The sequence below is a fragment of the Vibrio ezurae NBRC 102218 genome, from assembly GCF_000467185.1.
Classification (GTDB): domain Bacteria; phylum Pseudomonadota; class Gammaproteobacteria; order Enterobacterales; family Vibrionaceae; genus Vibrio; species Vibrio ezurae.
This window is the reverse complement of the sequence record NZ_BATM01000052.1, coordinates 1-57671: the sequence shown is the minus strand read 5'-3', so window position 1 is coordinate 57671 and position 57671 is coordinate 1. Positions and strand designations below refer to the sequence as shown.

54 protein-coding genes and 3 tRNA genes (1 of these 57 running past the window's edge) are annotated in these 57671 nt (G+C 43.2%); 16 read left to right on the top strand and 41 right to left on the bottom strand.

What is annotated here, in order from left to right; all coding sequences use genetic code 11:
* From hcp to ubiT, 6 genes are all read right to left on the bottom strand, one after another.
* Positions 1-543, bottom strand: the start of a protein-coding gene (gene hcp / locus VEZ01S_RS14945; RefSeq protein WP_021714893.1) for a hydroxylamine reductase. The gene continues 1119 nt to the left of window position 1, outside the view; the window shows 543 of its 1662 coding nt (coding positions 1-543); its start codon is at positions 541-543; the stop codon falls past the left edge of the window.
* 512 nt (positions 544-1055) lie between these two features.
* Positions 1056-2540, bottom strand: coding sequence for an SNIPE associated domain-containing protein (locus tag VEZ01S_RS14940; RefSeq protein WP_021714892.1), 1485 nt, complete (start codon positions 2538-2540; stop codon positions 1056-1058).
* A gap of 362 nt (positions 2541-2902) precedes the next feature.
* Complete coding sequence (gene rimI / locus VEZ01S_RS14935; RefSeq protein ID WP_021714891.1) at positions 2903-3346, bottom strand: ribosomal protein S18-alanine N-acetyltransferase; 444 nt, start codon at positions 3344-3346, stop codon at positions 2903-2905.
* On the bottom strand, positions 3339-3743 hold the full coding sequence (locus tag VEZ01S_RS14930; RefSeq protein WP_021714890.1) for a DNA polymerase III subunit psi: 405 nt from the start codon (positions 3741-3743) through the stop codon (positions 3339-3341). Before VEZ01S_RS14930 ends, rimI begins: the two co-directional genes overlap by 8 nt.
* Positions 3744-3746: 3 nt before the next feature.
* On the bottom strand, positions 3747-4250 hold the full coding sequence (locus VEZ01S_RS14925) for a GNAT family N-acetyltransferase (protein WP_021714889.1): 504 nt from the start codon (positions 4248-4250) through the stop codon (positions 3747-3749).
* Positions 4240-4773, bottom strand: coding sequence for a ubiquinone anaerobic biosynthesis accessory factor UbiT (ubiT, locus tag VEZ01S_RS14920; protein ID WP_021714888.1), 534 nt, complete (start codon positions 4771-4773; stop codon positions 4240-4242). Before ubiT ends, VEZ01S_RS14925 begins: the two co-directional genes overlap by 11 nt.
* A 194-nt stretch (positions 4774-4967) precedes the next feature.
* Between ubiT and ubiU the strand changes: the two genes are divergently transcribed.
* Together ubiU and VEZ01S_RS14910 are read left to right on the top strand one after the other, a co-directional pair.
* Positions 4968-5981: a ubiquinone anaerobic biosynthesis protein UbiU gene (gene ubiU, locus VEZ01S_RS14915; RefSeq protein ID WP_021714887.1), complete on the top strand. Its 1014-nt coding sequence runs from the start codon at positions 4968-4970 to the stop codon at positions 5979-5981.
* A 13-nt stretch (positions 5982-5994) separates the two neighbouring features.
* On the top strand, positions 5995-6867 hold the full coding sequence (locus VEZ01S_RS14910; RefSeq protein WP_021714886.1) for a U32 family peptidase: 873 nt from the start codon (positions 5995-5997) through the stop codon (positions 6865-6867).
* Between the two features lie 72 nt (positions 6868-6939).
* On the opposite strand, the gene nlpI is transcribed toward VEZ01S_RS14910, so the two are convergent.
* From nlpI to murJ, 15 genes are all read right to left on the bottom strand, one after another.
* Positions 6940-7851: a lipoprotein NlpI gene (nlpI, locus tag VEZ01S_RS14905; protein WP_021714885.1), complete on the bottom strand. Its 912-nt coding sequence runs from the start codon at positions 7849-7851 to the stop codon at positions 6940-6942.
* Positions 7852-7970: 119 nt separating this feature from the next.
* Entirely contained in the window at positions 7971-10094 is a 2124-nt protein-coding gene (pnp, locus tag VEZ01S_RS14900; protein ID WP_021714884.1) for a polyribonucleotide nucleotidyltransferase, read from the bottom strand.
* Positions 10095-10448: 354 nt separating this feature from the next.
* The gene (gene rpsO, locus VEZ01S_RS14895; RefSeq protein WP_021714883.1) at positions 10449-10718 is read right to left on the bottom strand and encodes a 30S ribosomal protein S15; all 270 of its coding nucleotides are present in this window, start codon (positions 10716-10718) and stop codon (positions 10449-10451) included.
* A gap of 146 nt (positions 10719-10864) precedes the next feature.
* Positions 10865-11815, bottom strand: a complete 951-nt coding sequence (gene truB / locus VEZ01S_RS14890; RefSeq protein ID WP_021714882.1) for a tRNA pseudouridine(55) synthase TruB — start codon at positions 11813-11815, stop codon at positions 10865-10867.
* Positions 11815-12210: a 30S ribosome-binding factor RbfA gene (gene rbfA / locus VEZ01S_RS14885; protein WP_039970871.1), complete on the bottom strand. Its 396-nt coding sequence runs from the start codon at positions 12208-12210 to the stop codon at positions 11815-11817. Before rbfA ends, truB begins: the two co-directional genes overlap by 1 nt.
* 110 nt (positions 12211-12320) lie before the next feature.
* Positions 12321-15011, bottom strand: coding sequence for a translation initiation factor IF-2 (gene infB / locus VEZ01S_RS14880; RefSeq protein WP_021714880.1), 2691 nt, complete (start codon positions 15009-15011; stop codon positions 12321-12323).
* A 20-nt stretch (positions 15012-15031) separates the two neighbouring features.
* Positions 15032-16519, bottom strand: coding sequence for a transcription termination factor NusA (gene nusA, locus VEZ01S_RS14875; protein ID WP_021714879.1), 1488 nt, complete (start codon positions 16517-16519; stop codon positions 15032-15034).
* Positions 16520-16542: 23 nt separating this feature from the next.
* Complete coding sequence (gene rimP, locus VEZ01S_RS14870; protein ID WP_021714878.1) at positions 16543-16998, bottom strand: ribosome maturation factor RimP; 456 nt, start codon at positions 16996-16998, stop codon at positions 16543-16545.
* A 253-nt stretch (positions 16999-17251) separates the two neighbouring features.
* Positions 17252-17328 (bottom strand) — tRNA-Met (locus tag VEZ01S_RS14865).
* A 50-nt stretch (positions 17329-17378) separates the two neighbouring features.
* Positions 17379-17462 (bottom strand) — tRNA-Leu (locus VEZ01S_RS14860).
* Positions 17463-17477: 15 nt separating this feature from the next.
* Positions 17478-17819 carry a preprotein translocase subunit SecG gene (gene secG / locus VEZ01S_RS14855; protein ID WP_021714877.1) on the bottom strand — a complete coding sequence of 114 codons (342 nt, stop codon included), beginning with the start codon at positions 17817-17819 and terminating at the stop codon, positions 17478-17480.
* A 185-nt stretch (positions 17820-18004) separates the two neighbouring features.
* Positions 18005-18517 (bottom strand): signal peptidase II, encoded by a 513-nt coding sequence (gene lspA, locus VEZ01S_RS14850; protein ID WP_040891116.1) that lies wholly within the window; start codon positions 18515-18517, stop codon positions 18005-18007.
* Between the two features lies 1 nt (position 18518).
* Positions 18519-21350, bottom strand: a complete 2832-nt coding sequence (gene ileS, locus VEZ01S_RS14845) for an isoleucine--tRNA ligase (protein WP_021714875.1) — start codon at positions 21348-21350, stop codon at positions 18519-18521.
* A gap of 124 nt (positions 21351-21474) precedes the next feature.
* Positions 21475-22404 (bottom strand): bifunctional riboflavin kinase/FAD synthetase, encoded by a 930-nt coding sequence (gene ribF, locus VEZ01S_RS14840; protein WP_040891114.1) that lies wholly within the window; start codon positions 22402-22404, stop codon positions 21475-21477.
* Between the two features lie 120 nt (positions 22405-22524).
* Positions 22525-24084, bottom strand: a complete 1560-nt coding sequence (murJ, locus tag VEZ01S_RS14835; RefSeq protein ID WP_021714873.1) for a murein biosynthesis integral membrane protein MurJ — start codon at positions 24082-24084, stop codon at positions 22525-22527.
* Positions 24085-24382: 298 nt separating this feature from the next.
* On the opposite strand from murJ, the gene rpsT reads away from it, so the two are divergent.
* On the top strand, positions 24383-24643 hold the full coding sequence (gene rpsT, locus VEZ01S_RS14830; RefSeq protein ID WP_021714872.1) for a 30S ribosomal protein S20: 261 nt from the start codon (positions 24383-24385) through the stop codon (positions 24641-24643).
* Positions 24644-24748: 105 nt separating this feature from the next.
* On the opposite strand, the gene VEZ01S_RS14825 is transcribed toward rpsT, so the two are convergent.
* Complete coding sequence (locus VEZ01S_RS14825; protein WP_021714871.1) at positions 24749-25045, bottom strand: ArsR/SmtB family transcription factor; 297 nt, start codon at positions 25043-25045, stop codon at positions 24749-24751.
* An 81-nt stretch (positions 25046-25126) separates the two neighbouring features.
* The gene (nhaR, locus tag VEZ01S_RS14820; RefSeq protein WP_021714870.1) at positions 25127-26023 is read right to left on the bottom strand and encodes a transcriptional activator NhaR; all 897 of its coding nucleotides are present in this window, start codon (positions 26021-26023) and stop codon (positions 25127-25129) included.
* A 343-nt stretch (positions 26024-26366) separates the two neighbouring features.
* On the opposite strand from nhaR, the gene VEZ01S_RS14815 reads away from it, so the two are divergent.
* Positions 26367-27515 (top strand): Na/Pi symporter, encoded by a 1149-nt coding sequence (locus VEZ01S_RS14815; RefSeq protein WP_021714869.1) that lies wholly within the window; start codon positions 26367-26369, stop codon positions 27513-27515.
* Between the two features lie 88 nt (positions 27516-27603).
* Here VEZ01S_RS14815 and VEZ01S_RS14810 read toward each other — a convergent pair whose 3' ends face one another.
* From VEZ01S_RS14810 to rppH, 6 genes are all read right to left on the bottom strand, one after another.
* Complete coding sequence (locus VEZ01S_RS14810; protein WP_021714868.1) at positions 27604-28593, bottom strand: Solitary outer membrane autotransporter beta-barrel domain; 990 nt, start codon at positions 28591-28593, stop codon at positions 27604-27606.
* 117 nt (positions 28594-28710) lie between these two features.
* A complete protein-coding gene (locus tag VEZ01S_RS14805; RefSeq protein ID WP_021714867.1) occupies positions 28711-29562 on the bottom strand; it encodes a thymidylate synthase in 852 nt (283 codons plus the stop codon).
* Positions 29562-30398, bottom strand: a complete 837-nt coding sequence (gene lgt / locus VEZ01S_RS14800; RefSeq protein WP_021714866.1) for a prolipoprotein diacylglyceryl transferase — start codon at positions 30396-30398, stop codon at positions 29562-29564. The genes VEZ01S_RS14805 and lgt overlap by 1 nt, the downstream gene beginning before the upstream one ends.
* A gap of 22 nt (positions 30399-30420) precedes the next feature.
* Entirely contained in the window at positions 30421-31215 is a 795-nt protein-coding gene (locus VEZ01S_RS14795) for a sulfite exporter TauE/SafE family protein (RefSeq protein WP_040891121.1), read from the bottom strand.
* A gap of 2 nt (positions 31216-31217) precedes the next feature.
* Positions 31218-33473, bottom strand: coding sequence for a phosphoenolpyruvate--protein phosphotransferase (gene ptsP / locus VEZ01S_RS14790; protein ID WP_021714864.1), 2256 nt, complete (start codon positions 33471-33473; stop codon positions 31218-31220).
* A gap of 12 nt (positions 33474-33485) precedes the next feature.
* A complete protein-coding gene (gene rppH / locus VEZ01S_RS14785; protein WP_021714863.1) occupies positions 33486-34004 on the bottom strand; it encodes an RNA pyrophosphohydrolase in 519 nt (172 codons plus the stop codon).
* 614 nt (positions 34005-34618) lie between these two features.
* On the opposite strand from rppH, the gene mutH reads away from it, so the two are divergent.
* The gene (gene mutH, locus VEZ01S_RS14780) at positions 34619-35293 is read left to right on the top strand and encodes a DNA mismatch repair endonuclease MutH (protein ID WP_021714862.1); all 675 of its coding nucleotides are present in this window, start codon (positions 34619-34621) and stop codon (positions 35291-35293) included.
* On the opposite strand, the gene VEZ01S_RS14775 is transcribed toward mutH, so the two are convergent.
* Positions 35290-35601 (bottom strand): DUF6482 family protein, encoded by a 312-nt coding sequence (locus tag VEZ01S_RS14775; protein WP_021714861.1) that lies wholly within the window; start codon positions 35599-35601, stop codon positions 35290-35292. The genes mutH and VEZ01S_RS14775 overlap by 4 nt on opposite strands.
* A gap of 216 nt (positions 35602-35817) precedes the next feature.
* Complete coding sequence (locus VEZ01S_RS14770) at positions 35818-36729, bottom strand: hydrogen peroxide-inducible genes activator (protein WP_021714860.1); 912 nt, start codon at positions 36727-36729, stop codon at positions 35818-35820.
* Between the two features lie 190 nt (positions 36730-36919).
* On the opposite strand from VEZ01S_RS14770, the gene VEZ01S_RS14765 reads away from it, so the two are divergent.
* The 4 genes from VEZ01S_RS14765 to VEZ01S_RS14750 all read left to right on the top strand — a co-directional run bounded on the left by VEZ01S_RS14765 (position 36920) and on the right by VEZ01S_RS14750 (position 42182).
* Positions 36920-37528, top strand: a complete 609-nt coding sequence (locus VEZ01S_RS14765) for a peroxiredoxin C (RefSeq protein WP_021714859.1) — start codon at positions 36920-36922, stop codon at positions 37526-37528.
* 223 nt (positions 37529-37751) lie between these two features.
* Positions 37752-39845 (top strand): polyphosphate kinase 1, encoded by a 2094-nt coding sequence (gene ppk1 / locus VEZ01S_RS14760; RefSeq protein ID WP_021714858.1) that lies wholly within the window; start codon positions 37752-37754, stop codon positions 39843-39845.
* Positions 39820-41370: an exopolyphosphatase gene (ppx, locus tag VEZ01S_RS14755; RefSeq protein WP_052032234.1), complete on the top strand. Its 1551-nt coding sequence runs from the start codon at positions 39820-39822 to the stop codon at positions 41368-41370. Before ppk1 ends, ppx begins: the two co-directional genes overlap by 26 nt.
* A 65-nt stretch (positions 41371-41435) precedes the next feature.
* Positions 41436-42182: a copper homeostasis protein CutC gene (locus VEZ01S_RS14750; protein WP_021714856.1), complete on the top strand. Its 747-nt coding sequence runs from the start codon at positions 41436-41438 to the stop codon at positions 42180-42182.
* A gap of 18 nt (positions 42183-42200) precedes the next feature.
* Here VEZ01S_RS14750 and phoU read toward each other — a convergent pair whose 3' ends face one another.
* From phoU to phoB, 7 genes are all read right to left on the bottom strand, one after another.
* Positions 42201-42908, bottom strand: a complete 708-nt coding sequence (gene phoU, locus VEZ01S_RS14745; protein WP_021714855.1) for a phosphate signaling complex protein PhoU — start codon at positions 42906-42908, stop codon at positions 42201-42203.
* A gap of 15 nt (positions 42909-42923) precedes the next feature.
* Positions 42924-43742 carry a phosphate ABC transporter ATP-binding protein PstB gene (gene pstB / locus VEZ01S_RS14740; RefSeq protein WP_021714854.1) on the bottom strand — a complete coding sequence of 273 codons (819 nt, stop codon included), beginning with the start codon at positions 43740-43742 and terminating at the stop codon, positions 42924-42926.
* Positions 43732-45411 (bottom strand): phosphate ABC transporter permease PstA, encoded by a 1680-nt coding sequence (pstA, locus tag VEZ01S_RS14735; RefSeq protein WP_021714853.1) that lies wholly within the window; start codon positions 45409-45411, stop codon positions 43732-43734. Before pstA ends, pstB begins: the two co-directional genes overlap by 11 nt.
* 14 nt (positions 45412-45425) lie before the next feature.
* Complete coding sequence (locus tag VEZ01S_RS14730) at positions 45426-47615, bottom strand: ABC transporter permease subunit (RefSeq protein WP_040891112.1); 2190 nt, start codon at positions 47613-47615, stop codon at positions 45426-45428.
* 204 nt (positions 47616-47819) lie between these two features.
* Entirely contained in the window at positions 47820-48743 is a 924-nt protein-coding gene (locus tag VEZ01S_RS14725) for a PstS family phosphate ABC transporter substrate-binding protein (RefSeq protein ID WP_439654015.1), read from the bottom strand.
* Positions 48744-48769: 26 nt separating this feature from the next.
* Positions 48770-50083 (bottom strand): phosphate regulon sensor histidine kinase PhoR, encoded by a 1314-nt coding sequence (gene phoR / locus VEZ01S_RS14720; RefSeq protein ID WP_021714850.1) that lies wholly within the window; start codon positions 50081-50083, stop codon positions 48770-48772.
* A gap of 36 nt (positions 50084-50119) precedes the next feature.
* Positions 50120-50809 carry a phosphate regulon transcriptional regulator PhoB gene (gene phoB / locus VEZ01S_RS14715; RefSeq protein WP_021714849.1) on the bottom strand — a complete coding sequence of 230 codons (690 nt, stop codon included), beginning with the start codon at positions 50807-50809 and terminating at the stop codon, positions 50120-50122.
* Positions 50810-50993: 184 nt separating this feature from the next.
* Here phoB and rdgC point away from each other — a divergent pair, with 184 nt between their 5' ends.
* The 5 genes from rdgC (at position 50994) to VEZ01S_RS14690 (ending at position 55143) form a co-directional block, all read left to right on the top strand.
* Positions 50994-51902 (top strand): recombination-associated protein RdgC, encoded by a 909-nt coding sequence (gene rdgC, locus VEZ01S_RS14710; RefSeq protein ID WP_021714848.1) that lies wholly within the window; start codon positions 50994-50996, stop codon positions 51900-51902.
* 139 nt (positions 51903-52041) lie between these two features.
* Positions 52042-53415: a prephenate-dependent tRNA uridine(34) hydroxylase TrhP gene (gene trhP / locus VEZ01S_RS14705; protein ID WP_021714847.1), complete on the top strand. Its 1374-nt coding sequence runs from the start codon at positions 52042-52044 to the stop codon at positions 53413-53415.
* Between the two features lie 3 nt (positions 53416-53418).
* Positions 53419-53673 carry a YfhL family 4Fe-4S dicluster ferredoxin gene (locus tag VEZ01S_RS14700; protein ID WP_021714846.1) on the top strand — a complete coding sequence of 85 codons (255 nt, stop codon included), beginning with the start codon at positions 53419-53421 and terminating at the stop codon, positions 53671-53673.
* A gap of 160 nt (positions 53674-53833) precedes the next feature.
* Positions 53834-54289 carry a DUF6314 family protein gene (locus VEZ01S_RS14695; protein ID WP_021714845.1) on the top strand — a complete coding sequence of 152 codons (456 nt, stop codon included), beginning with the start codon at positions 53834-53836 and terminating at the stop codon, positions 54287-54289.
* A gap of 2 nt (positions 54290-54291) precedes the next feature.
* The gene (locus VEZ01S_RS14690; RefSeq protein ID WP_021714844.1) at positions 54292-55143 is read left to right on the top strand and encodes a DMT family transporter; all 852 of its coding nucleotides are present in this window, start codon (positions 54292-54294) and stop codon (positions 55141-55143) included.
* 76 nt (positions 55144-55219) lie between these two features.
* On the opposite strand, the gene VEZ01S_RS14685 is transcribed toward VEZ01S_RS14690, so the two are convergent.
* Both VEZ01S_RS14685 and VEZ01S_RS14680 read right to left on the bottom strand, forming a co-directional pair.
* Positions 55220-55624, bottom strand: a complete 405-nt coding sequence (locus VEZ01S_RS14685; RefSeq protein WP_021714843.1) for an ArsR/SmtB family transcription factor — start codon at positions 55622-55624, stop codon at positions 55220-55222.
* A 3-nt stretch (positions 55625-55627) separates the two neighbouring features.
* Positions 55628-55900, bottom strand: coding sequence for a hypothetical protein (locus VEZ01S_RS14680; RefSeq protein WP_021714842.1), 273 nt, complete (start codon positions 55898-55900; stop codon positions 55628-55630).
* A gap of 359 nt (positions 55901-56259) precedes the next feature.
* On the opposite strand from VEZ01S_RS14680, the gene VEZ01S_RS14675 reads away from it, so the two are divergent.
* Positions 56260-56766 carry a hypothetical protein gene (locus tag VEZ01S_RS14675; RefSeq protein WP_040891106.1) on the top strand — a complete coding sequence of 169 codons (507 nt, stop codon included), beginning with the start codon at positions 56260-56262 and terminating at the stop codon, positions 56764-56766.
* A 13-nt stretch (positions 56767-56779) separates the two neighbouring features.
* Positions 56780-57349, top strand: coding sequence for an anti-phage protein GapS2 (gene gapS2 / locus VEZ01S_RS14670; RefSeq protein WP_021714840.1), 570 nt, complete (start codon positions 56780-56782; stop codon positions 57347-57349).
* A 162-nt stretch (positions 57350-57511) separates the two neighbouring features.
* Here the strand turns inward: gapS2 and VEZ01S_RS14665 are convergent.
* Positions 57512-57588, bottom strand: a tRNA-Asp gene (locus tag VEZ01S_RS14665).
* Between the last annotated feature and the right edge of the window lie 83 nt (positions 57589-57671).

Here is a 57671-nt window from a genome sequence, read left to right as displayed (position 1 = left end):
GTCTTCTTTTTGTTGACCAAGAATACGTGCGTGTTCCATGTACGCCGCTACACCTTTAAGACCGTATAGTGCAAGTAGACGTAGACCAAGAATGTCTTCACCCACTTCGGTTACGTCGTGGTTTAGCGCGGCGTCAGCGGCTTTGTTTAGTAGGGTTACTTTTTCTGCTTCAATGGTAAATTGAGCCGCACCTTCAAGAACTTTAGGTTCTACGTTTTGCGTTAGACATGCTGCTTCATAAGCCGCTTTTAGGCGTGCTTTGTAAGAAAGCGCTTGCTCTGTATATTCGATTAAACGTGCATCATCAAAGTTCACGTTGGTGAGTGTTGCAAAGAATGCTTGAGGTACGTAAGCATCGGCTTCTACATCAATCACACCTAAGCTACGAGCTGCATTTGCGTATGCACTGACACCTTGAAGAATGTAAATCAACACGTCTTGCAAGTCAGAAATCTCTGACGTTTTACCACACATGCCCATCGCATACTGACAACCATTCGCAACAGGTGTTTGCATTGTTTGCTCGCACTGAATACAGAACATCGAACCTTCCTTTAAGTAATATTTAAAATATATGTTTATCGGCGAAAAATGTTAGTCGCTACCGAACACTAAAAGAAGTATTTTATTTGCAACTTAATATTCAATTGATCTAGATCAGACAAAATACAGAGGAAATGATACTCAGTTCTATTTAGAGATTAGAGACCACACTATAAAAAAGGACATTAATGCCTTACTTGCAGCCAAAAGAGCATAATGAAAGGACATAGAAAACTGAAAGGCTATAGAGTGATGCATATGAACTGAAGGCAAAAAAGAGACCGCTCAGCCAAGCCATTGCGCTTTCCTGTTGCTTTAGCCTAGCAAACGCACTCAAACGCCTTAATGTATAGTCACTCCAGACACATTGAGGCGTTTTTTCTGAGACAGGCGTTTTTTCTGAGACAGCAATTTGTTCTGTGACGTACTCTTCGGTACTAAGATCCAACACGTTGTTGGAGAAAAATGAGTCAGTTAAATTGCTAATTTAGAGAGTTATGGATTAGTAAACTTTAAATGCTTTCAGCAAATTCAGGTTGCTTCGTCTTAGTTAAGATAGCACCAAGCTCGATTGCTTCTTTCAACTCTGCTTGCTTACGCATTGCTCTAGTTTCATTGAAGTCCTGCGCTACAGCAGTTTCGATGAACTCAGCATCATCAATATCGAAGTTTTTAACAGCTTTCTTGATGTCAGATAGATCCACTTGGAAAAACTCTTTACGCCTATTCACCATGTTCAGACGGTTATTATCGAATACGCGATGCAACTCTTTCTCAAGAGAAGGTGCGTCAGTGGTGTGAATCATGGCGTGAACATCAAAACTGAATGGTACTGAAGCGTCACCTAACTCTTTGACCCGATCCATTGGTTCGAGTCGACGGGTCATACCAATCTTATAAACGTTTTCTCCAAACGAGCCAATATTACTAATAACATAAACGTGACCTTGCTTGGTTTGCTCTGCCATACTTTGTGCACGTTGATGCTTTTGCTCTGCGGCTTCAAGATCAGATTGTAGCTGTGCGATCTGCTCTTCCAGTTTACTACGGGCTTCGTCATTCGCTGACTCAAGCTGTTTTCTAGCGGTCACAAGGGCTTTAGAAAAACGTGCTTCTTCTCTAATGGCTTCTTGTTCTGCTTTCTTGATCTCTGCTTCAATCTTCGCTTCTCCACGCATTTGAGCCTTAATTTCAGCCTGTTCTTCTTTCTCAGCTTGTTTCTTTTCTCTGTGTTCGTGAGTCAGGCGAAGTTCCTCAACTTTTAGTTGCAAATATTTATTTGAAATGACAATCATGTTGGACTCATTCAACTTATTAATTGCTTCAAAGGCTTTATTAATTCGCGCTTCCATCTTGACGACATTTTTCCATGTACAGTTAGCGATGGCAGCTTCACATTCATTGTTGAATGCGCGAGCTGTGAGTCTAATACCTCGGTCAGTCATCTTCTTACCTTCGACTTTTGAGTTACCTACCGTCCACTCAGTGGTGCAGTAAATCGCTCCAGAGGTATCCTTCATACGAAGAAGATCTTTTTGGAAATCTTTGCACTCGCGGATTTTCTCTTTAAATTGCTCTGCAGTATCAAAGTCAAAGTGTGGTTCGTAGAAGCCTAACTCTAGCAACTCCACGTCATCGTCATAAATGCCTATTTTATGGATGAGCGAGTCGTATATACCTTTCTTTTCTTTATAGCTCGACTTGAGTTGCTCAATATCATTTGTGACCTCAAGAAAAACTGCATTGGCTTCGTCTTGGCGCACTTTGGATGCGTGTTCCCGAACCTCAATCTCTTTATCCACGTTGATAATGCCAGAATATTGCATCTCATAGTCAGCAAGTGTTTGAGAAGCCTTTTCGGTTTCCTGTTTAGAATTTTCCAGCTCTCGTTTTGTGGATTTAAGTCGAGCCATAAAGATAAAAAGCACCACAGCTAGTAGTGCAGAAATAACTAGAAATGGTAGCGGGGGTAAATTTGCGAATGCTGAATGAGGCATTGTCACTCCTGATTAAAAATTCAGATGTAGTGTAACAGTATAATTCAGAGGTATTTTGCCACTTTACGCCATTGTATTTTTAACGTTTTAAAATAAAGGAAGGCAATAGGGTCACATCTTGCGTTTTTCCACGCATTACTTTTAGTATGCAAAAATTAGCTACCGAGCTTGAACGTATTGAGAAGCGAAACAAACTTTAAACCTAAGCCCCATGAAAAAGGAGCTCATAAGAGCTCCTTCAGTAATAGCACCACCAAGGCGCAATGCTTTGCCACTTAGCCTCTTTTTCATTCTATAGATAAGTCATTGGTGGGTAATATGTGCTGTTAATACAAGTTCATGCAATCCATCGGTGCAGACACTTAAAGACAAAGATAACTCATGATAATGGCATCTTCACGACCAGTAGCTGTCGGGTAGTAATTACGGCGTCTATCCACCTCATTAAAGCCCGCATTTAAATACAGCGCTTGCGCTTTTTTGTTGGAATCTCGCACTTCCAGCCAGATGCTTTCTACGTTTTGGCTTTCGCATAATTCAATGAAAGACTCTATCAACTGCGTACCAATCCCCTGCCCTTGTTTTTCTGGGGCTACCGCTACATTAAGTAGTGTCACTTCACCAACAATATTTTGTGCATAGAAGTATCCGACCAACTGCTCATCGTCTTCGAAAGCAAAATGCATTGCACCACGACTGGCAAGATCATCGATCATTGAGCGCTTCCACGGATGAGTGTGCGCTGTTGATTCTATCTGCCACACACTGTCTAAGTGCGTTGAAGCTAACGGGATAAGATTAGGCATTATTTTGTATTTGATTCCATAGTTGGCGACGGTTTTGGTTGTGACCATCAATATCAGACAAGGCAGGAGAGTTAATCTCCTTTACGCCTTCAACAGTCGTTGGGGCACAAGCACTAAACCACACCCACTGTAATTGATGCTGGCTAAGTTGAGACAGTTGGTTGGGATAAAGGTGGCGACAATCGCTCAACTGCAACTGCATTGCCTTCAATACTTTTTGTAAGAATTCAGCGTCTTGACCTGCTGGAACAAGTGGTGAGACAAACAGCAGTTTGACCGAATCAGGTAAAGAAATATCAGGCTGCTGATAGCCTTCAAGACGCTCAGCATGCAGCAACTGCCACTGCTCAATATCCATTTCGGCCAATAGTTTTGCTCTTGCGTTCAAATTAGGCATAGTCTAGAACTGATCAAATTCTTTGCAGTATTCGATAAGGCCGGATAAACCGTCAAAGCTTTCTCCTGTGAGATCGAGTACTTGGAACACCCCTTCCGGTAAATCCCACTGGCAACGGAAATTACTTCCCTCTGACTGAGCAAAACCAAAACGAGAATAGTAAGCGGGATCGCCCAGTACCACACAGGCGCTGTAACCAAATTCCAGTAGAGAATCTAAACCTTCTTTAATCATGCGCTCAGCAACGCCCTGATTACGAAAATCTTCATGAACGGCTACCGGAGCAAGGCCTTGCCAACCGTAATCATTCCCAGACAGTGTCACTGGAGAAAACTGTGCACAGCCAATCACACGACCTTCGTCATCGCTAGCAACAATACTCAAAGTGATATTGCCATTCTCGCGTAGTGTATTGACTAAATTCGCTTCAGCGTCAGTAGGAAACGCATGCTTTAAAAGCGTCAGTATCCCTTGATTGTCCGCTGGTGCCTCAGTTCTAATAAGCATTCTCTGTCTCTCTTACTGAAGTGGTGACGCTCGCAGAAGACTGAACCCCTTTTGATACAAAAGTTGCCAGTTGCTCCAAGGCTGTTTTCACCGCTTTTGGTAGTGCATCAAGATCCACACTGTCCATTAAGTTCTTAACTTCTAACCCTAGTTCAGTATCACCTTCAATGCTTAAGCGACGTTGGAAAAATAGCGTATCAGGATCTTCTTTTCTGCCCGCAATGAGAACAAGATCATTTAATGAACCACTAAAGCTGACCTGATGATCCTTTTCCTCTGTGCTCACTAATAACTGGCCGTCTTCACAGCTGATAAACCAGCTAAGATCCATATCCATAACTGAGACTTTAAGCCACTTACCTTCTAGAAACTCAAAGTCGCCATCTTCTAACGCTTCTTTGAAGACCAGTTTTAACCCCTCTAACAAGGTAAAACTTTGTAGTTTGGCTGGCATTAATTTGGCAGGAACACGAAAAATATTCGCGGCATTCACGACTAATTGTTGTCTTACTTTCTCAAGCACTGTGTATTTCTCTCATCCGTATAATGTCGCTCATGATACTGAATAAATGACAGAAATGAACTGAGTTTAGTCAAACTCCAAGATATGACGTTCAAAAAACAACCAACTCATCATGAAAACTGCCCCATATCAATTCTCATTTCGCAATCCACCGCTAAACTGCTTTCCTATTTGCTCAGTGAATGATCAGAATTATGGAACTACTCTGTCCTGCAGGTAACTTACCTGCACTGAAAACGGCTATTGATTGCGGCGCTGATGCGGTTTATGTTGGCTTCAAAGACGATACCAATGCTCGCCACTTTGCCGGACTCAACTTTAATGGTAAAAAGTTTGAGAAAGCGGTTCAATACGTACACAACGCCAACAAAAAAATTCATGTTGCTTTAAATACCTTCGCTCAACCTTCTGGCTTTGAGCGATGGACTAACGCGGTCGATATGGCCGCGCAAAATGGCATCGACGCATTAATTGTGGCTGATATCGCCGTATTGGAATATGCCGCAACCCATTATCCAGAATTAGAGCTACACCTCTCTGTACAAGCTTCAGCGACCAATGTGGCTGCCGTTGATTATTACCACAGTAACTTCAACGTAAAACGAGTGGTATTGCCACGAGTATTATCCATTCATCAAGTTAAACAACTCTCTAGAAACCTAATGTCTGATGTCGAGCTAGAGGTATTTGCCTTTGGTAGCCTTTGTATCATGTCGGAAGGTCGCTGTTACCTCTCTTCTTATTTAACCGGTGAATCTCCAAATACTGTGGGCGCTTGCTCTCCTGCCAAATATGTTCGTTGGCAAGAAACAGACTCAGGTCTTGAGTCTCGCCTCAACGAGATCTTAATTGACCGTTATGCGGCCGGAGAAAACGCAGGGTATCCAACCTTGTGTAAAGGCCGCTTTAATACTGAAGTTGACGGTGAAAATAAGCTGTATCACGCTTTAGAAGAGCCAACCAGCCTCAATACTTTATCGTTATTACCAGAGTTATTTGCTGCCAAAGTGGCATCGGTAAAAATTGAAGGTCGTCAACGTAGCCCTGCTTACGTAGAACAAGTGACTCGTACTTGGCGCGCGGCGATTGATGCCTACCAAAGGAACCCAGACAACTACCAAGTTCAACCAGAATGGGACAACGCGTTAGCTAACGTATCTGAGGGGACACAAACGACCCTTGGTGCCTACCATCGAAAATGGCAGTAGTCGGAGAATTAATATGAAGTATTCATTAGGACCACTGCTTTATTTTTGGTCAAAACAAGACGTTGAAAGCTTTTACGAGCAAGCAAAGCAATCTAACTCCGATATTATTTATTTGGGTGAATCGGTGTGCTCTAAACGCCGAGAGCTCAAACCGCAACATTGGTTTGATATCGCCAAAGATCTGTCCAGTTCAGGCAAGCAAGTGGTGCTTTCTACTATGGCGCTGCTAGAAGCGCCAAGTGAAGTCAATATCATGAAAAAGTATATCGACAATGGTGATTTTGCCATTGAAGCAAACGATGTATCTGGCATTCAACTGGCGCACGAAAAAGGCGTCCCCTTTGTCGTTGGCCCCGCGGTTAATACTTACAACGCCCGAACTCTTAATCTATTCCTAAAACAAGGAATGATTCGCTGGTGTATGCCTGTGGAGTTGTCTCGTGACTGGCTAAATAACACCTTAATACAGTGTGATGAGCTGGGCATTCGCAATCAGTTTGAGGTCGAAGTCTTCAGTCATGGTTATTTGCCTTTAGCCTACTCTGCGCGCTGCTTTACCGCTCGTGCTGAAAACAAAGCGAAAGATGACTGCCAAACATGCTGTATTAAATACCCAACGGGTCTGAAGGTCGATAGCCAAGAAGGTCAAACCGTATTTAATTTAAACGGTATTCAGACTCAATCAGGCTATTGCTATAACTTAGGCAATGACATTCCATCTATGCAAGGCTTGGTCGATGTTGTGCGTTTGAGCCCACTCGGTATGGAGACCTTAACTCAGGTTGACGCTTTTAAAGCCAATGAGCAAGGCGCAAAGCCTGTGCCTATTCAAGATCATCAATGTAATGGCTACTGGCATCAAATTGCCGGGCTTGAAGTGCGTTAAACATCATTCAGATAATCAATAATTAAAAAATACCGCCTGTTAAATGGCGGTATTTTCAGATCAAATTCAGGATTATTCCTTCCCTTGCTCACTCTCTTTTAACTGCTCTTGCCTCTCAGCACGCAGATCTGAGAAAATACGTCCTAATTCTAGGAATGCGTATCTATGTTCAACATATTCGTACACATTGAAGCTCAAGGAAAGCTTATACAGGCTCACAGCCTCGTTGTATTGACCCGCCAGTTGGTATCGTTTCGCCATATAGAAATAAGTTTCAGTAAGACGCTCAGCCAACATTAGATTGTCTTTTGCACCCGAGGCAACCTCCAAAATAGCTTCATCATTGGAGATTTTATTGAGCATCATCGCCACCAGTGCCCAACCCCATTGATCGTCTTTCTTAGCATAACGTTGCTCTAATTTAGCCAGAGCATCCGTCTGATTAGATTTCATTTCAATGATGTATAACCATAAGGCGCTAAAAGGATCATTAGGATTGTCGTTATAGTGCTGAGTCATTTCATGCAAAGACAAATCGATTCTATCGCCATAATAAAGCGCTATCGCTCTGTTACGTTCAGCATAATGATTGCTAGGATCAAGTTCTAATGTAGAGTCAAATGCCTCATAGGCTGCGTCATATTGCCCTATTTGGGTAAAATAGACACCCAGTAGGTTGAATATCTCAGCTTGGGCAGGGTTAATAGATAAGCTCTGATTAAAGTCATATCGAGCCAATTCGCGTAGACCTAGGCTATCGTAATACACACCTCGTTGAAAGTGCAGCTCTGCTCTTTGCTCATCGGTAATGTCATTGCGCAGCAATAACTGAGAAGTACGGGCAATTTGTACTTCTTGCTGAATTGTAGGCTGCAGAGGAACGGCCATTGGTGGCGGTGCCCATTCTTTATCTTTACCGCCCATGCTTGAACAGCCAGACATAATCAGCACTAGCCCTGCTATTAGCACACTAAACCATTTCACTAAATACTCCCTCCCTGTGAGCCATCGAATTCGATGGGGATTCCTTTAGCATAGAAAAAGAGGAGCTAAAAAGCTCCTCTTTATTTATGCATTTATCGATTTTTTCTTAAAAATCAATATTATTCAGCTGCTGGTGCTGCGTCATCTGCTGCAGGAGCTTCAACCGCTTCCTTCATGCTTAGACGTACACGACCTTGACGGTCGATTTCTAGAACCTTAACTTTAACTTCTTGGCCTTCAGTTAGGTAGTCAGATACTTTCTCAACACGCTTGTCAGCGATTTGAGAGATGTGTACTAGACCATCTTTACCAGGAAGGATAGTTACGAATGCGCCGAAGTCAGCTAGACGAGCCACTTTACCCATGTAGATAGTACCTACTTCAACTTCAGCAGTCAGTGCTTTGATGCGGTCGATTGCATCTTGCGCTTGCTCACCAGAAGTTGCAGCAATTTTCACTGTACCGTCGTCTTCGATTTCGATAGTTGTGCCAGTTTCTTCACAAAGTGAACGAATTACTGCGCCGCCTTTACCGATAACGTCACGGATCTTCTCAGGGTTGATCTTCATTTGGTGGATACGTGGAGCGAATTGAGAAATCTCTTCACGAGCACCAGAGATAGCGTTATCCATTACAGATAGGATGTGCTTACGTGCACCTTGCGCTTGGTTAAGAGCAATTTGCATGATCTCTTTAGTGATACCTTCGATTTTGATATCCATCTGCAGTGCAGTGATACCGTCGTTAGTACCGGCTACTTTAAAGTCCATGTCGCCAAGGTGATCTTCGTCGCCTAGGATGTCAGAAAGAACAACGAAGTCGTCGCCTTCTTTAACTAGACCCATTGCGATACCCGCAACAGAAGCTTTGATTGGCACACCTGCATCCATAAGAGCAAGAGAAGTACCACATACAGAAGCCATAGAAGAAGAACCGTTAGATTCTGTGATTTCTGATACTACGCGAACTGTGTATGGGAATTCTTCAACAGAAGGCATTACCGCTGCAATACCACGCTTAGCCAGTTTACCGTGGCCGATTTCACGACGCTTAGGAGAACCAACAAAACCAGTTTCACCTACACAGTATGGAGGGAAGTTGTAGTGCAGTAGGAAGTTGTCTTTACGCTCGCCTGTTAGCTCATCGATGATTTGTGCATCACGTTGAGTACCAAGAGTTGCAGTAACGATCGCCTGAGTTTCACCACGAGTGAACAGTGCAGAACCGTGTGTACGTGGAAGAACGCCAGTGCGTACGTCTAGCGCACGAACCATGTCTTTTTCACGGCCATCGATACGTGGGTTGCCAGCAATGATGCGGCCACGTACCACTGTTTTTTCTAGGTCGTGGAAAATAGTGTGAATCTCTTTTGGATTCAGTTCAGCGTCTTCAGCAAGTAGCGCAGCGTTTACTTCATCAGCGATAACATGGATACGGTCATAACGCGCCATTTTCTCAGTGATTTGGTAAGCTTCAGTCAATTTAGCTTCCGCTAGCTCAGCAATTTTTGCTTTAAGCTCAGTGTTTTCAGCAGGTGCTTCCCAGTCCCAAGACGGAGTAGCCACTTCAGCTGCAAATTCGTTGATTGCTTGAATAGCAACTTGTTGTTGGTCGTGACCGTAAACAACAGCGGCTAGCATTTCTTCTTCTGTTAGGTTGTCTGCTTGAGACTCAACCATAAGAACAGCGCCTTCAGTACCAGATACAACAAGATCTAGCTTAGAAGATTCAAGTTCAGTCATTGAAGGGTTAAGCACTAGCTCACCATCAATATGACCAACACGTGCCGCACCGATAGGACCGTTAAAAGGAACACCAGAGATAGACAGTGCCGCAGAAGTTGCAAGCATAGTCACCATGTCTGGTTGAACGTCAGGGTTTACAGACATTACTGTCGCGATAACCTGAACTTCGTTTTTAAACGCGTCTGGGAATAGAGGACGGATTGGACGGTCGATTAGACGAGCCGTTAGTGTTTCGCCTTCTGAAGGACGACCTTCACGCTTGAAGAAACCACCAGGGATTTTACCTGCAGCGTATGTACGCTCTTGGTAGTTTACTGTTAGAGGGAAGAAATCTTGGCCTTCTACGGCTTCTTTCTTAGCCACAACTGATACGAATACAGAAGTATCGTTCATTGTTGCCATTACTGCTGCAGTAGCTTGACGTGCGATTACGCCTGTTTCTAAAGTAACGGTGTGGTTACCGTACTGGAAAGTCTTAACAACTGGTTTTTCGAACATTCTTGTTTCCTTGTTCCATGACATTACGCCATAGAATTATCTAGTGAAAATCCAAAACATTACCAATCGCGACTAGTAAAAATAGACTGAGGTTTCACCTTAATCTACTTGTAATAGTCGCGACCTAGTGGCCGACATCTGTGACTGTAATGATTTGGATCGATAGTTATTTGTGAAAAAACAAATAACGAGGCGTAGTATAAACTACTTGGATTAGATTTTGTAATCTAGAGAGGAAAAAGCTATACAATCCCATAGATTGGGATAGGTTTTTGGCTTTTTTCAGCCATTTTAAATACAAAAAAAGGAGCCATAGGCTCCTTTTCATTCAAACTGCTTAGCGCAGTCGCTTAATTAGCGACGTAGGCCTAGACGTTTGATTAGGTCTTGGTAGCGAGCTAGGTTTTTACCTTTAAGGTAATCTAGAAGCTTACGACGACGAGAAACCATACGTAGAAGACCACGACGGCTGTGGTGATCGTGTTTGTGGTTAGCAAAGTGACCTTGAAGGTGGTTGATAGAAGCTGTAAGTAGAGCTACTTGAACTTCTGGTGAACCTGTATCGCCTTCAGCTTGTGCGTATTCTGCAACGATTGCTGCTTTAGTTTCTGCATTCAGAGACATAATTCTCTCCTGATAAGAGTAAGTTTAAAAGTTGTAGCGCCAATCTCTGATTCAGCCGCTACGCGAAGCGCGAATTATACGGATAAGATTTGAGTAAAGCAAGGGCCAAGTTAATGAAAGCTCAACGCTTACTTTATCATCCGCTATTAGCTCTGCTCTTCGTCTCTAAAAACCACTAAACGCTTAGGTGCAATACGCCCATCATCATCGATGTCAGCAATACCGATAAAGGTTCTTTCTTCACCAGAAGTCATGCGCACAATACCTTCAGTTGGCGCGCCAAACACTTGTACTGGCTGACCATGCTGAACCATATCGGTCAACTCAGGAAGCAAGTTTACCTCCGGTAAGTCTTCTACCGCGGTATCCATAGGGAGTAGCAACTCGTCGAGTAATTCTTTAGGTGCGATCTCTTCGGCATTGGCTTTATCGAGCAACTCTTGCAGCTGTTCTAATGTCACCATTTTTTCGTACGGGTATTTTGCGACGCCAGTACGACGAAGATAGCTCACATGCGCTCCACAACCGAGCATTTCGCCAAGATCATCTACGATAGTACGAATATAAGTACCTTTAGAGCAGTGTACTTCTAATTCAACTTCGTCACCTTCAAAACGGATAAGCTCAATCTCAAACACAGTAATGCTACGAGATTCACGCGGCACTTCCACACCTGCGCGAGCGTATTCGTACAAAGGTTTGCCTTGGTATTTTAAGGCAGAGAACATGGATGGCACTTGATCAGTGGTGCCACGGAAAGAGGCGATAGCATCAAGGATTTGCTCTTTGGTCACCGCAACAGGGCGAGTCTCAACCACTTCACCGTCTGAATCTGAGGTGTTGGTGCGTTGACCTAGCTTAGCAATGGTGCGATAGCGTTTATCAGAATCTAATAAAAACTGCGAAAACTTGGTCGCTTCACCTAAACAAATAGGCAGCATACCGGTTGCTAGGGGATCAAGCGCGCCAGTATGACCTGCTTTTTCAGCAAAGAAGATACGCTTTACTCGTTGCAACGCGCTATTAGAAGAGATGCCCGTAGGCTTATCCAGCAGAACGACGCCGTTGACTGGACGACCTTTACGACGTCTTGCCATTACTCTTCGTCCTCGCGACCTGACTGTGCTTTTTTCTGCTCATCTTTAGACACAACTTCACTGACAAGGTTAGACATGCGCATACCTTCAACAAGTGTGTTGTCATATACAAAGCGAACTTCTGGAGTTAGGCGAAGACGAATGCGCTTACCTAGCATCATGCGGATCTCAACTTCGTGCTCTTTAAGCGCTTCTAGGCTAGATTCGGGGGTTTGATCGCCCACACAGAAGAAGGTTACAAATACTTTTGCAACGGCTAAATCACGCGACACTTCCACATCAGAAATGGTCACCATTCCGATACGAGAATCACGAACTTCACGCTGTAGTAGAACAGCCAGTTCTTTTTGTAGTTGTTGCGACACACGTTGTGTGCGGCTAAATTCTTTTGACATTTCTTTTCTCACTTTAGAAAAAATAATGAGGGGCATAAGCCCCTCATGGTGTATTCAACAACCATCACCTTCAAAGCTAGATTCGAAGGTGATTTTAGTCAACATGTTGATTAGTCTAGCGTACGCTGGATTTCAACAATTTCGAATACTTCGATTTGGTCACCAACGCGAACATCATTGTAGTTCTTAACGCCGATACCACACTCGTAGCCATTCTTAACTTCTTGTACGTCATCTTTGAAGCGGCGTAGAGATTCTAGCTCACCTTCGTAGATTACAACGTTTTCACGAAGTACGCGGATTGGGTTGCTACGCTTAATTACGCCTTCAGTAACCATACAACCAGCGATAGCGCCAAGTTTAGGAGACTTAAATACGTCACGAACTTCAGCAAGACCAATGATCTCTTGCTTGAATTCAGGAGCAAGCATACCGCCCATCGCTTGTTTCACTTCGTCAATCAATTGGTAAATGATTGAGTAGTAACGAAGGTCTAGGTTTTCATTCTCGATAGCGCGACGTGCAGAGGCATCAGCACGAACGTTAAAGCCAAGAATGATAGCGTTAGATGCTGCTGCAAGTACTGCGTCAGTTTCAGTGATACCACCTACGCCTGAACCTACGATGTTAACTTTAACTTCGTCAGTAGACAGTTTACGTAGTGAATCAGCGATAGCTTCAACAGAACCCTGTACGTCAGCTTTAAGCACAACGTTAAGCTCAGCAACTTCACCAGCAGTCATGTTAGAGAACATGTTCTCTAGTTTAGATTTCTGCTGACGAGCCAGTTTAACTTCACGGAACTTACCTTGACGGTAGTTCGCAACTTCACGCGCTTTACGCTCATCACGTACTACTGTTGCCTCATCACCTGACGCAGGAACACCAGATAGACCGATGATTTCTACAGGGATAGAAGGACCCGCTTCTGTGATTTCTTTACCGTTTTCATCGCGCATTGCACGAACACGGCCGTATTCTTGACCACAAAGAAGGATATCACCTTTGTGAAGAGTACCAGAACGAACCAGAACAGTTGCAACAGGACCACGACCTTTATCTAGGCGAGATTCTACAACTACACCAGATGCCATGCCTTCTGCTACTGCTGTAAGTTCAAGAACTTCAGATTGTAGAAGGATAGTTTCTAGTAGAGCGTCAATGTTAGTACCTTGTTTCGCAGAGATGTGAACAAACATGTTCTCACCGCCCCACTCTTCAGGGATAACATCGTATTGAGCTAGCTCATTCTTAACGTTGTCTGGGTTTGCACCCTCTTTATCGATCTTGTTCACAGCAACAATCAATGGTACTTCAGCTGCTTTCGCGTGCTGGATAGCTTCGATTGTTTGTGGCATTACGCCATCGTCTGCCGCTACGACTAGTACTACGATATCTGTCGCTTGAGCACCACGAGCACGCATTGCGGTAAACGCGGCGTGTCCAGGAGTATCAAGGAAAGTGATCATACCGTTGTCAGTTTCAACGTGGTAAGCACCGATATGCTGAGTAATACCACCCGCTTCAGCGTCCGCTACGTGCGCTTTACGAATGTAATCCAGTGTTGATGTTTTACCGTGGTCAACGTGACCCATGATAGTCACAACAGGAGCACGAGGCACAGCTTCAAGTGAGCTATCACGATCAGACAGTACTGCTTCTTCAAGTTCGTTCTCTTTACGAAGAACGACTTTGTGACCCATTTCTTCTGCAACTAGAGCGGCAGTTTCTTGGTCGATAACTTGGTTGATAGTCGCCATAGCGCCCATCTTCATCATTACTTTGATAACTTCAGTTGCTTTCACTGACATTTTGCTAGCCAGTTCAGAAACAACAACTGTTTCGCCGATAACAACGTCTGCTTTAGCAACAGTAGCTGTTTTATCAAAGCCTTGCTGCATAGAAGTTGGTTTAGCTAGCTTGCCTTTACGACCACGACCACGTTGGTTACGACCACCGCGAGCGTTTGCATTAGCGTTAGCATCAGCTGGCTTTTTCTTTTTCTTCTTACGAGCACCGCCACCATCTGCACGACGGTCAGCAGCATCTTCAGCTTCACGAGCGTAAGTTGAAGTTGTTACGTGATAATCTGTGGTTTCAGTTTTCTTGCTTTGTTCTTCTTTTGCCCAACGTTCTGCATTTTCTTCTGCAAGCTTACGAGCATCTTCAAGAAGTTTTTCCGCTTCTTGTTCTGCTTTACGTTTGGCTTCTTCTTCTTGGCGACGTTTTAAGTCAGCCGCATCTTTCGCTGCTTGATCTTTCACTTTACGCTCTTCAGAGTCTGGTTGTGGAGCTTCTTTTGATTCAGCTTTTGCTTTAGCAGCAGCTTCGCGCTTGGCAGCTTCTTCAGCTTCGCGTTTTGCTTTTGCTTCCGCTTCACGTTGTGCTTTTTCTTCAGCTTCACGTTTTGCTTTTTCTTCCGCTTCCTGTTTCGCTGCAGCTTCTGCTTCTAGGCGTGCTTTTTCCTCAGCTTCAAGGCGAGCTTGCTCTTCAACAGAGCTACGTTTCACGTAGGTACGCTTTTTACGTACTTCTACGGTTACATCTTTGCTCTTGCCGCCGCCTGCTGCAACACTTAGTGTGCTACGTTTCTTACGTTGTAAAGTTAGGCGGGTTGGTTCAGACTCGCCAGACGTATCACCATGTTCTTTTTTCAGGTGTGACAACAATGTTTGCTTCTCTTCATCAGAAACATTGTCGTTAGGGTTCTTTTTAAAACCCGCATCTGTTAATTGTTCAATTAAGCGCTCAACCGGCGTACCAATTTCTTCACTCAGGGCTTTAACTGTAAGTTTTGTCATGCCGCTACCTCCGTGCCGGATTATTCTTCGTCACCGAACCAACAAATGTTACGTGCAGCCATGATAAGTTCACCAGCACGTTCTTCTGTTAAATCGTCGATTCCTTCAATATCATCTGTGCCTTGGTCAGCAAGATCTTCTAGCGTCACAACACCTTTAGCCGCTAGTTTGAACGCCATTTCGCGCTCTAAGCCTTCTAATGCTAATAAATCATCAGCTGGCTGTAAGCCTTCAAATGTCTCTTCTTGCGCTAGAGCAAGAGTAGTAAGTGCATTTTTAGCTCGACTACGTAATTCTTCAACTAGGTCTTCATCAAGGCCATCAATTTCTAACAACTCGTTCATTGGCACGTATGCCACTTCTTCAAGAGTAGAGAAGCCTTCTTCTACTAGCATTTCTGCAAAATCTTGCTCTAGATCTAGATGCTTCATGAAGCCTTCGATAGCTTCAGTAGATTCTGCTTCGTGCTTTTTCTGTAGATCTTCTACAGTCATTACGTTCAGTTCCCAACCAGTCAGTTGTGATGCTAAACGTACGTTTTGACCACTACGGCCAATAGCTTGCGCTAGGTTATCAGCTTCAACGGCGATATCCATTGAGTGCGTATCTTCATCAACGATGATAGAAGCTACGTCAGCAGGAGCCATTGCGTTGATAACAAATTGTGCAGGGTTATCATCGTAAAGGATGATATCGATGCGCTCGTTACCTAGCTCACCAGAGACAGCTTGTACACGTGCGCCACGCATACCTACACATGCACCTACTGGGTCGATACGACGATCGTTTGTTTTCACTGCAATTTTTGCACGAGAGCCAGGATCGCGAGCGGCTGCTTTAAGCTCAATGATATCTTCAGCGATTTCTGGCACTTCGATGCGGAACAGTTCAGTTAGCATTTCAGGCTTAGAGCGAGTAATGAATAGCTGGAAACCACGCGCTTCAGGGCGAACAGAATAAAGAAGACCACGTACACGGTCACCCGGACGGAAGTTTTCACGAGGAAGCTGATCATCACGAAGAATAACACCTTCAGCGTTGTTGCCGAGATCTAAAACCACTGTTTCACGATTTACTTTCTTAACAACACCAGTGATTAGCTCACCTTCGTTATCAATAAACTGTTCAACGATTTGCTCACGCTCAGCTTCACGAACTTTCTGAACGATAACTTGTTTGGCTGTTTGCACAGTAATACGGTCAAATTTAACCGAATCAATTTCGTCTTCAACGAAGTCACCTAAACCCAGTGTCTCGTCGTCGAACTGTGCCGCTTCAATTGACATTTCCAATGTTGGATTTTCAACTTCAGCAACTACTTCCCAGCGACGGAAAGTTTCGAAGTCACCGCTCTTGCGATCGATCTCAACACGTACTTCGATTTCCATCTCGTACTTTTTCTTTGTCGCAGTTGAAAGGGCAATTTCTAGCGCTTCAAAAATACGCTCACGAGGAACTGCTTTCTCGTTTGAAACCGCTTCAACTACAGCTAAAATTTCTTTATTCATTCTTATAGCCTCTTTAAATAGACTTAAAACTTAGGGATCAGATTGGCTTTTGAGATGTTGCTAATAGCAAACTCGTTGTCTTGGTTGTCAGTTTCAACAGTGACTAACTCACCATCGACACCTTTGATAACGCCTTTCCATTTGCGGCGATTCTCAATACCCATCTTCAATACAATACTGACCTCTTGGCCCACAAACTGCTCATAGTGTGCGGCTTTGAAAAGCGGTCGCTCAAGTCCTGGTGAAGACACTTCAAGGTTATAAGCAACAGAAATTGGATCTTCTACATCCATTACCGCACTTACTTGGTGGCTTACTTCAGCACAATCGTCAACATTAATACCGTTCTCACTGTCGATAAAAATGCGTAATGTCGAATATTCGCCTGCGCGAATAAACTCAAGTCCAACTAACTCATAACCTAAAGCCTCTACCGGCGCTTCAAGCATCTCAGTTAGTTGTCTTTCTAAACCAGTCATTATTCAACCACTCCAGAAACAAAAAAAGGGCATAAAGCCCATTTCATTTACCAAGCACACATCCGCAGTGATAAACCGCAGATAACAAAAAACCCCGATAGTGTCGGGGTTTTATGCTGCTGGACCCTGATATCACTAAGCTAAGGAAAGCTTAGCTCATAACCGAAAAAAATCAGTTATGATGTTTGAAATTCAGACTCACAAACTGGTGTTTAATGTCGAATAAAATCGACCAATACTCCCAGTTGCAAATTGGTTGCGGGGGCTGGATTTGAACCAACGACCTTCGGGTTATGAGCCCGACGAGCTACCAAGCTGCTCCACCCCGCGTCCGACTATCGAACATTATACGTTCAATAGATTGATTTTCAAACAATATATGGTGCCGAGAGAGGGACTCGAACCCTCACACCAAAGGCACCAGCACCTCATGCTGGCGTGTCTACCAATTTCACCATCTCGGCAATAAGCATTACAACTTATTCAGGAATTTCTTCACCCTTTTGGGCTGGAACTTCCTTCACTACGTCGTCTGTTTTCTGAATGGTTTGTTGCCCAGCTGTTGGGTCAACCCATTGAGAATCGGCTTTATGTGTAGACATACGGCCAAGAATCAGACAAACGACGATAAAAATCAGTGCAAAAACTGCAGTCATTCGGGTTAAAAAGTTACCAGAGCCGCCAGCACCAAATACTGTATTTGATGCACCTGCACCGAATGAGGCTCCCATATCTGCGCCTTTACCTTGTTGAATCAGAACTAGGCCAATCACACCAAGCGCAGCCAACAGGTAAATCACAAGTAGAGTTGTTTCAAACATCTTTCCACCTATGTTCCAAATTGTTGAGCCAGCGCGTCATAATCGTGATGTTTATTAGATTACAACAAAGCTAGCGCGCCCTTTATAGGGCGGACGCAATAGTAGCGAAACCTTGTGGCGGTGACAAGCAAAAATTACACCCATCACCGCTAAGTGCTCACTAATCGAACACTGGTTTTTTATCGCTACTTTTGCGCAGAATCAACAGAGTCGGATTTATTGTTAATAAAACTATCTAAGATAACCATTGCTGCCCCAATACAAATAGCACTGTCTGCTAAGTTAAAGGCAGGCCAATGGTAGTTACCCACAAAGAAATCAAGATAGTCGACGACAAAGCCATGAATAACCCGGTCAAAAACATTACCCAGTGCGCCACCAATAATGAGCGCATAAGCAATGTTGTTCCACTTTTCAGCTTTAGGCAGTTTACGCATCCATAGCATCAACATACCGCATACTGCAATTGCAATACCGGTAAAGAGCCATCGTTGCCAACCGCTTTGATCGCCAAGGAAGCTGAACGCCGCACCGTAGTTATGTACATAGAGCAAGTTAAAGAAAGGCAAAACCTCAATGCGATTTGCCCAGCCATACCCCATGCTGTTCATGACCACTAATTTTATTGCTATATCAACAATAAAAATAAGGGCCGCTAGCCATAGCCAGCGTAACCCAGTCTGTTTAAACAGATTCATATTAGGCAAACTTACGAACCTCGCCTTCGCCTTCTACGTTTGATACACAACGACCACAGATAGTTTCATGGCCTTCAATAGTGCCTACATCTGCAGTGTGGTGCCAACAACGGTCACATTTTTCTAGCTCAGTGGCATTAACTTGAACAAACAAACCGTCGATTTCTGTCTCGTGTGCTGTGGCAGGTTTCTCTGATAGAGCAACCACGTCCGCACGTGATGTCAGCATAATGAAACGCAGTTCATCGCCCAGTTTGTTCAACTTAGCCGCTAGCGCATCATCAGCATATAGTGTCACTTCAGCTTGTAGTGCGCCACCGATTAACTTCTCTTTACGAGCTTCTTCAAGCAGTTTGTTCACAGATGCGCGAACTTGCTGAATTTCACTCCAGAATTCGTTATTCAGTTCTTCGCCTTCAGCTAGACCAAACAAACCATCGAACCATTCACCAGTAAAGACGAACGTATCGCGTTTACCCGGCATTTGGTTCCAGATTTCATCGGCAGTGAAAGACATAATAGGCGCCATCCAACGAACCAGACCTTCTACAATGTAGTAAAGCGCAGTTTGACAGCTACGTTGAGCATGGCTGCCCTGCTTCGCTGTGTACTGACGATCTTTAATCACGTCTAGGTAGAAAGAACCCATTTCGATTGAACAGAATTGCATTAGTCGTTGAGTAACCGCATGCGTGTTGTACTCTTCGTATGCTTTAACAATTTCTTGTTGCGCTTCTTGTGCACGACCTACAGCCCAGCGATCCAATGCCACCATTTCGTCAGCAGGTACTAAATCAGTTTCTGGATTGAAGCCGTTTAGGTTAGCAAGGAAGAAACGAGCGGTGTTACGAATACGACGGTATGCGTCAGCACTGCGTTTTAGGATTTCATCCGATACAGCCACTTCACCAGTGTAATCGGTAGAAGATACCCATAGACGTAAAATGTCGGCACCCAGCTTGTTAGTCACGTCTTTAGGCGCCACTACGTTACCGATAGACTTAGACATTTTACGGCCTTGTCCATCGACTACGAAGCCGTGTGTTAACACTTGCTTGTACGGAGCTTCATCTTTCATCGCAATGGATGAGATAAGCGATGATTGGAACCAGCCACGGTGTTGATCAGAACCTTCTAGGTAAAGATCGGCACTTGCGCCATTGAACTCTTCACGAGAATCAACCACTGAGTAGTGCGTGACACCTGAGTCAAACCATACATCAAGTGTATCGAGTGTTTTCTCGTAGTTGGCAGCGTCTTCTTCGCCTAGTAGCTCTGCTGCATCCACATCCCACCATGCTTGAATGCCTTTTTCTTCAACCAGCTTAGCGACTTTTTCAATAATCTCTTGAGTATTAGGGTGCAGCTCAGCTGTCTCTTTGTGTACAAACAAAGTAATTGGCACGCCCCAAGTACGTTGACGAGAGATACACCACTCAGGGCGACCTTCAACCATACCTTCGATGCGGCTTTGACCCCACTCAGGCATCCACTCAACACCTTTAATTGCTTGTAATGCATTGGCACGCAGACCCGCTTGATCCATAGAGATAAACCATTGTGGAGTCGCGCGGAAAATAATCGGTGTTTTGTGGCGCCAGCAATGTGGGTAGCTGTGCTCGTAAGCGTGATGATGTAATAGCGCGCCTTTTTCTTTTAGCGTTTCAACTACTGCATCATTAGCTTTAAATACGTGTTGACCTGCAAACAGTTCAGTATCAGGTAGATACACACCGTTAGAACCTACTGGGTTCGCAATTTCTAGGTCGTATTTTTGGCCTACCACGAAATCTTCTTGACCGTGACCCGGTGCGGTGTGAACGATACCAGTACCAGACTCAGTGGTTACGTGGTCGCCTAATACAGCCGGTACAGTAAAGTCGTAGAACGGATGTTGGAAGTTAAGCAGTTCTAAATCAGCACCTGTCGCGAAGCCAAGGTTACGATAGTTTTCAACGCCAACACGATCCATCACTTCTTTTGCAAGATCAGAGGCAAGGATCAAACGTTGTGGTTGCTCACCTTCGATTTGAACAAGAACATACTCAAGGTCATCACGCAAACAAACCGCGCGGTTTGCAGGCAGTGTCCAAGGGGTTGTTGTCCAGATAACGACTGAGATATCACCTTCACCAGCGTTGTCGCCAGTCAGTGAGAATTTGCTTAATACCGCCGCTTCATCAGCCGCTTTAAATTTCACATCAATTGATGGTGAAACTTTGTTTTTGTATTCAACTTCCGCTTCCGCCAATGCACTTCCACAGTCAGTACACCAGTGAACAGGTTTAAAGCCTTTTAGTAGGTGGCCTTTGTCAGCAATTTTGCCTAGTGCACGAATGATGTTGGCTTCTGTGCCAAAATCCATTGTGCGATAAGGTTTGTCCCACTCGCCCATAATACCAAGACGTTTGAAGCTCTCTTTCTGACCTTCAACTTGACCGGCAGCGTACTTACGACACTCTTCACGAAATTCAGCCGCAGAGATCTTATGACCCGGCTTGCCTTTTTTCTTCTCAACCATCAATTCAATTGGAAGACCGTGACAATCCCAACCAGGGATATACGGTGCGTCATAGCCAGAAAGGGTCTTAGATTTAATAATAATGTCTTTAAGAATCTTATTTAGCGCGTGACCAATATGGATGTCACCATTTGCGTATGGAGGGCCATCGTGCAAAACAAAAGGCTTGTTGCCTTTTTTAGCTTCACGGATAGCACCGTAAAGATCTTCTTTATACCAACGCTTAAGCATTTCTGGTTCACGGTTCGCCAGATTACCGCGCATTGGAAACCCTGTTTCTGGGAGGTTCAGGGTATCTTTATAGTCAGTCATCGATTCTTATTTCCGTAATATTGGGCGAAGTTAGATATTTTGGGAACAATGTCGTTATTGGGCACTCCACGACGTAAATACATCATTTGATGTAAATACGTATTTCGGCCTATAAAGTCCATTATTACCTGTGCTGCTGCAACCACACCCGAGCTGCCTCAGCATCTAATTCTATTTGAGTTTTAAGTGCGTCAAAGGAAGCAAATTTCACTTCTTCACGCAACTTGTGTAATAGGCAAACTTCTAATTGTTTACCATATAAATCTTTTGATAATTCAAAAAAGTGTACTTCGAGTTGCTGCCTTACGCCGTTCACCGTAGGCCTTTGACCTACGTTGGCAACGCCACCAACTGTTTGTCCATCAATGTTAGCTTCAACGACATAAACGCCAGAGACCGGAGACACAGTACGTTTTAATGGGATATTCGCTGTAGGAAAACCTATCGTTCTTCCTAATTTACGACCGTGTGAAACACGCCCACTAATACTGTAATGTCGTCCTAGCATGGATTTGGCTTGTGTTAATTCATCTCGCCCTAAAGCTTCACGAATAGCGGTGCTACTCACCCTTTCTGTATTCAGACAGAAACTGGCGGTGCTCACAACTTCAAATCCATACTCTTTTCCTGCTTGTTGCAGCATGGAAAAGTCCCCTTGTCGCTTACGCCCAAAGCGGAAGTCATCACCTACCACGAGAAACTTAACACCAAGTTTGTCCACCAGCAGATCTTTAATAAATTGTTCTGGAGGAAGCCCTGCAAAACGTTTACTAAAATTCACACAAAGAAGACGCTCAAGATTAAGCTTACTCAGTTGTACGTATTTATCACGTAAACGAGTCAGCCTAGCGGGTGCCTTGCTTTGCAAGAAGAGCTCTAAGGGCTGTGGTTCAAAAGTCATCACCACAGCCGGAAGACCAAGCATTTCCGCTTTTTGTTGTACTTGCTTCAAGACCGTTTGATGCCCGAGATGGACACCATCAAAGTTACCTATGGTCAAGACACATCCCTGATGTTCGGGACGTATGTTATGGCTACCTCGGATAAGATGCATGTAACGCGTTAATACCTAATTCTTAGTCTACAGGGTCTAAAATCCCTAAACTGGCAAATTATATACCGAAACCTCATATATATGCTAGCGACGCGAAGAGTAGATTTATTTTGCCTTCTTTTACATGCTCGCTTTCAGGTGCTTCAGGCGTATTCCAAGCACTAATGCGGTAATTAAATACGCCAATGCTCCCACACCAATCATAGTGACTAACTCGATCACTCGTTGAGTTAAAGACATTGCCAACCAAGCGTCTATTGGTTTTAGTAGATAACTTATTGCCCCTACCATAGCCACACCAGCTAAAGCCACTCTGACAATATAAGCCACCGTTTGGCGAGTGAGTTGGTACACCTGTGCTTTATGCAGACCTCGATATAGTAGTCCCATATTGATAAGCGCCGATAACGCTGTCGCCATAGCTAACCCTACATAACCGTAATGCCATGCAAAAATAACGTTAAACACCATATTAGTGGTCATGGCGATAATGCCGTAGCGCACCGGCGTTTTAGTATCTTGGCGAGAGTAATAACCTGGAGCCAGTACCTTGATCAACATGAAGTTCAATAAACCAGAGGCATAGGCAACCAAAGAGTATGAGGATTGCAATACCTCATGGATGCCAAACTCCCCACGCATAAAGAGCACCATCAACATAGGCTTGGCGAGAACAATCAAACCCAGCATTGCAGGTAACCCTAGCAACAGTACCATGCGAATGCCCCAGTCCATTGTGGCGGCAAAGCCTTGGCTGTGAGCATCAACATGCTTACGCGACAGAGCCGGCAAAATAACGGTGGCAATAGCAATACCAAATAAGCCTAGTGGGAATTCAAGTAATCTATCTGAGTAATAGAGCCAACTGATAGAGCCCGTTTGTAAGAAACTGGCAATAAAGGTATCCAACAACAGGTTTATTTGACTGACCGATACCCCAAATAGCGCGGGGATCATTAGGGTGCGGATTCTGACTACGCCAGGATCTCGCCATCCCCATTTAGGCTTAACCAATACCCCTTCTTTAATTAAGAAAGGCAACTGGAAGAAAAACTGCACTAAACCACCAAGAAATACACCTATCGCTAAACCAATTTCTGGATTGGCTAAACGTGGCGCGATCATAGTCGCGGCAAAAATGATCATTACGTTCAAAAATACAGGCGTAAAAGAAGAAACCGCAAACTTACCTAAGGTATTTAATATGGACCCTGACAGTGCCACAAAGGTAATGAACCAAAGATAAGGAAAAGTAATTTTTAGCATTAAGCTGGCCATTTCAAACTTCTCAGCTGATGGACCGCCATTTAACCAATCTAAAAACCAACCTGTACCAAAAATGGCCGTCACGACACCTGAGCCTAAGATACCGCACACGGTTACTATGGTGACAATAACGCCTAACGTACCGGATACTTTTGCAATGAGTTGTCGAGTCTCATCCATATCACCTTTGGAGTGATATTCGGTAAGCACTGGGACAAAAGCTTGCGAAAACGCCCCTTCCGCAAATAAACGTCTTAAGAAATTAGGAATCTTATTGGCAAAGAAAAACACATCAGCACTTGCTCCCGCCCCCATAAGGTTGGCAACAACTACGTCCCGAACCAACCCCAATACACGAGAAACTAATGTCATGGCACTTACGATAGCGCCTGACTTGAGAAGGCCTTTACTCACTTTTATTCCTTAATTATATAAAACAACGTCTTTAGACCGCACTTAACAAAGGCATAGCCTATCAGAATCAGACTCTAACACATTGATAAAAGCAGTTTACTTGAAGTAACTTAGGTTGAGTGTAGATCTACTATCAAAATGCTGTTAGAATCCCCGCCATCTTAACCGTGTTAACCTATCTAAACAAAATTACATTGTTTTCGATGAGTTTTCGCACAAATCAATTGACTTTCGGTTATCAAAAAGGCATTCTCCACGACCTTATATTGTTACCGAACAAGTTTTGGGAGTTAGACCCTTGGCAAACAGTAAATCTGCTAAGAAGCGCGCTATCCAGGCTGAGAAACGTCGTCAGCACAATGCTAGCCGTCGTTCTATGATGCGCACTTACATGAAAAAAACTATCGCAGCTATCGAAGCTGGTGATAAAGAAGCTGCAACTGCTGAACTAGCAGCTGTTGCACCGATCCTAGATCGCGCAGCGACTAAAGGCCTTATTCATAAGAATAAAGCTGCACGTCATAAAGCACGCTTCTCTGCTGCAATCAAAGCTCTTTAATTAGAACTTCGATTCAGAAATAAAAAACCGGCTTCTGCCGGTTTTTTTGTCTCTTTTTTTTGAGTCAACAATAGACAGGCGCTTCCCTCACCTCTCTACTGCTCTTTATTCTGAACAATACATCTCATGTAGGAGATGAATCATACGCTTCACTTCAGGGCTACTCAGCGAATAATAGACGGTCTGAGCTTCTTTGCGTGTGGCCACTAAGCCATCGCGTCTCAACCAAGCTAGGTGTTGCGACAAAGCCGACTGGCTAAGATCTAATTGCTGGCACAATTCCCCGACGGACAACTCTCTATCGTGCAACATACACAAAATAAAAAGACGCCTTTCATTGGCCATTGCTTTTAATAAAGAAACAGCTTCTGGAGAATTTTTTTCCATTGCTTTCAAATTCATAGGATACTTACAGTCATAAATTTTAGCGAATAGATCAAGCCTACCCCTGAGCAAGACAAAGTTAAACCTCTACTCTTAAAATTAATGGAAAATTTTAGAGAAATCAGCATCGCAGACACTTTTTACTGCAGGATGCTGAATCATTCGCTCAGCAAATATGACGTAGTACTCTTCTTTTAATGCTTCAATCTCAGCAATTCGATGAAACAACGGAACACCTGAAGGGTTTCCTTTGTACGGGTAACGAGTAGGAGCAATAAATACAGTTTCAGGGTGGGTTTCTGCAAACGCCTTCATCAAGGCAAAGTCATCAAACTCCCCCAATATGCTCGGCTGGAAACCTTGTCTATCACACCATTCGGTCACCTTACGTCCCATAGATGTTCTAGAGCCGGGAATCAACAGCCTATACTTCTCCAGATTTGGCCAAAACTCGGCTTCATCAAGAGGGGTTGCCGAACAAAAACTCATTCCACACTCCCCTAATTTTTTACTGTATAAACCTGCATTTTGTGATGAATCAATAGGGCAATCAGAAAGAATCATATCCAACTTATGCTGTGATAGCTGCTCTAGTAATAGCTCATGGGTAGATTCATAACACCTAAGATGAATGTTGCCATCATCGGGAACCGTAGTGGAAAGAATTTGACTGACTAGGCTTTTTGAAAGGGCATCGGCCACCCCAACTTCAAACAGTAAGTTGGCTCTTTGGCTATAATTAACGATATCAAGCATCTCATAACTCAAGTCATACATTCTATCAGCGTATTTAAATACCAACTGCCCTAACTCTGTTGGTTCGATGCTTCTGCCGTTGCGCTTAGTTAACTTACCGTTCAAACGTTGCTCCAATGCCTTTATTTGCCCAGTGACCGTTTGTGGAGTCAAAAATAACGCATCAGCAGCTTTAGTTAACGAGCCTTGCTTGCATACCATCCAGAAATAATAGAGATGGTTGTAATTGAGATGCGACATACTTGCTCCTATAGCGCTATTGATTTTTAAAGGTAAAAGCTAACAACCTTCGATAATACCGAAGTTAAATTAAAGTAAGATGACGGTTTTGTCATATTAATATTTGGATCAGATCAATTTTTAGCACTAAAGTTGTTCAAAGAAAGTATTAAAACACAATAGCAAAAAAACCAAATACTATTAAAAACAACAACTTAAAGACAAGCACCGCGTTAAGCAAACGATTGCGTAAATAAAAGAACAAAAATTCGTTTTTTACTGAACTGTAATATAACTGAAATATAAGTTATCTAAACTCGCCAACAGTTGATTAAAAGCCTAGATAAAGGCTCGGAGAAAACAAATGAACAACCAAGCATCTTCAGTTTCAGGCGTATCAGCGGGTAAAACCAGCTGGCTACGTTGGGCTAACTTGGCTTTCATGCTGTACCTACTTCTTGTATCTGTTTCCATGGTTGGCAGTGGCTTTAAAATGGCTTCTGGCGAACATGCCAAAACCCTATTTGATTTTGCTTCACACCCTGTTGCAGGTTTGATGATTGGTCTCGTTGCGACCGCACTCATTCAATCATCAAGTACTGTTACCTCTATCATTGTTGGCTTAGTGGCTGGCGGACTTCCAGTTGGCATCGCGATACCTATGGTCATGGGTGCAAACATCGGTACCACTGTCACCAACACTTTGGTTAGCCTTGGTCACCTACGTTGTAAAGAAGAGTTCAAACGTGCATTTGCAAGTGCAACCGTACACGACTTCTTTAACTTACTGGCCGTCTTTATCTTCCTACCACTAGAAATGATGTTTGGTATCTTTGGTAAGCTATCAGCTTGGCTAGTAGCGCCTCTAATGGGCACTGGTGATCTAAACATGGGGGCTTTCAACTTTATTAAGCCTATGACGAAACCGCTTATAGGCATGGTTCAAGAGCCTCTGACAGCTTTCGGTCCTATCGTGGCTGGTGTAAGCATGATTATCTTAGGTATCGCAACCATCATCATCTCTATTACCATCATGGGCAAACTGATGAAGAGCCTAATGGTAGGTCGTGCTCGTGAAATACTTAAAAATGCCATTGGACGTGGTCCTCTGCACGGTATTTTCTCTGGTTCAGTGGTGACGATTCTTGTTCAGTCTTCTTCAACAACAACTAGCTTAATGGTTCCACTTGTTGGCTCAGGTGTATTAAAAGTACGTGATGTGTACCCATTCACCTTAGGTGCAAACATAGGAACCTGTATTACGGCTCTACTCGCTGCCACCGCAGTCACTGGTGAGTTTGCAATATTTGCTCTGCAAATCGCATTAGTACACTTACTGTTTAATATTGCTGCAACGGTATTTATTTTTGGTATCCCATTCCTACGAGAGTTGCCATTAAAAGGGGCTGATTGGATTTCAACAATGGCGATTAAAAACAAAAGTGTTGTTGCTGGATACTTAGTGGCTGTGTTTGTTCTTATGCCTGGTGCGGTAATAGCACTGACCTCATAACAACAGATTACTCTGCTATTAAAAACGGCCTACTTCCTCTTGATATCAAGTTGGAGTAGGCCGTTTTTTATTTGGCTTGTATCAACGACTACTCATTGTAGAAAAAGACTAAAGCGCCACCTCTCAAGGAACTGCCATAGTTAAGGCTAAGCCCTATACCTACGTTGTAGATCAATGAAGAATAGTCACTGGTATCTATCACCCACCCCACGCTGTACTCCCCATAATGCGTGGTATCTAAAGGATCTCTTAAATCTCCGCCCACATCGATACGCCGTGCTCGAAAGAGTAGATCTTGCTTTCGATTCCCCCATGGGCTGAGGTGATACTTATATTGCAAACCGTTCATAATACGCCAGCCTTCAGGCGTTGCATTGGCAGTGCCTATGCTCCCGCCAAAACTGCGTCCCCAAAAGTAGTGATATTCACTATTAAAACGAAGCTCTCCCCCTCCAAGCGCTTTGGTATAAATAACATCAAGCTGTGGCTCGGCTACCCACGCATTGGAAGAGCCATTAATCACTGAGGCAATACCTTCTTCTCTGATGAAGTCACTGGCTGGGCTATTTGCGGTAAACTCGTTGTTGTAGTGCATCAAGTGCAAGCCTGAACCCACAAAGAGCTGCCATTGTTCAGACAGCTGATAACCTAGCGAATACTCCGCATAACCAGCTAGCACTTTATCCTTGTTTTTATCCGTCTCCCAATCCTGCAACCCACTGAATCGCTCATAGGAGATATCTCGACTTAGCTCCAAATAAGCAGCACGCAGCTTTAAACGATGTAACCAAAGGCTATTATCATCTTTAAATAAAAAAGAAATGGGTAGAGAGGTCGCGGCGATTCTACGACGAGTATCTATTGCTTCTTGGCCGCCAAAGTCTGGATTATTGGTGCCAAATATCTTATTGGGATCAAAATTGCCAAACCCTATGGTAATCAATTCACTGTCGGTAAGGACTAAGGTCGTTGAGTAAATATCAGATAAGTATTTATCGGGATCAATAAGACTGGCGAGCGCTACTTCAGAGCACGCGAGTGCGCTCATTGTAATAGGGATGCAACGTCCATATTTCATATTCAAATAACTCTATCCATTGAGTGATTGACGTAAAAAAGGGCTAATACCTAAATATTAGCCCTATATGAAATAATTTTTTAAATTCAGAGAGATAAAATCAAATCTATGCGCTTTTTACACCGAGAATGGATACTTAATGGCAGGGTGTGATTCATACCCTTCAACAGAGAAATCATCCATAGTTACCCAAGTTTCTAAATCTTCTAACGTTTTGATCTCTGGGTTAATGATAAATTTAGGTGCATTAAGAGGTTCACGATGCAACTGAACATCACGCATCAACTCCAGTTGATCCTCATAAATATGCGCATTCACTATTTTGTGATACGCCACGCCGGCTTTCTTGCCTGTGATTTGAGCCATGATAGCCAAAAACGCATATACCTGAACCATATTAAAGTTCAGCCCTAAAGGGACATCACAAGAGCGCTGAGTGCTATTTAAATATAGAGTATCACCAAGCAATGAAAAGTGATGGCTGTACATGCACGGACGTAAACAGCCCATGTGGAATTCACCTGGGTTGTAAAAGTTAAGGATTTCTCCTCGGTCATCCACGCCTTTAGTTAAGTCATCAACAATTTTACGTAATTGGTCAATGTGCCCACCATCAGGTTTAGCCCACTGACGACCTTGCACGCCATACACGCGCCCCATGTCGTCTTCACCTTTACGGTATTTATTGTCTAACCAAGCTTGGTTAAGGTTGGCGTTGGCATCCCATGTTTTAGTACCAATCGCGCGGAACTGCTCAGCATTATCATAACCACGAATATAACCGATTAGCTCAGCAACGGCTGCTTTCCAGAAGCTCTTACGAGTGGTCACCAAAGGAAACGCATTGTTCGCAACATCATAAGTTAAGTCAGCATTAATCACAGTAAGGCAGCGTTTACCTGTACGTTCATTTTCAATCCAATGGCCTTCATCAACAATGCGACGACATAAGTTTAAATACTGTTTCATTACTTATTATCCTCACTTGCATTTGCAGGCTGAGTATTTAAAGATTTTGCGTTGTACTTATATGCCCAGAAGATCATTGCGCCGCCAATTAGAATCATTGGCGTTGATAGAATTTGCCCCATTGAAATCCAGTTACCAAATAGCCCAAGTTGAGCATCCGGTTCTCTGAAATATTCCACGATAAAGCGGAAAGTACCATACCCCATCAAGAATAGCCCTGAGACTGCTCCAGCAGGTCTAGGCTTGCGGATAAAGAAGTTCAAAATAAGCAGTAGTACAAAGCCTTCTAAGAATGCTTCATAAAGTTGAGATGGGTGCCTTGGTAGATATCCACCAGACGGAAACATCACCGCCCATGGCACATCGGTAACTCTTCCCCAAAGTTCATCATTCATGAAGTTACCAATTCGACCTACACCTAAGCCGAATGGAATCAAAGGCGCGATAAAGTCAGCCACACCAAAAAATGTGCGATTGTTACGATAAGCATAATAAGCCATCGCTGAAATTACGCCGAGAAGACCGCCGTGGAAAGACATTCCTCCGGTCCAAACTTCAAATAGATACAATGGGTTATCAAGGAATAAACCAAAGTTATAGAAGATAACGTATCCGATGCGTCCACCGACAACTACCCCTAAGAAGCCTAGGAATAATAAGTCAGATACCTGTTCACGGTTCCAACCACTGTTAGGTTTGTCTGCACGACGATTTGCCAGCCACATAGCAAAAGCAAAGCCAAGCAAGTACATCAATCCATACCAGCGAATCGAAATTGGACCAATGGCTAGTAGCACAGGATCAATATGAGGGTAAGTGAGAAATCCTTGATTCATAAAATCTTCTTAGCGTTAATCATTAAAAGAAAAGCATTCGTATCGCTATTACCAATAGCAATACGGAAAATATTTTTTTGAGTGTTGCTGTGGGTAGCACACTGGTTAACCTAACACCAATTCTACTGGTTAGGACAGAGCTAGATGCAATAGCCAGTAGGGCTGGTAAATACACATAACCCACACTGTGTGCAGGCAGTATATCAGAGCCTGAACCATGTAAGACAAAACCTAACATTCCAGAAGCTGCCAGAATCATACTGCAAAACGATGATGTCCCAACAGCCTTACGCATATCGATGCCTCGTCGGTTAAGATAAGGCACTAATAACGAGCCACCACCAATACCAGCAAGGCTTGAGATAGTACCGATCGTAGCTCCAGAGATAAAGGTATTTGTGACACTAAGCTGACCTTTAGCAACCGTGGCTTTGATTGATGTAAACATACGAATAGACAAACACAAAACGATACAGCCAAATATGGGAGGTAGGTAATCACTTGGGACTCTCTCGGCGATAAAACTGCCACCAAAACCACCGACAATGACTCCAGGGATAAGAAATTTCGCAGCAAACATATCCACATTATTGGCTCGATAATGATTAAGTGCTGAGGACCCTGAGGTCAGGATGATACAAGCCAAAGAGGTGGCGAGTGCCATTTGCATTGCGATGGCCGCTTTGATGCCAAACATTGGCAGTAAAAAAAGCAACGCAGGAACAATCACTAGTCCGCCGCCGATTCCAAGTAACCCCGCTAATACACCAACAAATGCCCCAATAACGACTAATACGGCCAGTAATTCTAAGGTAATCATCAATGTTTTCCGGGACGGACAAAACCAGCTAAGCCTCGATGTTCAAGATAGTCAAACGCCAGTTGATGCACCTCGGATGCATAAGATTGAGTGGTTGCAACATTTGCCAAGGTCTTTAGATCCTCTAAGTTAGATTGTCGAATAACATACTTTATGTTGGCGACGTTTGCAGAGCTCATACTTAACTGAGTAAAGCCAAGTCCAAGTAACATGAGAACACCGATAGGGTCTCCCGCTAACTCCCCACAAACAGAAACCGGGAGATTAGCATCTTCACATGCCACTTGTATTTGCTTTAATGCTAATAGCACCGCGGGATGAACCACTTCATAGAGCTCTGAAACCTGACTATTATTACGATCAACAGCAAGTAAGTATTGAGTCAGATCATTAGTACCGACAGAAACAAAGTCAATACGCTTTGCGATGGCAGGTAATAGGTAAATCATTGAAGGAACTTCAAGCATGATCCCCACTTTTGGTTTTTTAACCTGTGGGTAAGTTAAAGCGACCTCGTGATAGGCTTGCGCAATTAAAGAAAGCGAAGAATCCAGCTCGGGTGTACCCGATACCATAGGCAATAAGATATTCAGCTCGTTCTTCTGACCTATACTGGCTCTCATCATTGCACGAACCTGAATTAAGAAGATATCTGGATGATCGAGTGTAAAACGAATGCCACGCCACCCTAAAAATGGATTCTCTTCTTCCATTGGGAAGTAAGGTAAGGATTTATCCCCTCCAACATCTAAGGTGCGCATGACAACAGGCTTATCTTGAGAATAAGCCAGCACTTTTCGATAGGTTTCAACTTGCTCATCTTCCGATGGAAAAGCCTGCTTAACAATGAAAGAGATTTCCGTACGATATAAACCAATACCGTCAATCACATCATTTAAAAAGTAGCTAACATCAATGCCCAGTCCCGTATTAAGTAAAATGGTGATTGGAGCTTTATCTAAGGTAACCGCGGGCAAACACAATTCTGATTCAACCATAGAGCGAACTTCTTGCTCTTCACTTAACAGCTGTTGATATTCAGACATTTCGAGATAGGTGGGATTAACCAGAACCTCACCATTATACCCATCTAGAATAATCGATTTACCGTCCTCTACCCCTTTGAGGTTTGGACCAATAACCGAAGGAATCCCCAATGCGCGAGACAAAATCGCGGCATGTGAGTTCACGCCACCTTGAGTTGAAACCACGCCTAATAACATTTCTCGAGGTACCGATGCCAACAAAGTGGTCGTTAACTCATTCACCACAAAGATCACCGGTTTTTCGAGTTTGACTTCCTGCACTTGGGAATGATTAAGGAAATACAATAATCGCTGTCCCAACTCACGTACATCTTGCGAACGCTGTTGTAGGTAGATATCACTCATCCTAGCAAAGTGGTTGGAGTATCGCTCAATGACTTGGCGCAATGCCCAGTCTGCCGTGTCCCCTTTCTCTATTTGAGAAAGAAGATCCCCTCTTAATTTGGGGTCATTGAGTAGATGGGTAAATAAATCGAAGATTGCCAGCGCGTCTTTATTCAGATCGCTATCTAATTGTTTTCTTAATCGGCGAAACTCTTTTAAAGCACTTTCAACCGCAACCAGTAACCATTCTTTGTCTTTTTCAACGTCCACCGCAGAGGCAGGAGAAACATCACTCAATAAAGGCTCATCGTTGCCACGCCAAATAGGGCCAATGGCTATCCCATTGCAAGCTGATAACCCCGTAACGACATTATCTGTCCCTCGACGCTCTTGCAGTAGCCATTTACCTTGTTGTTGCTCACTGACAATCAGTACCGCTAGTTGCGCGGCTAAAGTGACTAAAAAAGATTCTTCAATATCACTAAATAAACGAGGTTTTTTTTGTTGGATCACCACCACACCGAGCATACGTTTACGGTGCACGATAGGAGTGGCTAAAAAGGCTTGATAGACTTCTTCGCCCAATTGCGGGAATAATTTAAAATCAGGATGAAGAGAAGCTTTTGCAATATTTAACGGTTCTGCGGTTCTATGTACTAGCCCCACTAAACCTTCTTGGAAACCTATATGTAAGCGCTCACCAGAAAAAGTCAGCCCCTTGGTTGCCATTAACTCAAGGCGCTGCTTTTGATGATTAGAAAGATAGATAGTACAACATTCGCTATTTATCGCATCACAGGTGCGCTTAACAAACACCTCAAGTGCTTGATGTATGTCTTCGACCCGAGATACGTGCTCAACTATATCCCTTAGTTGATTCAGCATTATTGTGCCCCACTATCCTTTTCGGTTTTTGCGTTTTCGGTTCTGCTTTCGATCTTTGAACGGCATAGCAAACGAAGCGAATTCCTTCATTGCTCTGCGGTAGACATCTCTTTTAAAGGAGACTACTTGTCTCACTGGATACCAAAAGCTTACCCAGCGCCATCCATCAAATTCTGGAGTTGGTCCTTTTTGCATATTGATCTGTGATTCATCACAGACTAATTGCAATAAAAACCATTTTTGTTTTTGTCCGATACAGACAGGTTTGGAATCCCAACGTACGAGCCTTTTTGGTAAACGATAACGCAACCAGTGACGACTCGTAGTGACAATTTTTACATCTTGTTTGGTTAACCCGACCTCTTCATACAATTCTCGGTACATCGCCTGTTCAGGGGTTTCACCGTCGTCGATTCCACCTTGTGGAAATTGCCATGAATGTTGTCCGTATCGTTTAGCCCAGAGCACTTGACCGTGGTTATTACATATTACGATTCCCACATTTAAGCGGTAACCATCGCCATCGATCACTGGCTAACCTCTACTGATAAATTTTATATAAGTCGATTTTTCCACAGATCCCCCAGTTGAGCAAATGCAACCGCAGTAAAAGTTGTGAAACTATGAAGCTAGAGGAGTTACTTTGGATAAAATACAATCAATAACATGTTTATCAACAGACTACTTAAAATGGAGTGAGTTTATTCACTATATCTGTGAGTAACTTTGTGAGAAAAGCGGAAACAATAGGTTTTCAGATTATTTTTCGATCTTTACGCAGAAAGCCACCAAAGAGAACCAACAAGATTAAACCATTAAAAAACAACAACTAAGATGCATTTTTTAACCCAGATTACATTTAACAAATCTGCTCATAATTTGATCCTTGAAGATCGAACGAATATTAACCATTCATGCATTTATCCACACAAGCAAGCCTTTCAGGCATAATTATCTGACTAAAACAAGCAAAAAACGTGACCTGAAAGCCTGTTTATTTATACATGAAAAGGAATAATTACAGATATTATTTTACAGCCTGTGGATAACCTTCAAATAACCCCTTGTTTGGTTTATAATTGCGCATTCCAATATCCTCAAACGATCTTTATCAATTTAAGATCCTTCATTAGCCGGAGATCAGTGTGCAATTAGCGCCTCCTAAAAGCGAACTTGAATTGCTCAATAGAGCCGAATCACTGGCTGGGTACTCATTTGCAGAGCTCGCAGAAGAAGTCGGTATAACGGTGCCTAACGATCTTCGACGCGACAAAGGCTGGGTTGGACAATTAATCGAAAAGCACTTAGGGGCCGAAGCGGGCAGTCGTCCTGAGCAAGATTTTGCTCACCTGGGCATCGAACTCAAAACGATCCCTCTTAGTCACAGCGGAAAACCTCTGGAAAGCACTTTTGTCTGCGTTGCACCTTTAACAGGTATACACGGCTTAACCTGGCAACAAAGTCATATTCGACAAAAGTTGAGTAAAGTTCTTTGGGTTCCTGTTGAAGGAGAGAGAGAGTTGCCACTTGCTGAGCGTCACGTAGGATTTCCTAGACTATGGACCCCAACTCCAGCCCAAGAAGATCTATTACGTGAAGATTGGGAAGAGCTAATGGAAATGATCGCCACAGGCCGAATCAATGAGATCAGCGCAAAACACGGGCAAATCATGCAAATTCGCCCAAAAGCAGCCAATAGCCGAGCACTCACCGATGCCTATGGAGCAAGTGGCAAGCACATCAAAACACTGCCACGAGGCTTCTACCTTCGTAGTCATTTTACGCACTCTATATTGCTTGAGCCAAATGCCACTGTTTAGTGGCTTTTCAATGACAATTCAATGTCATAGTAAGGCTGCTCATCTGAATGACCAAATTCATCGTACGCATTATGTAAACGTAAGTAAGCACTATCTAACCCGAGTTTGATCAACTCTTCTTTTACCACTTCTAAAGAAGCAAAAGACATCGGTTTATCGTCTTCACGAATAGGCTCAAGCTTATGTTTAAATTCAACGGCTAGCTGGTAAGTAGACAGATCCGCACAACCAATAACGAACACTTTTGGCATTTCAGTATGCCGTTCGATATCTGCATGGATCCATTGATCGAACTGATGTTTTTGCATAATAACCCCCCGCCACTCAGTTTCAGTAAAGACCACCAGCAGTAGAGGATCAAATAAATACCTCAATCACTGTAATTCAGTGACCAGCAATAACATCGTTTCTCTTGAAGATAAGCTAAGGTGAGCGGTTTGTTATTATGATTGGGATGCGTGCATTTTTATGACAAGCGAAGAGACCAGAACAGCATAGGGCGGCATCTATTGCCACCCTAACGATTACTTTTCCAGTAATTTTTTAATGACCTGTGCCAGCTGCATAAAGGTCTCCGTGCGCGTATTGCTGGGCCTCCATACAAGCCCAATATCCCGATACGCTTGCTTACCGGGTGGATCAATCACTGTTAAAGCGTGTTTTGCCAATAAACCATGATCAATAGCCATTTGCGGGATAAACGTCATCCCCAACCCATTAGCTACCATCTGCACTAAAGTATGTAAGCTGGTCGCAGTAAAAGGGTTTATTTTGCTTTTATCGGTTAATTTACAAGCAGAGACCGCATGATCCGTTAAACAATGCTCTCGCTCCAATAGAAAAACAGACTCATCAGGAAGCTCACTATAATGCAGTGGCGTCTTGATACTGTTTGCTTGAGACTCACTGATCACCATTTTAAACTGATCTCTTCCCACCACTTTACTGGCTAAGTTACCAATATCTACGGGAAGTGCCAAAACCAGTACATCCAGTTGACCATTTTGCAATGCTGCTAATAAATTGGTGGTGGTATCTTCGCGTAGCAGAAGAGTCAGATCAGGGAAATTTTCATTCACCTCTCTCACCAACCCTCCCAACAAAAAAGGAGCAATCGTCGGAATCGCCCCCAGTCTCAGCTGGCCTTTCATCGCCCCGCCGCAGGCAAGTTGCCCCAAGGCGGTAAGGTCTTGGCTTTTAGTCAGCAGTTCTCGACCTTGTTTAACCACTAAATCCCCAACATGAGTAAAAACTAAAGCGCTTTTCTTGTCCTGCTTCTCATACAAAGTACAGCCAAAATGCTTTTCAAGATTTTGAATTCCTTTACTTAACGTTGACTGACTGACAAAACATCGCTGAGCCGCTTCACCAAAATGACGGGTCTCATGCAAAGTAATCAGGTAGTGAAGCTGCTTTAAGCTAGGCCATTTATTCATGATTAATTTTAAATTACCTATTTAGAAACATGATACTGTGAGCTGGTTATGATTTTTATACATCGTTTTTTTCGATGAACTTAATCTATTTAATTCGCTTTTTTCAATAGTATATTTTGTATTATAGTTTGTCCCGTAAAACATGGAACCGACCTGAAATCAGGCATAATTACATATTTAGGAGCTCAAAATGGTATTAGTAGGCCGTCAAGCACCAGACTTCACTGCATCAGCAGTACTAGGCAACGGTGAAATCGTCGATAACTTTAACTTCGCAGAATTCACTAAAGGTAAGAAAGCGGTTGTTTTCTTCTACCCACTAGACTTCACTTTCGTATGTCCTTCAGAGTTGATCGCGTTCGACAATCGTTTCCAAGACTTCCAAGACAAAGGCGTTGAAGTTATCGGTGTTTCTATCGATTCTCAATTCTCTCACAACGCATGGCGTAACACGGCTATCGACGATGGCGGTATTGGTCAAGTTAAATACCCTCTTGTAGCTGACATCAAGCACGAAATCTGTAAAGCGTACGACGTTGAGCACCCAGAAGCTGGCGTTGCTTTCCGCGGTTCATTCCTAATCGACGAAGATGGCCTAGTTCGCCACCAAGTAGTTAACGACCTTCCACTAGGCCGTAACATCGACGAAATGCTACGTATGGTTGACGCGCTAAACTTCCACCAACAAAACGGTGAAGTTTGTCCAGCACAATGGGAAGAAGGTAAAGCAGGTATGGACGCATCTCCAACAGGTGTTGCTGCATTCCTATCTGAGCACGCTGAAGACCTAGGTAAATAAATCTAGTTTCATATAATTAAAAAATACTAAGCCGGTCAATACCTTATATTGACCGGCTTTTTTTGTTTCTGCGTCACTGAGCTTTCTTTTTATTCGTAAAAGTGACATAAAAATTTACATATTTTATCGACTGTCACAGAAATGACATCGAATAGTAATAATATTTCCGTTACCGAATATTTGACATTTTCATGAATTGCAACTACTGAAAACGGAATCTTAGATGAGCACAGAAAAAATATATGTAGAAAAAGAACTTAGCTGGCTTTCTTTCAATGAGCGCGTGCTGCAAGAAGCCGCGGACAAATCCGTACCATTGATCGAAAGAATCCGCTTTCTAGGTATCTTCTCAAACAACCTAGATGAGTTCTATAAAGTGCGCTTCTCTGATGTCAAACGCCGTATTTTGATCAACCAAGAACATAAACGCCAAGACAAATCCAAACGTCTACTGAGCAAAATGCAAAGTAAAGCGATGAAACTCAATCAAAAGTTTGATGAGCTTTACGGAGAATTATTGCTCGAGATGGCACGCCGTCGAATCTTCTTGGTAAATGAATCTCAAATTGATCAAACTCAGCAACAATGGATCAAGAAGTTCTTTCGCAAAGAGGTGCTACCTCATATCACACCTATCGTGATGCACGAAGAAATCAATGTATTAGATTTTCTAAAAGATGAGTGTGCCTACCTTTGCGTTTCTCTCGTTAAGAACAATGTTTCTCAATACGCACTGTTAGAAATCCCAACCGATCACCTACCTCGCTTCGTTATGGTTCCAGAACAAAAAGGGAATCGTAGAAAAACCATCATTTTACTCGATAATGTAATACGCCATTGTCTCGATGACATTTTCAGCAATTTCTTCGAATACGATGAAATCAGCTGCTACTCGATGAAAATGACCCGTGACGCAGAATACGACTTAAGCTATGAAGTCGAACACAGCTTATTGGAGCAAATGTCAGAAGGACTGAGCCAGCGCCTATCTGCAATGCCCGTACGCTTTGTTTATGAAAAAACCATGCCTGCTGACATGCTGGAATTTCTGTGTCGTAAACTGGAAATTTCAAACTACGATAGTTTAATTCCTGGTGGACGTTATCATAACTTTAAAGACTTCCTCGGCTTCCCAAATGTGGGTCGAGAGTATTTAGAAAATAAACCTCTCCCGCCAATAAAGGCTGCGGTCTTTGATAAGTATCGCAACAGTTTTGACGCTATCCGTGCTGAGGATATTCTTCTCCACTATCCTTATCACACCTTTGATCATATCTCAGAGCTTGTGCGAGAAGCCTCATTTGATCCTAAGGTCATTAGCATTAAGATTAATATCTATCGCGTCGCCAAAGGCTCAAGACTCATGAATTCGCTAATTGATGCGGTCAATAACGGTAAGAACGTGACCGTTGTAGTAGAGCTTCAAGCCCGCTTTGATGAAAAAGCCAATATCTTGTGGTCAAAACGCCTAACGGACGCCGGTGTACACGTTATTTTTGGTGCTCCCGGTTTAAAAATTCACTCTAAGCTACTGTTAATCAACCGTAGAGAAGGCGAAGTGATCAAGCGCTATGCGCACATAGGTACTGGCAACTTCCATGAAAAAACTGCGCGTATTTATACAGACTTCTCGTTACTTACAGCAAAACAAGAAATTACTGATGAAGTGCGTCAAGTGTTTGGCTACATTGAGAACCCTTACCGTCCAGTGAAGTTTCAACAACTGATCGTGTCACCGCGCAATTCTCGTGATCGTCTCTATGAACTCATTGATAATGAGATCCAGAGTGCGAATGAAGGGCAGAAATCAGGCATTACTTTAAAAGTGAACAACCTTGTTGATAAAGGTTTGATCAATAAGCTCTACCAAGCCAGTACGGCTGGAGTACCGGTGCGTATGATCATCCGTGGTATGTGCTCTTTGGTACCTGGCGTCGAAGGCGTAAGTGATAATATTCAAGTAATCAGTGTCATTGACCGATTCCTAGAACACCCAAGAGTCCTGATCACCGAAAACAACGGCGACCCAAAAGTGTACATCTCATCGGCGGACTGGATGACTCGAAATATCGAAAATCGTATTGAGGTTGCTACCCCAGTCAATGATCCGACATTAAAGCAGAGAATTATTGATATTATCGAGCTACAATTCACCGACACAGTCAAAGCTCGATGGATCGATAAAGAGATGTCGAATGCTTATGTGGCACGAGGTAATCGCCGTAAAGTTCGATCTCAAGTGGCGACCTACAATTACATCAAGCAAACAGAAAAACAGGTAAGAAAACTGAGTGAGCCAGCCATTGAAACAGCCTAACTCAATCCCAAGTAGTGAAGCTGCTCTCGAAAAGGATATCGCCGCCATCGACCTTGGCTCTAATAGCTTCCATATGGTGGTTGCTAAGGTCGTCGGGCAAGACTTGCAAATCGTCAGCCGTCATAAACAACGCGTCAAACTTGCCAGTGGGTTAGATGAGCACAACCTTCTATCAGAAGAGTCAATGCAACGAGGGCTCGACTGCTTAGCCATGTTTGCTGAAAGACTGGAAGGCTTCAAGATCAATAACGTTCGCATGGTGGCTACCCACACTCTGCGAATAGCCAAAAATGCGAACGAGTTTATTCAACGTGCTCAACAGGTACTGCCCTTCCCAATAGAGCTGATTCCTGGCGAAGAAGAAGCGCGTTTGATTTATCTTGGCGTCGCTCATACTCAACCAGTATCGAAGAATAAACTCGTTATCGATATCGGCGGAGGAAGTACTGAGCTCATTATTGGCGAAGGATTTGACTCTGAGTTAGTCAACAGCCAACAAATGGGCTGCGTGAGTTATGCGCATCGCTATTTTAGCGATCAAAAGCTCAACAGTAAGAACTTTACTCACGCTAATCTTGCCGCTCAACGTGAGCTGGAGTTTTTAGCCAAGCAGTACAAACAACGTGGTTGGGAATTAGCGTTAGGTTCATCTGGGACCGTTAAAGCTATCCGTGAATGCCTGATCTCTTTGGGTTATGAAGATGGTATCGTCACTCCGAAACGACTAAAAAAGCTAGTGACACACCTGTGTGAGTGTAAACGGGTGGATAAGATTGCGATAAAAGGCATTTTAGAGGAACGCTTGTCCGTTCTTGCTCCTGGCGTCGCTATCTTACAAGCGATATTACAATCGTTGGATATCGACGAGTTACATTATTCTCCTGGCGCTTTAAGAGAAGGCGTAATGTACGAAATGGAGAAGAAATTTACTCACTCGGATATTCGGATGCGCACCGCAGAGAACCTAGCCCTGAAACACCGCATTGACGTTGAACAAGCGAACCGAGTTAGAGCTCATTCAAAGCACTTCCTTAAGCAAGTGATCAGCGAAACCGATTTAGAAAAAAACAGTGAGCTGGTAAAACTGCTTAACTGGGCGGCGCTGCTGCATGAAGTAGGATTAAGCTTAAGCTATCGAGGCTATCACCGTCATTCGCATTACCTATTACAGCATACCAATATGCCGGGCTTTAATAGCGAACAGCAACGATTGATTGCCACTCTGGCTCGTTATCAACGTAAAGCGTTAAAGCTGCACGAGATGCAAGATTTTAGCCTTTATGCTAAAAACAATATTCTCGATTTAATTAAGATTTTGCGATTAGCCATAGTCATCAACGTATCTCGCAATGATGCCAAAGCCAATTTATGGCAGTTGACTATCAAAGGTGGCGAGTGGATTCTCTCTCACAGCACACCAGAGTACTTTGCTGATAACAGTTTACTGATTTCGGGTTTAGAGCAAGAACAGCTTTATTGGAAAAATGCAGGGTGGACATTAACGCTCCCTTTTCATAACGAATAAGTCTTCCATCATAAAAGCATAAAGGGCTCTATAGCCCTTTATGCTTTCTATAACGTAGAGTTTTTATGCCTTATCAAATTGAAGTCTGTGTGGATAACATTGAGTCACTCACTACCGCCATACATGCTGGTGCGACACGTATCGAGCTTTGTTCTTCACTGGCTTTAGGTGGCTTAACACCAAGCTATGGCTTCATGTTGCAAGCGAAACAACATTCTACGTTACCAGTTTATGCCATGATTCGACCACGTCAGGGAGACTTCCTATTTTCTGACGCTGATGTTGCTATCATGCTTGAAGACATTAAAGCGGCCAAAAAAGCTCAGTTAGATGGCATTGTAATTGGTATCCTGACGACAAAAGCGGATATCGACTACCCAGCCTGTAAACGGTTAGTTGAAGCGGCTGAAGGAATGGGAGTCACCTTTCATCGAGCCATCGACCAATGTAAAGATGTGCAACAAGCACTAGAAGACATTATTGCCCTTGGGTGTGAGCGAGTGCTAACTTCAGGACAGAAAAGTACCGCAGAGCAAGGCGTTGCGACTATTAAGAAAATGCATCAACAAGCGGCAGGACGCATCCAGATAATGGCGGGCGCAGGTGTCAATGCCAGCAACGCTCAATATATTATTGAGCAAAGCTCTATAAATGAACTGCATTTATCAGGAAAAACAGCACGCCCAAGTCGTATGACTCATATCCAAGACGACGCTCAAATGGGTGCCAGTCATATTGATGATTTTCAAATTCCAATCACGGACTTTTCAGCAATACACGCCATGAAACAAGCCTTACAAAATATTCGGTAAGCGTATAACGTCAAAAGACTAAGCGGACTCACTGCCTTTGTATTTCTCTATCTCGTCACTGTGAGAGTGTCTAACGTCTGTTCCCTTAACGCAGTAAATAATATATTCACAGATACTTTGACAGCGGTCTCCCACTCGCTCAATGGCACGCGCAGACCACATAACTTGTAAGATAGTAGGGATCATTTTTGGCTCATCCATCATGTTTTGCGTCAACTGACGAATAATGTTTTGGTACTCCTCATTGACCCTATCATCCATGTCATAGATGTGCGCTGCGGCATCAATATCTAATCTCGCAAACGCATCTAAAACTTGATGCAGCATACCTATCGCTAAACGGCAAAGCGGCTCTAATGAGTTTTGATAACGGGGATCTGAGCTTTTATTCTCTAAAGAAGTACGCGCCAGACGTGAAGCAACATCACCAATCCGCTCAAGCTCAGCAATGGTTTTGATGATACTCATCACCAATCTTAAATCACCTGCGGTAGGCTGGCGTCTAGCAATGATTCGAGTGCACGCTTCATCAATAACCACTTCCATTGAATTCACGTTGTGATCTTCTGCGACCACTTTTTTTGCCAATTGATAATCTTGTTTCACCAAAGAACGTAACGCATACGCGAGTTGTTGCTCGACCATTCCCCCCATGGTTAATACATGGCTTCGAATGGCCTCTAACTCTACGTTATATTGTCCTGATATGTGGCGACCTGTATGCATTTAGATTAATACTCCTTACCCAATGCGACCGGTGATATAGTCTTCAGTTTTTTTCTCTTTTGGTGACGTGAAAACGGTATCAGTATCGGCATATTCAACAATACGCCCCATATGTACAAATGCCGTGAAATCGCTGACCCTTGCAGCCTGCTGCATGTTATGTGTCACTATAACCACAGTATATTTCGTTTTTAAATCGTTAATCAGCTCTTCAATAGTCAACGTCGAAATAGGATCTAAAGAAGACGTAGGCTCATCTAATAATAGAACTTCAGGCTCAATGGCTATCGCTCTTGCTATAACCAATCGCTGCTGCTGACCAGCCGCTAGATTCACCGCATTTTCATGCAGTCGATGCTTCACTTCATCCCATAACCCAGCACCACGCAGTGCACGCTCGCAGCAGTCATCTAGCACGCGACTATTACGAATACCTTGGAGCCTAAGCCCAAAGATGACGTTTTCATATACGGTTTTGGGGAAAGGATTAGGTTTTTGAAAAACCATACCAATTCTGCGTCTCAACGCTGAGACATCAACGCCTTCACCATAAATATCATGGCCTAACAATCGAATGGTGCCTTCTCTTTTACACCCTTCAACTAAATCATTCATGCGGTTGATTGAGCGCATGATCGTTGATTTACCACAGCCTGATGGCCCAATAAAGGCTGTCACTTTACCTTTAGGTATCCGCATAGAAATATCGTGCAGCACCTGTTTTTTATTGTAATAGAGGTTTAAGTTTTCAATCTCTATTGCTGTGTTTTTCTCTGATAAATTCGCCACATCAAGAGGCTTTAATGCATTGATGTTTGCAACACTAGAATACATGATCATCAAATCCTAAATTTCGATAGCTATTACGCAAAGAGTTCCTGATACGGATCGCGATTAAATTCAACCCGATAATCACCGTCACCAGCAACATAGATGTGGCGTACACTAATGACTTAGCCCCTTCTAAATTGGTTGTCTGAAAACCTGCATCGTAAATATGAAAACCTAAGTGCATAAATTTACGATCTAAATGTATATACGGAAATTGACCATCAATTGGTAAATTCGGGGCAAGTTTCACCACTCCAACGAGCATTAACGGGGCGACTTCACCGGCAGCTCGTGCCACCGCTAAAATTAACGCCGTCAGTACCGCAGGCATTGCCATCGGTAATACCACTTTAAAAATCATCTCTGATTTCGTAGCCCCCAGGGCAAAAGCCCCTTCTCTTACCGAACGAGGTATGCGAGACAGGCCGTCTTCAATAGTCACCACCACCACAGGTAAAGTGAGCATAGCCAAGGTCAAAGAAGCCCACAGTAACCCCGGTGTACCGAAAGTCGGTGCAGGTAAGTTATCTGAATAAAAGAGTTCGTCAATAGTACCACCTAAGGTGTACACAAAAAAACCAAGACCAAATACCCCGTACACAATCGACGGTACACCCGCCAAATTTTGCACGGTAATCCTTATCAAGCGAGTGAACCAGTTATTGTGCGCATATTCATGTAAATACAATCCGGCAAGGACCCCTAACGGCATCACCGCAACTGACATCAGAATCACCAATAAAATGGTGCCAAATATGGCCGGAAACACACCGCCTTCAGAGTTAGACTCTCTCGGCTCTGAAAAAAGAAACTCAGCACCTTGCTTAAACCAATGTCCCACCTTATCAATAACCGTCATCTGATTGGGGTACCACGCATCTAAGATGGTAGCGAAACTAATCCTATGCGTATCGTTATGCATATCTTTAACCACCAGCATGCGCTGTTCGATATGTTCACGAATCTGTTCTATATGCAGTTCGGCTTGCTGTCTATTGGCACGCAGTTGCTCTTCAATCGACTCTAACTCAGCAATACGCTTGTGATCATTTGAACCATCTTGCAGCAATTGATTCAGAACGGTTTCTTTTCTTTCTATGCCTTTGGTTAAAGGTTTCACTGACTTTTCATTGAGCGCATCTATTTTCTCATGCTCCAACTCGACCAGATCAAGCAGGTGCTCAAGTTGATCCTGTGAATTGACACTTTGAGTATGACCTTCACTTTCATAAGCCACGACTCGCCCAAAGAATTGTCCGCCTCGTTTTCTTTCAATCACGAGCAGATCAGGCTCTGCGATAGGTTTAGACCACTCATGAGTGAATTGAGAAATAAACCCATACCCATACACATCACGATTGCCCACTTTGATGACCAACCTTTCGAGCTCAGGTAAGGTTTCTTGTGCTAACTCTTGGCGCAGTTGACTCGGAATCGATTGACGCTGAGTAATAGAAAGTTGCTCCCAAGGCACCTCTTGCTTTTGATAAACCTGCCCAATAAGAGACTGATTATGTGCACCTTTCCATTCGTAAACTGCATGTGGCCAAAAGTGTGCCATCCCTTTCCAACCGATAAATAGCAGTACCGTCAGCATAGACAACACACTGACAGTTACAGCCATTGACGTTAGCCAAATCCACGGTCTTCCCGATTTAAACCAATTAATCACTCGATTATTCCTGCCTATAACGAACGATACTTATCACGAAGTCGCTGGCGAACACTTTCCCCAACACTGTTCACAATAAAGGTAAACAAAAATAAAATTAACGCTGACAAAAACAGTAAGCGATAGTGAGAACTCCCTACCTTAGATTCTGGTAATTCTGTAGCAATAGTTGCAGTAAGTGAACGTAACCCTTCAAAGACATTCCAATCCGTAATTGGCGTATTACCTGTCACTGTCAGCACGATCATGGTTTCGCCCATTGCGCGCCCTAAGCCCAACATGATCGCCGAAATAATTCCGGGGCTGGCCGTCAGTAACACCACTCGAGTTAATGTTTGCCATTCTGTCGCTCCTAGAGCTAAAGCACCATTCGATAAATGCTTAGGTACCGAATAAATCGCATCTTCTGAGATAGTAAAAATGGTTGGAATCACCGCAAATCCCATCGCAATCCCTACCACTAAGGTATTGCGCTGCTGATAATCCCAACCTTTATCTGCGAGGAAGTAAATTAAACCATGCTCAAACAGCATCTTTTCAAGGTAAGGAGAAACATAAAATAGCCCCATACACACAGGAATAATCACCGGTAACAAAGTAATAAGGTGCAGCCCTTTAGGGACTTGAGATTTAACCTGTAATGGCAATAGTGCCCAAATACCACCACAAATCAGTGCGGTGAGTGGGATCACCAAAATGCTCAGCATAAAGGCCAGTAAATTCCTTTCCATAATTGGTGCAAGCCATACCGCAGCCACAAAGCCAATGACCAATGTCGGTAACGCCTCCATTAACTCAATAGCGGGTTTGATGGTATTGCGCATCCGCGTTGACATAAAGTTTGCGGTATAAACTGCGCCTAGTACCGCAATCGGAACAGAAAAAAGCATGGCATACAAAGCGGCTTTTAATGTACCAAACACCAAAGGAACTAAACTGAACTTAGGTTCAACATCTTCTTCTGTTGACGAGGTCTGCCACACGTAGTCTGGGGTTGAGTAACCTTCATATTGCACCTTCTGAGTCAATTCTTTAACGGAGATCTCAGGGTGTTTTGCGTCAATTTCAAACTTTGTAATCTTGTCTTTATAGACATTAATTAAGTATTTATCATTTCGCGATAGAGAGCTCAGTAACGGCGGTCTACCAGCATCAATACTTAAGATAGCCTCAGGTCTAGTGGCATAAAACAAGCTGTACATCCCGCCTTTGTCGACCGTCCAAAAACCTTTGGTTGTATGCTCAGGGATAACAGAGATCACCTCACGACTACTGACGTATTTACGAGCCGATCTCAAGCGACGTTCATTTTGAAAAGTGACAAACCAAAACTCAAGCTCATTATGAGAGTTAGAGATGATCGCCCCTTTATCACCGTTTAAAAAGCTAAAAGCACGCTGAGCGCCATCACCGATTCTATCGATATTTTGAGAAAATAACCTAAAAGCATCCGTTCGGACCTGGCGAGTAAAAATGGAAATACCTTCTTTATCTAATACCACCAAACACAGTCCATTTTTGGCAATAAAGATGTCCGATATTTGTTTGAACGTTACGGGCAACGCTTTGATGTGGTGAGTCGCCTCTTCTGCGCCTATCACATAATCCAGCACTTCAACTTTACTATTACTTGCCCGAGCAATCACAGCGCCCTCTTGCATGACCGTAAAACCTAGGTGTTTAGTCTGGAAACCAGAGTCTGGAAACGCCAATGCTGACAGTTCTTTATTCACTCTTAAGTTAGGCGTATAGACAGCCTTTTTCTTGGAATGGGAAATGATATATTCAGGCATGGCCACCTCTATATCACCACTAGCATCAAGCATAGCCACCCACGGTCGAGGAGAGTTTGTTGCTATCGCAACTGGGTCTTTTTGTATTAAGGCGTGGTTAATCACTTCAAACTGATCATTTAAAGAGAAGTAAATGGCCTCACCGTGCTGGTTGATGGCAATACCATTATTCCCCGTATTATCGATTTTCGTGTCGATAAGAGAGCCGCCATCAACAGGCAGTTGATATTCTGTTTGCTGATAACTAGAAGCACTAAAAATAGGTACTGTTTCGCTAAAGAAGTAGATAAGAATACCAAGCAGACCGACCAACATACCCAAACCGCTGGCTTTGACTAACCCCGCAATCAGTTTATCTTTAACTAGGCGGGTTCTATTGGTCTCTCTTAACAATGATGTAGCCTTATTCATTTCGTGTGATCTTCTCTGATCTTGAGACTGAAACTTAAGCATCGAATCTAGGGATAATACAGACAAATACTTAAATCAAACTCATCTTCAATCTATGAGTGACGATAGATGCTACACCTTTTGCATCTTACCGCAATAACAGACAACCACTCAGCAGCATATAATCGCGTCTAGACGACTCTAAGCTGAGTGAGCTATCAGTGATTAAAGAGATAAATCGACTTTTGCTAATTCTTTCTTAGCAAACCCCGGTGAAATAGGAATATAACCCTCACGGGACACGGCGTTTTGTCCCTGCTTAGAGTAAATAAAGCGTATAAATTCTCGCTGTTTTTTAGGGAGCGGTTTATTCGGTTGTTTATTTACATACAAATAGAGCTTACGACTTAGTGGGTATTTCCCAGTAATAATATTGTCCGATGTTGGCGTGACATAATTATCGTCATACTTTGCAATAGGCACCAATCGAGTCCCCATTGCTTTAGACGCCACCCCTGAATAACCTATTGAAGACGGTGACAACGCTACAGCCTGAACCACCGAGGTTCCACCCAGCAACTCATTGACCGAGCGGTCAAAATCACCACCGCACAATACGGTACTTTTGAATACACCATAAGTGCCTGACACAGGGTTACGTCCAAATTTTTGAATTTTGAGTTTGCCCCAAGGCTGCAAAATACCTAAATCGCTCCAACTGTCGATATGACGATTTGTGCCGCAAAAATAGGTCACAGAAAAAATAGCATCCAGTTCAACAAAGTTAAGCCCTTGAATAGGGTTATCTTGATGAACAAAAACACCTAACGCATCCAGTGCAACAACTAACTCTGTTGGGGAGTAACCGTAATTACGTTCAAATGCAGCCACCTCGCTAGGTTGCATTTCACGGCTCATAGGGCCAAATTGAGCCGTACCTTCTATCAATGCGGGAACAGCCGTCGAGCTACCTGAAGCTTGAACTTGCACATTCACGCTAGGGTACAACTCAGAAAACTCTTCAGCCCATGCCGTCACAATGCCCGCTAAGGAATCCGAACCCACAGAAGATAAGTTGCCAGAAATTCCGTGCACATGACGGTAATCAGGCAATTGGGCGGCCGATATTGTCCATGATAGTAACAACATGGCAAAAGCCGCTAATTGCGAGACTCTCATTGCTCTATCAACTCTCGAGAGATAAGACGTTTTGGTAGCACGAAAGAGAATCGACTTCCTTTACCTACCTCACTTTGGATCTCTAACTGTGAATCATGGTGACTCAAGGTGTGCTTCACAATCGCCAGTCCCAAACCACTGCCTCCCGTTTCCCGTGAACGTGCTTTGTCCACACGATAGAAACGCTCAGTCAATCGATGTAAATGTTGTGGTTCAATGCCCTCGCCAGTATCTGCGACTTGTAACCAAGCCCCTTGAAGAGTTTCACGCCAAGTCACCTCAATGTGTGAACCCGGCGGAGTGTATTTAACCGCGTTATACACCAAGTTTGAAATCGCACTGCGCATTTGATCTTCATCACCGATGATTTTCAAAGAGGTATCCACATCAAAGGTTAATTGATGCTCATTTTTGCCACTTAATGCCTGTGCTTCTTTTTCTAAGATCTGCAACATTTGTGGCACATCAACAGTATCATCGCCCGCCCCCATAGGAGCTGCCTCGATCTTTGACAAAGTGAGAAGCTGATCAACGAGGCTATTCATACGGTTAAGTTGTTCAGTCATCACCCCGTGAGCTTTCGGCCACATAGGTCCAATAAGCATGTCAGGATCGGCCGTCATTTCTAAGTAACCTTGCAATACCGTCATTGGTGTACGCAACTCATGAGAAACGTTTGCAAAGAAGTTACGACGCATGCCCTCTAAAGTTTTAAGTTGAGAGACATCACGCACTACCATCAAGTGTTCACCATCGGTGTACGGCACAATACGCAGCTCTAAAATGCGTTCTACATTCAATGGTGAGCGTATTTCTAGTGGCTCTGAGAAGTCATTTTTATTTAAATACTTAATAAAGTCAGGTGTGCGCAATAGGTTGGTGATAGGCAATTCACTGTCTTCTGGCCAGCGAAATCCCAGCAACTGCTGCGCCAGTCGGTTACACCAAACAATATTGCCTTCATCACGAAATACCACCACCGCATCTGGCAGTGATTCAGCTCCGTTTCTAAAACGGCGAATGAGCCCAGTCAGTTCTTTTCTTTTGCGACGTTGACGCTGCTGTAATCGGTACATACCATTAAATAATGGCTCCCAATTACCCGAGCTTGAGGGTGGCGAAAGACGCTTGTCATTCCATAGCCATTGTGAGAATCGGATTTGATTGTGCAGGTGCCATCCTAACTGCAACAAAGTCGCAATCAGCAGCATCCATGGCATGTAACCTACAAGCCATCCAAGTAATACCCAAGGGGTATAAAAAAAAGCCAGCTCTAAAGCCAGCCTTCTCCATGTCAGTTTTTCTACCATCTAAAGGCAAACTCCAAAGATCGATAAGCCTGCTGGTTAGGCTTTAGTCGAGAATCGGTAACCTGCACCACGTACAGTTTGAACGAGTTTATGATGCTCACTAGCTTCAAGCGCTTTGCGCAAGCGACGGATATGAACGTCTACGGTTCTATCTTCAACATAAACATTCGTACCCCAAACATGGTTCAATAGCTGCTCACGACTGTACACGCGCTCTTGGTGAGTCATGAAAAAGTGCAACATTTTAAATTCGGTTGGTCCCATATCCAATGGTTGATCATTGGCGGTAACACGGTGTGATACAGGATCTAAACGTAAGCCTCTAACATCAATGGCTTCTTCCGTTGACGTAGGAGATGCACGACGGATAACCGCTTTAAGACGAGCAATTAACTCTTTTGGTGAGAATGGCTTAGTAATGTAATCATCAGCGCCAACTTCAAGGCCTTTCACTTTGTCTTCTTCTTCACCACGAGCGGTTAGCATTACTACGGGTATATTGCGAGTCATTTCATCACGTTTGAGATGCTTGATGAAATTAATGCCCGTGCCGCCAGGTAACATCCAGTCCAAAAGAATAAGATCTGGGAACGGTTCTTTTAGCATGCTAACTGCGGTGTCATAGTCTTCGGCTTCAACTGTCGTATAACCTTTTTGCTCCAGCACAAAACAAAGCATTTCACGGATCGGAGCCTCATCCTCTACTACTAGGATTCTTTTAGACATATTGTTTCATAACCTCAACTGTTTATCGACTCCGCGTATTATCCAGATAAATTATGACACTTTTGTGGCGATTGAAAACAAAAAATCATAATAAATTCATTGAGCAAGGTGAAATTTGTACTAGGCACTAAGATGGGGCTTCATTTATCATTAGATTTTCCCCATCGCAATACAGGGACACACTATGTGGTTTAAAAATTGTCTAGTTTACCGCTTCAATCGTGAAGTAGAGATTCAAACAGAAACATTAGAAAAACAGCTTCAAGAATTTCAGTTCAAACCTTGTGGTAGTCAAGATAAACAAAAATTTGGTTGGTCATTCGCTATGCCGGGCCAAGACCAATTACTGAGCCACGTGGCGCAAAACCGCATTTTGTTGTGCGCTAAAAAAGAAGAAAAATTACTTCCTGCTTCTGTCGTCAATGATGCAGTCGCCAATAAAGTCGATATGTTAGAGCAGCAAGAAAATCGCCGTCTGAAAAAGACCGAACGCGACACCATTAAAGATGAAGTCTTGATGGATTTGCTGCCACGTGCTTTCACTCGTAGCCAACTGACTTATCTGCTGGTATCTGTTGAAGATGGCGTCATCATCGTTGATGCCGCGAGCTCTAAAAAAGCCGAAGACGCATTAGCACTGCTTAGAAAAACCATCGGCAGCTTACCGGTTGTTCCTGCGCTACCTGAAAAAGCGGTTGAACAAACCCTGACAGAATGGATAAAAGGCGAAAGCCAGCCGACTGGTTTTGAGATTTTAGATGAAGCAGAGTTGAAATCCGCGCTTGAAGACGGTGGCATCATCCGCTGTAAGCAACAAGATCTACAAAGCGAAGAAATTCTCAATCACATCGAAGCCAATAAATTTGTCACTAAGCTGGCGCTAAACTGGCAAGAGCGCATCGAATTTGTACTGGCTGATGACGCCAGTTTAAAACGTTTAAAATTTGGTGAAGAGCTAAAAGACCAAAATGAAGATATCCCTCGCGAAGATAAAGCCGCTCGTTTTGATGCGGATTTCTCTTTAATGAGCGGTGAATTGCTGGCATTGATTGGTAACCTGCACACCGAATTAGGTGGTTTAGAGCAAAATTAACTGCTTTTGACACTACAATTTGTGACATAGATACTTTTTTAGTGGCGATTATTACGGCAATCCCGTAAAATTCGCCCTCCTTATATCTCGGCACATGGTGGCGAGATCCTGACTTGAAATCAGAATAGAGTATAAAAACATGTTCAAACCAGAATTACTTTCTCCTGCCGGTAGCCTTAAAAACATGCGTTACGCCTTTGCCTATGGTGCAGATGCAGTTTACGCAGGCCAACCACGCTACAGCCTTCGTGTTCGTAACAACGAGTTCAACCACGAAAACCTGCAAATCGGTATCAACGAAGCTCATGCCCAAGGTAAGAAACTGTATGTGGTTTGTAACATTCAGCCTCATAACTCTAAGCTAAAAACCTTTATTCGCGATCTTAAACCGGTTGTAGAAATGGGCCCTGACGCATTGATCATGTCCGATCCTGGTCTGATCATGATGGTTCGTGAAGCTTTCCCTGATATTGCTATTCACCTATCAGTACAAGCCAATGCTGTAAACTGGGCGACCGTGAAGTTCTGGTCAACTCAAGGTGTTGAGCGTGTGATTCTTTCTCGTGAACTTTCACTGGAAGAAATTGAAGAGATCCGCGAGCACTGCCCAGAAACTGAACTCGAAATCTTTGTTCACGGCGCATTGTGCATGGCGTACTCAGGTCGCTGCTTACTGTCTGGTTACATGAATAAACGTGATCCTAACCAAGGCACGTGTACGAATGCTTGTCGTTGGGAATACAAAGCAGAAAAAGCCACTGAAGACGATGCCGGTCAAATCGTAGAGATTCAAGAAGCAGTAACGACTGAAAACCAAGAGCGCCCAGACAACACGCTAGGTCTTGGTAAACCAACGGATGAAGTGATCTTGCTATCAGAATCTCATCGCCCAGAAGAAAAAATGGCAGCGTTTGAAGATGAGCATGGTACTTACATCATGAACTCTAAAGATTTACGTGCTGTTCAACACGTAGAGCGTCTCACTAAAATGGGTGTACACTCACTGAAAATTGAAGGCCGTACTAAGTCTTTCTATTATTGTGCGCGTACCGCTCAGGTTTACCGTAAAGCCATCGACGATGCAGTAGAAGGCAAGCCATTTGATCCAAACCTACTAGGCACTCTAGAGAGCCTTGCTCACCGTGGTTACACAGAAGGTTTCCTACGTCGTCACACTCACGATGCTTACCAAAACTACGAGTACGGTTACTCAGTTTCTGATTCTCAGCAATTTGTGGGGGAATTCACAGGTAAACGTCGCGGTGACCTAGCTGAAGTTGAAGTGAAAAACAAATTCATGGTGGGTGACAGCCTAGAGCTAATGACGCCACAAGGTAATGTCGTATTTAGCCTAGAAGTAATGGAGAACCGTAAATCAGAAACGATAGATGATGCAAAAGGCAACGGCCACTTTGTGTTTATCCCTGTTCCTGAAGATATGGACCTAGAGTTCGCTCTATTGATGCGCAACCTCAACCCAGGTCAAGACACTCGTAACCCATCAGGTAAGTAATCGATGGCACTACTGATACAAAAGACATGCATTAATTGCGATATGTGCGAGCCTGAGTGCCCCAATAGCGCAATTAGTATGGGCGACTCTATCTATGAAATCGACCCTGACCTATGTACTGAGTGTAAAGGCCACTACGATACTCCCACATGTCAGTCGGTTTGCCCTATTACTAAGTGCATCATAACCGACCCACAACGTGTCGAAACGGAAGACGAGTTACTCGAAAAATTCGTCATTATCCAAGGTATGGCGTAACACCGATAACCAACCTATTCTAAATCCGATACTCAGTCATGATTATCGGATTTTTTATGGGCTACGATTTATAGGAAGCGATAACAAACTCAATCGATAAGTTATCTCTTTTGTTCTGAGATAGAACGTAAGCAACTGATTTTAATTATGAGTAATCAAGATGTTTGATCTTTGGCAAGAGCTGCAAAAAATTAATCACTACCACTATCAATCGCAACCGGGAGCTAATTCCGTTATGGGTTGGGCCGGCGCAGGTAGTGGTGATGTGACTTGTGAGCTTGACGATCAGCAGACACTCTATTTTAAAGAAGCAGGCCAGTTTACCCTTCAGCAAAATGGCTATACCGTCGATACTCAAAATGAGTTTATTTGGCAGCGCTTAAATGAACATCAAATAAAACTGCTGCACAGCCGCTTTGGTCGTAACAACGCAGTTGAGCTGTTTGTCCTCAGCTACCATGCAGAAACCCAGCAATGGATCAGTGACGCCGCCCATGTCTGCGCTGATGATCTTTATAGTAGCACAGTACAATGGCAAGACAACGCAGTTGAATTTAGTTGGACCATCACCGGCCCACGCAAACAAGAAAATTTACATTATCGATATACGAGGTAGTTTTGATATATCTAATCGTTACCACGATCATCTGGTCGTTATCATTTAGCTTAATTGGCGTTTATTTAGCGGGACACGTAGATGCTTATGTCTCGGTATGGATACGTATTGCGTTAGCCGCTATCGTATTTTTACCTTTTATTCGCCTTAAAGCGGTTAAGAAAAAAGAAGCACTACAACTGATGGGCATTGGCGGTGTACAGCTTGGCTTAATGTACATTTTTTACTACCAATCTTTCTTGCTCCTCACCGTACCTGAAGTGTTAGTGTTCACCGTGTTCACGCCAATTTACGTCACCTTGATATACGACGCATTAAAGAAGCAATTCAACCCTCTATACCTTTTAAGCGCTCTTGTAGCTGTACTCGGTGCCTTGGTGATTCGTTTTGATAACCTAACCGAAGACTACGTGATCGGTTTCTTTGTGGTGCAGTGCTCTAACCTCTGTTTTGCTTTTGGACAGGTTGCCTACAAATACTTCAAAGAAAGCCGCGAAGACATGCCACAAAAAGACATTTTTGGTTGGTTCTATATTGGTGCATTAGTGGTGGTTAGTATCGCGTGGCTAATATGGGGCAAAGCTGAACTGCCAACCGATCCAGTACAAATTGGCGTATTGGTGTGGCTAGGTATTGGCGCATCAGGTTTAGGCTATTTTCTGTGGAATAGAGGCGCAAGCCAAGTCGATCCCGGCTATTTGGCCATAATGAACAACGCCTTAATCCCTGCCGGACTCATCGTCAACGTCACCATCTGGAACCGCGATGTAGACATGACCCGCTTAGTGGCCGGTGGTGCAATTATCCTGCTAGCGCTGTTTATTCATTCTCGAATTAAGCGCGTGGCTGAGTAATTCATATATAGGCTAAGTACGAGTTGAGTACTTAGCCTAAGCCTTTATGCAGAGCCGTATTTAGGCTATTTAAGCCCTATTGACCTATGAGTGTATCTTTAACTTCAAGCCATTGCTCGCTGTTTGGACCAACAACACACTCTCCATTAACTCGCATCTCAAGCCGTAATCGGCATCGGCTTGTCACATCAAGAAATTGTTCTTTAGGCAATTGTTTTACAGACTCAACAAGAGATTGCCAATGCGCTAACTCTTGATTCGCTAAGGTATAATACACCCACTTACCGCACCTCTCTTGAGTCAACAGCTTCGCCTTGAACAACATTTTCAGATTTCGAGATACGTTGTATTGGCTCTCTCCAGTAACATCCATCGCTTCCGCGACAGTCACTTTTTGATCAACATGGATAAGCAACCAAAACAGCTTCAGCCGATTCGGCTCAGCTAACGCTTTTAATGCATCTAGATATTGAACGTCCATTGATTACACTTTCTTTTTTCGTAAGCTGACAAACATTATTGCAATACCGATTAAAAATACGATGCCGGAATGCGTAGCATGAAAAGCCAACTCTCCTTTACTCGCGCCGGTAAACAAGGCATACCAGAAAAATGGACAGAATATCCCCAGCAGCGCAATGTTTCGTCCTGTACGCGTCTGATCTGAAATATCGCCCCCTTTAATCAAGGCGCGAAACACCTTAAACATATGACTGTACGCACACCACTTAGTCACGTTGTTAAGTGCCGTTTTCATCTCTAATCCTCATTAGATGTTTTATGAGTAGAGACTTTACCTGACTTCTTAATAGATTCATAGATGCGCAATTATGCATGTATGATTATTGTCGCAGTACTTAAGTTGCTATCTAGGATAAATATTTTAAGAATATGCTGTATGTCATACCCTTAAGATATGCTGCTACCTTTAAACCCTTTCAAGAACTCTAATGTAGGTATATTACTGATAAGAAAAAGAAAACAAGTAAATCAGTTCTATTTTCTTACCTTAAATTTTCGTTTGAGCAACTTTTAAGAGTTGCAATATCTATCATATCCTCACTTATACCTATTTGGCATGATGATAGGAAAAGTAGAATTCATTTGGAATATAAAATGTTATTAAAAAACAAAGACAAACAATGTTATGGAGCTGGGATTGAGGCTATCCACTACATCATTGAAACGAGAAAAAACAAAGGTAAAACGCAATTTGAACGGTTAGATGAAGATAAGAAAGTTCCATTCATTGTACCAGCAGTCACTTGGGATGCAGCAAAACAAGTTGGTTCATTGAATAATGAACATTGGCATTTTGATGTTGGCTATGCGTTTAGAGAAGCCCTAGACCTGATCTTTATGGAACGAATTAGAAATAAACGCAAGATCAATTTATGGACTCAAGGTGCAATAATCTCGTTTAATGAAGGTGATTTACTCCTTTCACGCTGTGGTCAAAGATCTATACAAGTAAAGTATGCAAACCCTATGGGGTGGGATGAAACAAAGAGTGATATGTATTATGGAAGCGTAACATATCAAGAGTATTTTATTAAAAATGGTAAATCTGAAACTAAGCATGCAACACAATTGGACTTTCTTTCAATACTAATTAACGGATAAATGAGTTGATTCTATGACTGTTTTTGAACTTTTAGGTGTAAATTCTGGTGATGCTATTACTGTTAATAACCCCTGGTCAGATAATGGGCCACGAAAAGTAGTACCTTTGGCATTATCTAGAAATGGCATATCAATTAGAGCTATCGATTGTCGTTATGGGGATATCCGTTATATTAAAAGTGATTGGACTGTATTTATGTCTAATGGCGATACTATTGAACTACAAGACTTTCCTTATGTTAAACAAAAAATTGAAGAATGGAATTATCGTAAGCAGAGCCAAATAGATGCACATAAAAGGGTACAAGAGGTACTTCAAATAGAAGACTTCGAGCGTGAATATGCAACTTTAGATGAAGTCCTGAACACTATTAATATTAAAGACTTAAAAGTAGCTGTGACAGGAACCCTCCCACTCTCTAGAGCAAAAATTAAGTCTTTACTAGAAAGTAAAGGCGCAACAGTAATGGGTTCAGTTAGTAGTCAGACATCTTTTTTGTTTATGGGAAATACAGGAAAGTATGAAATTACTAGTAAAATGAAAAAAGCACATAATTTAGGTGTGAAAATTATAACTTTATAATGTGATATAAAGACTAATAATTAACGTAACCTTATTATCTTTGCTGTGATAATAGCTCTACCACTGATACGTCAATTATTATGTATCTCTTGAAAAGTACGTTTAGTTTCATTCAATTAATAATAAAAAAGCCCTAGCATTTCTGCTAGGGCTTCTTATTAGTGGCGGAGTGGACGGGACTCGAACCCGCGACCCCCGGCGTGACAGGCCGGTATTCTAACCAACTGAACTACCACTCCGCACCAATTTGTTACTAAACAAGGTCTTATAAATGCCTTATCCAGTATTTGTTCCTAGATATAAAATCTAAAAACTTAATTAA

Bases quoted from the DNA above. Each gene is read 5' to 3' on its own strand.
- VEZ01S_RS14940 (WP_021714892.1), bottom strand. From the start codon at position 2,540: ATGCCTCATTCAGCATTCGCAAATTTACCCCCGCTACCATTTCTAGTT.
- rimI (WP_021714891.1), bottom strand. From the start codon at position 3,346: ATGCCTAATCTTATCCCGTTAGCTTCAACGCACTTAGACAGTGTGTGG.
- VEZ01S_RS14930 (WP_021714890.1), bottom strand. From the start codon at position 3,743: ATGCCTAATTTGAACGCAAGAGCAAAACTATTGGCCGAAATGGATATT.
- VEZ01S_RS14925 (WP_021714889.1), bottom strand. From the start codon at position 4,250: ATGCTTATTAGAACTGAGGCACCAGCGGACAATCAAGGGATACTGACG.
- ubiU (WP_021714887.1), top strand. From the start codon at position 4,968: ATGGAACTACTCTGTCCTGCAGGTAACTTACCTGCACTGAAAACGGCT.
- VEZ01S_RS14910 (WP_021714886.1), top strand. From the start codon at position 5,995: ATGAAGTATTCATTAGGACCACTGCTTTATTTTTGGTCAAAACAAGAC.
- pnp (WP_021714884.1), bottom strand. From the start codon at position 10,094: ATGTTCGAAAAACCAGTTGTTAAGACTTTCCAGTACGGTAACCACACC.
- rpsO (WP_021714883.1), bottom strand. From the start codon at position 10,718: ATGTCTCTGAATGCAGAAACTAAAGCAGCAATCGTTGCAGAATACGCA.
- truB (WP_021714882.1), bottom strand. From the start codon at position 11,815: ATGGCAAGACGTCGTAAAGGTCGTCCAGTCAACGGCGTCGTTCTGCTG.
- rbfA (WP_039970871.1), bottom strand. From the start codon at position 12,210: ATGTCAAAAGAATTTAGCCGCACACAACGTGTGTCGCAACAACTACAA.
- infB (WP_021714880.1), bottom strand. From the start codon at position 15,011: ATGACAAAACTTACAGTTAAAGCCCTGAGTGAAGAAATTGGTACGCCG.
- nusA (WP_021714879.1), bottom strand. From the start codon at position 16,519: ATGAATAAAGAAATTTTAGCTGTAGTTGAAGCGGTTTCAAACGAGAAA.
- rimP (WP_021714878.1), bottom strand. From the start codon at position 16,998: ATGACTGGTTTAGAAAGACAACTAACTGAGATGCTTGAAGCGCCGGTA.
- secG (WP_021714877.1), bottom strand. From the start codon at position 17,819: ATGTTTGAAACAACTCTACTTGTGATTTACCTGTTGGCTGCGCTTGGT.
- lspA (WP_040891116.1), bottom strand. From the start codon at position 18,517: ATGAATCTGTTTAAACAGACTGGGTTACGCTGGCTATGGCTAGCGGCC.
- ileS (WP_021714875.1), bottom strand. From the start codon at position 21,350: ATGACTGACTATAAAGATACCCTGAACCTCCCAGAAACAGGGTTTCCA.
- ribF (WP_040891114.1), bottom strand. From the start codon at position 22,404: ATGCATCTTATCCGAGGTAGCCATAACATACGTCCCGAACATCAGGGA.
- VEZ01S_RS14825 (WP_021714871.1), bottom strand. From the start codon at position 25,045: ATGAATTTGAAAGCAATGGAAAAAAATTCTCCAGAAGCTGTTTCTTTA.
- nhaR (WP_021714870.1), bottom strand. From the start codon at position 26,023: ATGTCGCATCTCAATTACAACCATCTCTATTATTTCTGGATGGTATGC.
- VEZ01S_RS14815 (WP_021714869.1), top strand. From the start codon at position 26,367: ATGAACAACCAAGCATCTTCAGTTTCAGGCGTATCAGCGGGTAAAACC.
- VEZ01S_RS14810 (WP_021714868.1), bottom strand. From the start codon at position 28,593: ATGAAATATGGACGTTGCATCCCTATTACAATGAGCGCACTCGCGTGC.
- VEZ01S_RS14805 (WP_021714867.1), bottom strand. From the start codon at position 29,562: ATGAAACAGTATTTAAACTTATGTCGTCGCATTGTTGATGAAGGCCAT.
- lgt (WP_021714866.1), bottom strand. From the start codon at position 30,398: ATGAATCAAGGATTTCTCACTTACCCTCATATTGATCCTGTGCTACTA.
- ptsP (WP_021714864.1), bottom strand. From the start codon at position 33,473: ATGCTGAATCAACTAAGGGATATAGTTGAGCACGTATCTCGGGTCGAA.
- VEZ01S_RS14775 (WP_021714861.1), bottom strand. From the start codon at position 35,601: ATGCAAAAACATCAGTTCGATCAATGGATCCATGCAGATATCGAACGG.
- VEZ01S_RS14770 (WP_021714860.1), bottom strand. From the start codon at position 36,729: ATGAATAAATGGCCTAGCTTAAAGCAGCTTCACTACCTGATTACTTTG.
- VEZ01S_RS14765 (WP_021714859.1), top strand. From the start codon at position 36,920: ATGGTATTAGTAGGCCGTCAAGCACCAGACTTCACTGCATCAGCAGTA.
- ppk1 (WP_021714858.1), top strand. From the start codon at position 37,752: ATGAGCACAGAAAAAATATATGTAGAAAAAGAACTTAGCTGGCTTTCT.
- VEZ01S_RS14750 (WP_021714856.1), top strand. From the start codon at position 41,436: ATGCCTTATCAAATTGAAGTCTGTGTGGATAACATTGAGTCACTCACT.
- phoU (WP_021714855.1), bottom strand. From the start codon at position 42,908: ATGCATACAGGTCGCCACATATCAGGACAATATAACGTAGAGTTAGAG.
- pstB (WP_021714854.1), bottom strand. From the start codon at position 43,742: ATGTATTCTAGTGTTGCAAACATCAATGCATTAAAGCCTCTTGATGTG.
- VEZ01S_RS14730 (WP_040891112.1), bottom strand. From the start codon at position 47,615: ATGAATAAGGCTACATCATTGTTAAGAGAGACCAATAGAACCCGCCTA.
- VEZ01S_RS14725 (WP_439654015.1), bottom strand. From the start codon at position 48,743: ATGTTGTTACTATCATGGACAATATCGGCCGCCCAATTGCCTGATTAC.
- phoR (WP_021714850.1), bottom strand. From the start codon at position 50,083: ATGGTAGAAAAACTGACATGGAGAAGGCTGGCTTTAGAGCTGGCTTTT.
- phoB (WP_021714849.1), bottom strand. From the start codon at position 50,809: ATGTCTAAAAGAATCCTAGTAGTAGAGGATGAGGCTCCGATCCGTGAA.
- rdgC (WP_021714848.1), top strand. From the start codon at position 50,994: ATGTGGTTTAAAAATTGTCTAGTTTACCGCTTCAATCGTGAAGTAGAG.
- trhP (WP_021714847.1), top strand. From the start codon at position 52,042: ATGTTCAAACCAGAATTACTTTCTCCTGCCGGTAGCCTTAAAAACATG.
- VEZ01S_RS14700 (WP_021714846.1), top strand. From the start codon at position 53,419: ATGGCACTACTGATACAAAAGACATGCATTAATTGCGATATGTGCGAG.
- VEZ01S_RS14695 (WP_021714845.1), top strand. From the start codon at position 53,834: ATGTTTGATCTTTGGCAAGAGCTGCAAAAAATTAATCACTACCACTAT.
- VEZ01S_RS14685 (WP_021714843.1), bottom strand. From the start codon at position 55,624: ATGGACGTTCAATATCTAGATGCATTAAAAGCGTTAGCTGAGCCGAAT.
- VEZ01S_RS14680 (WP_021714842.1), bottom strand. From the start codon at position 55,900: ATGAAAACGGCACTTAACAACGTGACTAAGTGGTGTGCGTACAGTCAT.
- VEZ01S_RS14675 (WP_040891106.1), top strand. From the start codon at position 56,260: ATGTTATTAAAAAACAAAGACAAACAATGTTATGGAGCTGGGATTGAG.
- gapS2 (WP_021714840.1), top strand. From the start codon at position 56,780: ATGACTGTTTTTGAACTTTTAGGTGTAAATTCTGGTGATGCTATTACT.